This is a genomic window from Streptomyces viridosporus, from assembly GCF_002078235.1.
Lineage (GTDB): Bacteria > Actinomycetota > Actinomycetes > Streptomycetales > Streptomycetaceae > Streptomyces > Streptomyces viridosporus.
In genome coordinates this window covers 1-55,595 of sequence record NZ_MSGP01000004.1, presented here as the reverse complement: position 1 = coordinate 55,595, position 55,595 = coordinate 1, and the positions used below count along the sequence as shown (strand labels likewise).

Below are 55,595 nucleotides of genomic sequence, written 5' to 3'. Positions count from 1 at the left end.
CGTCCGCCGTCCACACCGGACCGTGAACGGCACAGACCGAGGCGAGCGGGACCGCACGCGGCAGTCCGGCCTGCCCGTGTCGCCGTCATGCGTACCTGTCCCCTGGACCGGGCCGGGCCGGCCGGCCGCGTGCTGTCGTACCGTCGGGGCATGCCCGATCTGGAACTCCGCCACCTCCGGTACCTCGTCGCCGTGGGAGAGGCCGGAAGCACCACGCGCGCGGCCGAGCGACTTGTGATCACGCAGCCCGCGCTGTCGAGGGCGCTGCGGGCGCTGGAGCGGACGGTCGGCGTCACGCTGCTCGTACGGAGCCACCGCAGGACGGAACTCACCCCCGCGGGAGAGGCGTTGTTGGCGGAGGCACGCGAGATCGTGGAGCACGCGCGACGCGCGGTGGAGCGTGCCCGGGGCGCGGGCGGACACCGTGACGTTGACGGTGAGCGTTCCCGAGTGCGACGTGGCGGCCGTGTAGGCCCGATGCCGGGCGTTCGAGGAAGAGAACCTCGGGATGCGCGTGCACATGGTGCCGCGCGACTGGGTGTTGCCGCCGGACGACCTGCGGGCGGGGGAGTCGGAAGTCACGTTCCTCCGGGACTGCTACGACCGGCGTGACCTGACCGCCGACCTGCTCGCGCTGAACTCGCGGTCCGTTCTGCTGTCCACGAACCACCACTTGGCGAGCCGGGAGAACCTCACGGTCGGTGATCTCAGCGACGAGCCTGTGACGCACTGGGCAGGCATGCCCGAGGCGCAGGCGGATCACTGGGCCGGTGCCGACGTCGACGGAACCCGCGGCGGCGGGGCCCCTTGGTGCATACCTCCTCCGACGTGCTCAACGCCGTCATTCTGGGCCGGGCCATCGCCTTCGCCCACGGCTCCACCCTGCCCGACGCGTTGCCGGGCATACGGATCAGGCCGGTGGAGGGGCTCTCCCCGAGCCGACTGGAGGTTGCTACCTCGGCGCGTTCGACGAACGTGCACGCCCGGCGGTTCGTGCGGTACATGCGGAACCATCGGGACTCGAAAGACGGGTGATCGGGCGGCCGAGGGCGGACCGCGCGCACACGCGGTCATGCCCGCTCGGCATGAGTGCCCTGTCGGATCGGCATTTCCGGTGAGGTCGCCCGGCTGGTTGGATCATGAGGATGTCATGAGCGAGGAACGGAGTGCCGCGATGCCGACCATTTCCGAGGAGCCGCGGGACGGCGCCGACGGCGTGCGCCTGCGCGCCGCCATGGAGGCGGAACTGGCCGCGCGCTATGACATACCCGACCAGGAGACCGACAAGCCCACGGCGCGGGACACCGACGTGTTCCTCGTCGCCCGGGACGCCGAGGGCAACGCAACGGGTGCGGCGCGCTGCGACGGCTGCCCGAGGACACGGCCGAGATCAAGCGCATGTACGTCGTCCCCGAACTCCGTGGCACGGGTGTCGCGACGGGCATCCTGCGCACGCCGGAGGACCACGCGTCCCGCCTCGGTTACAAGGTGCTGCACCTGTCGACGGGTGTGCTTCAGCCCGATGCCATCAGGTTCTACGAGCGCGAGGGCTACGCCCGCACCGAGGGCTACGGTCCCTACGTCGGTCATCCTCTCGCCGTGTGCTTCGTCCGCCAACTGGCTTGTGAATGAAGGTGGTTGCGACCGGCGGCGGATGGTGGGTGGAAACCGTTCGACCATGCCGCGAGCGCGTGTCGATGACTCGTGGCGCCTTGACCACGGGAAGGCGGCGATGCCGTGCCTGAGTATCGCTTTCGGCGCACTGGATCACTGAGTGGAGTCGATCCGGCACCGCACCGTCTCGGCCGCCTGTCGGTCGGAGAGATTGCGAGAATCCCTGGCAGACCCATTGACCAGGTGGTTCGCAACCACTGCTGGGAACCGCCCGGCGTCGAGCGGCCGGTTCTGCCACTCGGCCATGCCGTCCAGGACCTTGCCGGTGATCGTGGAGATCGTCTGGTGGGACACGTCGGCGCCATGGGCCTCCGCCGGGTGAGCCTGGACCTCACCGGTGGTCAGGCCCTTCACAGCGAGCGAGATGACCATCTCGTCGACGCCGGTCACGCTTCTGCCGCTTCTTGACGATCCTCGGCTCGAAGCTGCCTTCCCGGTCGCGGGGAACGGCTGTCTCGACTGGGCCGACGTCGGTGAGCACGGTCTTGGCTCAGGTGCTGTTGCGTGAGTTGCCGTCGTTCTTCCCGGCCGGATCGTGCTCGTCGTAGCCGAGATGGCCGGTGATCTCGCCTTCCGGGGCGGACTCCAGGAGCCGCTTGGTCGGCTGCTGGTGGGGGCTGCCCCCTCCGGGGACAGCCCGCCCTCACCGGTCAGCTGAAGGCCCTCGGCCTGAGCCCGGCCCACCAACTCGTGGATCAGCTGGTCGTCCACATACTTTGCCGGCGTCGCTTCAGACGACTCGACGGACCCGGCCTCGGCCATGTTGTTGCTGGTCATCGATGCATCTTCCATGACCGGGAGTTGCACCGAACGTCTTACAGGCCCGGCCGGACAGGGAAGCACTGCGTTCCGGTGGGTTACTTCTGGGTGACGTCGGTGCAGTAGACGTCCTTGTCCGGCAGGTGGCCGGTGGTCAGGAAGCCGACGGTGGCCTTGTCGGCGCAGGCGGAGCCTTCGCCGTAGACGTGGTGCCCGCCGTTGTCGACGCCGACGAAGGCAGAGCCGGCGCCGAGGGACTTGTGCAGCCCGACGCCGCTTTCCCACGGAGTGGCATTGTCCCGGCGGTTCTGCAGGATCAGGGTGTTGCGCGGGCCGCCCCTCACGACCTTGGCAGTCGCCTCAGCAGGCTTGTCCCAGTAGGCGCATGCCCAGATGTTGGCGGGCATGCCCGCGGTGAGCGGCCACCTCTCGCGATCGGCGGTGGTGCGGGCGGCGTAGCCGTCGACGTCGTGCGGCCATTCAGCGTCGCCGCAGGTGAGAGCCATGAACATGGTGGCCTGGTTGTCCGCGGGGATGCCCGGGGACATCGGTGTGTCGGCGAACACCTCCTTGAGAACCGCGGTGTCGGCGGCCGTGGTGCTGCCGTGGGCCAGGTTGTCGGCGGCCTTCCAGAACTTGGCGAGCACGGGAAGGGTGTTGTTCTGCAGAAGCAGGGCGTAGGTCATGTTCCGCAGCAGCGCCCCGTCCAGCGACACCGATGCGCCGGGAATCGCTGCGGGCGTGCGGTCGAGCCGGTCGGCGAGGGTGAGGTAGGTGCGGGTCACCTGCGCGACGTTCGTGCCCAGCTTGAGGGTGTCGGCCTGCGCCGCGGCGACGCGGGCGGCATCGGGGAACCGGTCGGCCATGCCCTTGCCCCAGGTGTCCGCCACCTGGTCGGCCCATACCTTGGTGGGGTCGACGTTGCCTTCCAGGATCATCCGGTCGGTGCGGTCCTGGAAGAGGGAGCGGTAGACGGCGCCGAGGTAGGTGCCGTAGGACTGGCCCCAGTAGGAGATCTTCTTCTCACCGAGCGCCTGGCGGATGCGGTCCATGTCCCGGGCGGTGTTGACGGTGTTGTAGTACCGCAGGTTCTTGCCCACCGTGTCGGCGCACTGCTTGGCGTCGGCTTTGGCGAGGGCCACGTTCTTGGTGATCGAGCCGTCCGCGGCAGGATAGGGGAAGAGCCCGGACACGCTGGGGTCCTGCAGACCGCAACTCTGTGGGGTGCTGTGTTCGACGCCGCGCGGGTCGAAACCGATCAGGTCGTAGCGGTCCAGCACGGACTTCGGCAGTGTGGACGCCATGGTTTCGGGCATGTCGAGACCTCCCAGGGCCGGCCCGCCGGGGTTCAGCAGCAGAACGCCATGTCGCTTCCCGGGCTGTGCGGTGGACAGCCGGGAGACCGCCACGTCGATCTTCATGCCGCCCGGTTTCTGGTAGTCGAGTGGCACCTCCAACGTTCCACAGGCCAGGTGGGGGTCACGGGTTTGTCCCTCGGCCAGGGCCGGGCACTTGCCCCAGGTGATCTTGGCGTCGCCCGCGGTCTCGCCGACGCTCTTGCCGGAGACCTTGGCCGGTTGCGAGCCCTTGGTGTCGGCACCACACGCGGCCAGTGCGGTTCCTGCCAGCGTGGAAACCAGCAGAGCTGCGGTGATTCGGCGGCCTCTGGGGAAACCGTGCTGTGCGGAACTGCGTGTCGTGGTCATGGTGTTGTCCTTAGCTACTGGGCTGGTCGGCCTTGTCCGGCCGTCGTGTTGACGATTCGAGTCAACAAGAGACCACCGGTGGCGCGCGTCACCCCAGAGAGGACGAAACAGGTAGCTCGCTCGGGGGATCCCGGGCCGATCCTGAGAACGGAGCGGCCGCCGTGAGGCGTATCGGATGAGCTGTGGGCGGGAACGAGCCGCTGCTGCCAGCTTGCCGCGCCGCACGGCATCACAGGGCCGTCAGGCTCGGTTGCCGCCCCCCGGTCAACCCCGCCCGATAGGCCAGGACCACCGCCTGGACGCGGTCGCGGAGATCCAGTGTGGTGAGAATGCGGGAGACGTAGGTCTTCACGGTCTCGTGGCCGATGACCGGTTCGGTGGGCGATTTCGGCGTTCGGCAGGCCCTCGCTGATGAGGAGAAGGACCTCGTGCTCGCGGGGTGAGAACCTTGAGGCGCTCGTGCTCGGGGGTTGTGGGGGGGGCGGCTGAGGGGCGTACGCGTTCGGAGAAGCGGCCGATCAGGGTACGGGGGCCGGGAGGGACTCGCCGCGGGCGACGACGCGCACCGCGTTGATCGGTTCGGGCGGTGGAGCGTACTTCAACAAAAAGCCGCTGGCGCCGGCGCGCAGGGCCTCGTACACGACTCGTCGACGTTGAAGGTCATCACGACGAAAATCCTGGCGGAGGTGGCGGAGTCGGGCCCCGTCAGGCGGCGGGTGGCCTCGGTTCCGACGAGCAGGAGCATGCGGATGTTCATGACGACGACGTCCGGCTTCAGCTCCCGCGCGCTCCGGACCGCCTCCCGGCCGTCCACGGCCTCCATGCCGGGCTGGGCGGAGAGGATCGTGACGAAGTCGGCACGCACGAGGGCCTGGTCCTCGCACACCAGCACCCTGAACGCAGGGGGCGGAATACTCATGCGGCCCGGCGAGGGGCGTGCGTGCACGCGGAACCCGCCCTGGGGGAAGGGCCCCGCCGCGAACTCGCCCCCAGCATCTCCACCCGTTCCCGCAGCCCGGCCAGGCCCCGGCCGCCCGAGACGTGCGGACCGCCGTCCAGCGGGGCGGCGGGCGCGGAAACGGCGTCGGTCGTCCCGGCGGTGGTAACCTCGACCTCCGTCCAGTCGGGGGTGTGCGCGAGCCGTACCAGCGTCCGCCGGCCCGCCGCATAGGTCCGCGTCGCCACCCCCGCACAGCTCCACCAGCTGTTCACCCCGTACCACCAAGGAGACGACTACGCACGCCGCGTCCTGCGGAACCTGCGCACCGAGGGCCTGGCCGACCGGATCGACCGCAAGGGCCGGATCAATCCCGCTGGTTCCTGACCCAACCTGGACTCGACATGGCGCTCTCCCTCGACTTCGCGCTCGACCGCGGCCGCCTGGTCACCGGAGAGAAGGCCGCCTCCTCGCTCGCGGCCCGGCATGCCCTGGCTCTCACGCAGAGCGCCATCGCCTTCCACCGGCACGGCGTCGGTACGCTGGGGGGTGGGAAGCGGAAGTCGCCCATACCCTGTCCCGCCACCAGAGCCTCGTGACCGACGTCCTGACCCACCCGCCCTACACCAACCCGCCGCACGTGTTCGTAGAGGTGGACCGCGCGTCGATGACCTTCGGCAAGCTCACCGCCAAGCTGACCACCTACGACGAGTACCGCACCAACGTGTGGAAGAGCACCGGCAAGTAGGAGTGGCTGACCCGCCACCCGCGTACCGAAGGGACCTTCCCGCCCGCGCTCTTCGTGTTCGACGGAGCTGGTGCCACCGCGCTCGACAACCGCATCGCCGTCCTGCTTGCCGCGGCGCACCAACTGGCCTCCGTCCACACCGGCAAGCTCACCGTCGCCGCAACCACCCTCGCCAAGCTCGATCACCACGGGCCGCGCGCGAAGATCTGACGCTACCCGCTGCCTCTCCGATCGCGTCCGCTTGAACTCCTCGGTGTACCACTTCGTGTACTTGCTTCCCACCTGGTGCTACTTCCTCTGGAACCTCAGAATCCCAGTTTCCAGGTGTCCACGAGCAAGGAGAAGCTTCATGTCACACCTGGCCCCTACAGTCCTCCCATGACACAACCAACTCCCCCCGGTGTGCCCGCCGGCGATGCACGGGACGACAGCACAGCAGTGCGAACAGGTCAGTCAACGGTGCTTCTGGAGACCGCGAGTCCCGCCGAGGCGAGTGAGGCGGTCAGGGAACTCATGCTGCTGGCGGCGTCCGGCGGCGGCGACGCGGCGTTACGTCTGGCCGTCCGGTACAGCGGCGTCTCCGACTGCTCCACCGAGGAACTGCTCCGATTGTGGGCGAGGGCCGGCGGAGCCGCGCCCGGTTTCTGCGAGGACCTGTCGGCCCCCGCGTACTGTGCGCGCAAGGCCGTCGGGAAACTCGTGGAGCTGTCCGCGCCGGGTGACGGCGGGCACGCCCTGAAGCTGGCCGCCCGGTTCATCCCTCTGGACCCGTACGCGTCCAAGTTCCTCGTCCGCATGTGGAGGACGCACCCTGACCCGGACGCCTTCGCCGAGCACCTGCTCGCTCCGGCGTTCCGTCAGGAGGGCAGGACGGAACTGCGGCTGCCGTACGCCTCTTCCCTGCACGGTCTGCGGCATCTCACGATGCTCGAGAAGCTGGACCTCTACCAGTGCGACGGGCTCACCGACCTCACCGAGGTCGATGAACTCACCGGTCTCACGGACCTCGATCTCGGTGGCTGCACGAGCGTGGAGGACCTCACCCCGATCAGCCGTCTCTCCCGGCTCACCCGCCTCGATCTGAACAGGTGCGGCGCCGTCGAGAACTTCGAGCCCTTGTTGAACCTCAGCAGTCTGCGTCAACTGAGGCTGAGTTGGACCAAGGTGCGTTCCCTCCGTGTGTTCGGCGGTGCGCTCGCCGCTCTGGAATCCCTGGATCTCCGCTCCTGCAGGTCTCTCACGGACCTGGACGGACTCGCCGAGCTGCCGAATCTCGCGCACCTCCGGCTGAGCGGCGACCACCTCCGCGACCTGTCGCCCTTCGCGGCTCTCCCCCGGCTCCGGTCCCTCGAACTCGACAGCTGCAACGAGCTGACGACGCTCGAAGGGCTGGACGGCCACCCCCGGCTGGCGAAGCTCGGCATCCACGGCAGCCCGGTACTGCGCACCACAGAAGGGCTGGGCGACCTGCCGGCACTGCGGAAGCTGACCTTCACCAGTTGCTCCGCGCTGACCGACCTCAGAGGTCTCGGCCGCCTGCCCGCGCTGCGCACGCTGAAGATCAACGGTTCCGCCGTCCGCGACCTCGGTGACCTGTCCGGATCCCCGCTGACCACGCTAACCCTGCTGTACATGGAGGACCTGGAATCGCTCAGTGCTCTTCAGGACTGCTCCAGCCTGCGTGAACTGACCCTCCGTTCCCTGAAGGACTCTCCCTCGGCCGAGGGCATACCGGTGGAACGGCTCAGCTCACTCACCGTGGCCGGCCCGTACTGGGCCGAGTTGAAGGACATCACCCTGTTCACCGCTTCGCCCCACCTCGCAGAACTCGACCTGCGCCACTGCCGGTCCCTGACGGACATCCGGCCCCTGCTCGACATGCCGTCGCTGGCACACGTCCACCTGGCCGAACGGAACGCGACCTCACCGTCGGGCATCCCCGACCCTGTGGTGACCGAACTCAGGGCACGAGGCGTGACCGTCACGCTGCACCGCTGACCGTCCACAATCCGCCCCTCACCCGGCGCGATCCCCCCTGTCGAACCAACCTGGCCGCAAGGAGACTCCCCATGTCCCTCGAAAACCTGGACACACTGAATGAGTTCCGTGAGAGGGCCCTCGCAGAGGGCATCCCCCCGGACGACATCGCGCGGTGGACGGACCTCGCTCGACCCTGCGCCCTGCTGGGCACCAGGGGGGACGGGCCGGTGGTGGGCCGGCTCGGCGGGCCCCTCATGCTTCCCGCGGACGCCCCCGATCCCTGGTGCAAGCTCGCCGCCACCATCGACCTCGCCGCGCTGCCCGCAGGAGTGACCGACCTCGACCTGCCCGCCGACGGTCACCTGCTGCTGTTCGCCGACCCCGACCCCGACCGGATCGGGGTAGAAAACCTGGGCAGTGCACTCCACATTCCCGCGGGCACGCCCGTCGAGGAACGCCCTGTGGACCTCGACCCGGAATGGAGGAACTACCCGTACGAAACGGATCTCCCGGAAGGGCTGCTCCGCCTGGCTGCCGGCGTCTCCCTGCCGTACTACACCTCGGTCTACGCTCCCGGGCAGCCTCTGGACTGCAAGGATCACCCGGAACACCCCCACGCACACGAACTGGTCGAGGTATGGACGGAGATCCCGGGCGAGAGCATCGGCCTCGGGCTTCAGCTCGGTGGATACGCAGAGGACGAGGACTGGGCGGAGGACCCCAGCGTGGCGGCCGGACGGGAAGCGGCACGAGCGGTGGCCCGAGGCGAACTGCCCGCGCCCGACACGGACGTACGTCCCGAGGACTGGGTGTGCCTCGCCCAGTGGGAGCACGGGCTCGACGGCCTGGAGACGGCCCTCTACTCCTGGTCGATATCCCGGCAGGACCTGGCCGCACGGCGCTTCGACCGGGTCTACGCCACCATGACCTGGAACCCGTGACACCCGCAGGGTGCTGACCCGAGGCGGCACCACCGCCAAGGCGGGATTCGTCGGCCGGGCAGCATGGAGAGCCTCCGACGACGACCCGCTGACCGGCGCCAACCTTCATGGGGCCGCCGTCCTCGGCGCGCTGCTAACGCTCGGAGGGGGGTTTATTGGTGTACCGAGTGTGGGTTCTGTCAAACGAGCGGTGTAACTGCGGTAGAGGTTGCGCTGAGTGTTGCGCCGGTCTCCGCAGCGTCCCGGAGTCCGCCCAGGTCATCACGGGCGTACGGCGTGGTCGGACCGCCGACATCCCCCTTGCGACCCCCTTCGCCCATGCCCTGGCTGGAGTTGAGGATGAGGGAGGACGGGATGGGCGACGCGGACGCGGCTGGGGCTCGGGCGCCGTCAGCGCGGTGGTGACGTCAGACGGGGAACGTGGGCGGGGGAGAGGTCGGGGCGCGCACGGTGCAAACGTGCGGGATGTCTCCACCGGCCGGAGGCGTCCGGGCGGTCACCGCCGGCTACCTCCGCGAACCTGAAACCGAGCTGCCTCTCCCCAGCGACGACTTCGCCCAACGCGTCCAGGAGCTGCTCGCTACGCCAACCACCCGTCCCGAGGCGCAAGAACCCACACCCTGACCCGTCACCCGGGATCCCGCCTTGTCTGTGTGCGTCGTCTACGGTCTTCTTGCGGCCTCTGCCGGCGGTCGGCGCCGGTTACCGAGCCAGGACTGGAGCCTCACGTGATTGAGCCGTGTGCATCGTGAAGTTGCAGGTCGCGGGTCTGGTGTGCGTGAGCTTCGGGGTGCTCGTGCTGGTCGTGGGCGGATGACTTCCGTTGAGACAGTGACTCGGACCGTGGGCAGAACCGCGAAACGGTGACCCGGCTCTGCTGCGGGCAGCCACCGCTTCAGCCAGGAAGTGGCCCCGCGAGCAAGATCGTCTGACCGTTCAGCCGTGGGTGTTCTCGGGATCTGCTGCGCTGGCCGCAGCCCCGCTCTTACGATCCGTCACCGGACCGGTACGCCGGAAGAGTGCGGGAGGGTGCGGGGATGCAGGAGCTGGAGCGGATCGCGGCTCGCCGGAGCGAACTGGACACGCTCGCCGAGGAGTTAGTCAAGCAGCTGCAGGAGGTCCGGGCCGAGCGGGAGGAGCTGGTGATCGCCGAGCGGGTCCTGATGCGGCTGGCCGAGCAGGACCGGGCCGCGGAGGAGGCCGCCGCGGCCGTCGCCCCGACTCCCGCCCGGGTGGCGGGGCGGGCGGTCCTGCTGATCCCGCACCGCAGCGAGAATCCCGATGAGGTCGCCCTGCCCGCCGACTACCGCAGGATCCTGGCGATCGTGCGGTCCGCCGACGGCCCGGTCCAGGTCAGGGGTGTCGGCGAGGAGCTGGGCCTTCAGGTGACGGTGCGCGGCAAGCTGGAACCGCTGCGCGCGAAGATGACCAAGCTCGCCGACCGCAGCTGGCTGCACAAGCGACCCGACGGGCGGTTCACCGCCCGCCCGTAGCCGCGCGGGAGACGGGCACCGGGACCGCGTAACCAGCTTGCCCCCGGCGGCAGTTGAGTTTGGTGCGAAGAAAAACAACATCGCCGTCGAGGGCCCTGATGGCCTTGTCTGCACCGCCCGTCTGCCGCTGTCGAGTGCCACCCTGAGCTGGCTCGCCGACCTGATCCGCGGCCACCTCAAGAAGATCGGCTCGCGGTGGCGGGCCCTGCCCGCGGGGAGGGTCGCCACCATCGTGCTGGCAGTGTTGCGCTGTGACCAGCGGCCCGGCGACCTGGCCGGCGGCAACGGAATACACCGCACCACCGTGACCCGATGGGTCCGGGAGGCCGTCGGTCTGCTGGCCGCCCGCGCCCCGCGTCTGGAGCGGGCCCTGAAGAAGATCGCCCGAACGGGTGGCGGAGTCGTGCTGCTGGACGGATCGGTGATCCGTACCCGGCGCAGGACCGGGAAGGAGAACCGGAGGAACTACTCCGGCAAGAATAAATGCCATGGCCCGCTGGTGATCGCGCTCACCGACGACCGGGGTCGGCTGCTGTGGATCTCGACGGCCCGCCTCGGACGCACCTCGGAGATCACCGCCTGCCGGCACGACAAGCTCACCCAGAAACTGAGGGAAGCCGGGCTCGGAGCCATCGCCGACCTGGGATTCGTCGGCCTCGACGATGCCGGTCCGGACGCCGACCCGGCGGTGACTACCGGCTACAAGGCCGCCCACAACCGGCCCCTGACCCGTGGTCAGAAGCTGTCCAACAAGGCGTTGGCCGCGGTGCGGGCCCCGGTCGAGCACGACTTCGCCCATCTCAAGAACTGGCGCGTCCTTGGCAAGGTCCGCACGGACCCGAGGTGGGCGACTGCGCTGGTTCGGGCCCTGCTGGTGCTGACGAACCGGAAAGTCGCCCGCTGACGGACGACCTTGTCGGTGGACTACCGCTCCGGACCTGCCCGAGCCTACCGACGCCTACGCACACCAGGCCATCTGACGTGCGGTTTTCACGATGCGCCGTGCTCAGAGAGCACCCGCGGCACGCGGTCTCCGTGCCAGAAGGCAAAGATCTGAACGGCGTCATCGCCACACAGGAAGCGGCTGCGCAAGCCCCCGGCCACCTCTCCCTGTGACAGCCCGAGGAACGGTTCCTGGCGGTCAGTGAGCGACTCTGTCGGGGAGTGTGTGACTTGTCGGCAGAGGTCAGCGGCGCATCCGGGGACGCTCCGCGTTCGTGACGGCCCGCAGTACCCATTCGGCCGGGCCGTACCGGTACCGCGCGAGCCAGTATCGGCTCAGCTCCAGTTGGACCGCGAAGATGCCGACGGCGACGACCGGCACGACCGTCGGCGGCGTGTCTCCGGTCAGCCCGAGCCCTACGCCGGTGAAGATCAGCACGCCCAGCAGAGACTGACCGAGATAGTTCGACAGCGCCATCCGGCCGGCTGGCGCGAGCGCCCGTGCCAGCCGGCCGCCGCGCGGGGTGGCGAACACCCGTAGCAGGGTCGCCACGTAGGCGCTGACCAGCAACGGCGCGGTCAGGATGCTCGCCGCCAGCCCGGCCGGGCTGGCGGTGCCGCCGCTGATCGCGAACACCAGCGCGCCGGCGAGCCCGATCGGGTACCCGACCAGCTCCAGTCGGCGCAGCGCGACCGTGTGCCTGCCGGTCCCGTCGGCGAGCAACTTCCGCCGGCCGGCGGCCAGCCCGACGAGGAACGCGGCAAGCGCGAGCGGGCCCTGCACAGCAAGACTTCCGGCCATCGTCGGCAGCGAGCGCAGGTGCTCGCCGATCACCGAACCCAGGCCGCCGGCAAGCGCATCGGTCGACGCGCGACCGCCGGCGAGCGCGGCGTCCTGGTCGGTAACCAATTCCACGCCGGCCAGCGCAGCCACGGCCATCCCGACCGCCATGAAACCGACGATCGCCCCCGCGGCGATGACCGCGGTCCTCGGCTGGATCCGGTGCACGGCAAGCAGAACAAGGCCAAGCAGCGCGTAGGTGGTCAGGATGTCGCCCTGGAACAGCAGCACCGCATGCAGGCCGCCGAGCACGAAAAGTCCGCTGAGCCGGCGGACGAACCGCGCGGTGAAGTTCGCGCCGGCACTGCCCGCGGCGGCCAGCTGCAAGGTAAAGCTGTAGCCGAACAGGAACGAGAACAGTAGGTAGAACTTCATCTCGAACAGCAACCGGACCCCGAACTCGACGGAGTCGTCCAGCCAGGAGCCGTGCGCCGGATCGGCGACGAGGTGGAACGGGTAGCCGGAGGCGAAGTACGCAAGGTTCACGACAAGGATGCCGAACAGCGCGAACCCGCGCAGCGCGTCGACATCAAGTAACCGGGTTGGGGTGCGCGGTCGCAGCGTTTCCGTCATGCAAGAACGCTAGGAACGGTGGGGGCGTGGCACGAGCCGGTGCGCCCGAGAATCCGTGGTGGGGCCGGCCCTACCGGTCGGGGCGGGGCCAGCCCTACCGGTCGCCAGTCGACCCGCCGCGACCGACTCGCGTGTCCAACGTTCCCGACTCCCCACGCAGCGGCCGGTTACAAGGCGGCCCGCAACCGGCCGCTGAACCGCAGCCGGGAATTGTTCAACAAGGCGCTGGCCGCCGTCCGGGCGCCGGTCGAGCACAGCTTCGCGCACCTGAAGAACTGGCGCGTGCTCGGCAAGGTCCGTACCGACCCGAAATGGGCGACCGCCCTGGTCAGGGCATGCTGGTCCCCACCAACCACGAAGTAGCCCGATGACCGACGATCTTCATCGAAGTCACCAACCCACGACCAGCACGAGCGCCCCGAACCCCGCGCACACCAGACCCGTGACCAGCAACTTCGCGATGCACACTGCCCATTGGCTGTGTTGACCGAGCTCGCGGAGACTTCCGTCGTCAACGGGCCAACAGAGCAGGGCGAGGGCGGCATGAAGCGGGCGGTGGGTTCCGACTGCTGACGACCGCTGCCTGTCCTTCCGGGCAGGAGGCGTGGCGCCGCTGTCCGGCCAACCGACGTCAGTGCCGTGGTGTGGTGCGGGTTTCTGTGCTGTTCGCCCAGGCTGTGTCGAATTGCTGGAGAGCGATGGTGTAGAGGAGGCCGGGAGCCCGTGCGTACAGGCAGGGGGAGTTTCTGCCGTGAGCGTTGTCGCTGTAGAAGGTGAGGTAGGCGACCTTGTCGGTGGCGATGACGCGGCAGGTGTGGGGGAGGTTGTAGCTGTGCAGCTGGATGTTGCGCTGTGTGCGGGCGGCTTGGGAGAGGTAGTCGATGTTGGCGCGGACCTGGCTTCTGAGCAGATCCGAGGTGAAGCCCGGGTCGAAGCGGGAAACATCGTGCGAGCGGCGGTCGAGCCATGAGTCGTGCGGTGTGTCCGGGTCGGGCAGCAGGATCTGGACGGACGCGGGGGAGGTGTCGCCTGACCAGAGTGGGGCGAAGGCTTCGCGGGTGAGTATGTTGCCGCGCCCCGCCATGACTTTGACCCAGCGGGCGCGGGTGAGGTCCTGGCTCAGGTTGTGCTCTGCGGCGGATTGGAGGCGGTAGACGCGGCGGAGTCCTGTGCCGGTGAACCAGGAGCAGGCGGCGGTGAGCCACCACAGGGGGCGTGAGGCGCGCAGGAGGCTGAGGGCGAGCAGGAGGGCGCTGGTGACGAGGGAGCTGAGGATCCCGAGCAGGAAGGCGTTCATGTCGAGGCTCCGGTGGTAGAAGTTGTCTCCTTGGTTTGTGCTGGCGGCGCTCGGGCTTTTCAGCATAGGTAGGGGAGCAGTCGGCTGAGGACATGGGCGGCGTTCCTGGCGGCGAGCTCGTGATGGCTGTGACCCTTTTCTTCGTCGGCGTTGTCGGATACGCCGCGGATGACGATCCAGCCGGGGTTATCCGCGCCGTGGACAGAGTTCTCCTGCCAGTACTGGCTCAGCCCGCCGGCTTCCATGTCTACCGCCAGGACCTTCTCGTGGTAAGTGGTGAGGTACGTCCGCACGTCACTGGCCCGGTCGGCGATGACGGCTTCGCCGGATCCGATGACTCCGGGGTACACCTCGTACTGGTCGCCGGCGTGTGCGGTCATTTGGCCGTTGATGCGCGCCGGTGTCCCGTGATCGGTGAAGTAGGCATTCACGGCATGAACGACTTGGGCGGGTGCCTGCCGGTGTTCTCCGCGGCGGCGGGTGTCTCCCCGGGGGTTGATCTTGCGGCTCTCGTAGTAGACGACGTCGGTGGAGACGATGACGTTGCCGATTCGGGCGTGGTCATCATGGATGCCGCCTCCGATGCCGACGAGGGCCCACAGACGGGGGTTGTAGTAGCGTCGGAGGTTTTCCAGGGCGGCCATGGTGGATCGCTGGCCCTGGCTTTGTGTCTGTGTGGCCACGATGCGCGAGGTGGCGCCGGGGGCGGTGTGTTCGCCTTGGTAGAAGTAGAGGCCGTTTGGCTTCTTGTGCCGGTGGAGGTGTAACGCGTCGATGACGGAGCGGAGTTCTTCGCTGAGGATGGTGACGATTCCGAGGTCCCACCGGGTTTCTGGTTCGGTGGCGGGCTCGGCGGAGTTCTGGGGCGCGGTCGCGGAGGCTCGGGCATGCGCCCCGATTGCGATGTTGCTGAAGTGATTGTTGTTGCCGTGGCTGATGATGCCTTGGTTGTATGTCACGGGGCTGCTCCGTTGTCGGGCTGTGCGGGCTGGTTTGCGGCGACGCCGACCTGAGCCGCGTCGCCTACAGCGTTGTTGCTGAAGGTGTTGTTGTCACCGAAGTTGAAAATTCCGCTGTTGATGATCTTGAGGGCGCGGTCATCGAAGGCGGATGTGTCGACGTTCTTGGCCCGCAGGAAGTCGCTGGCGGCACTCAAGAGACGCTGCTCTATGGTTTTCAGGCGTCCGAGAATGTCGCTTTTCTCGAGCTGGACCTTGGTCCATTCCTGGGATGATTCCTCTCGTATGCTGACGCGGCTGCCGATGAGGATGTTGCGGATCGGTGTCGTGGTGAGGTCGCAGGGCAGGGCGGCTGCCTTCGCCAGCGCGTAGAGATAGCGGAAGATCCGCCACGAGTGCTGGATTTCGGAGGGCAGCGTGGTCAGTTCGGTGAGGGCCGCCCATATGACGGCTGCAGCGCCGTGGTGGCCGAATTCTTCAGCTCGCTGGAATGACCGTGGTGTGTGCGCGAGCACACACGCCGCTGTGGAGAGGCTCAAGGTGCGTCCCTGCAGGCTGACGTGCAGGAGGACGGTCGCAACGAATTCGGACCCGTCGGCGGGAGTGGTGATCTCGAGGAAGTGGTGCTGCTTCGACTCCGGCGTGTTGATGATGGAGCGCAGTTCGCTTCGGGTGAAGTGGTGCGGAAGGAGTGACCGGTCAGCGGCGACATCGGTCTCGGCGACATAGACTCGGTCCCGGACTTCTGCCGGCAGTCGTACGTCGTGGCTGTCGGTGTTCAGCGGCAGGACGGCTTCGCGCAGGTATTCGACGAGTTCGTGTGCCTGGAAGGGTGGCACGGGGTGCTCACGCTCGTGCAGCGGTGCATGGTCGTCGTTCTCGGGTCGCAGCAGTTGGATGCTCATCGGCGGGTTCCACTGGTAGATGAGCTCGCCCGCCCCGATGAACGGTGATTCGTCACCGAAGAGCGTGAACACAGTGAGGTCGTCGTCCTCGTCGTCGCTATGCCTAGGGCGGCGGTACACGGCGCACATGTGGTGCTGCTGGCGGTCGGCGGCGCGCTGCCGGCCGGACAGGCGGGCGGGACGCAGCGTGCGCGTGCGCAGTATGCGGTTGAGGATCAGCTGCCGTGTGGCTCCGACGGCGAGGTAGACGACGGTGACCGCCATGGCCAGGAGGAGTGCCGTCAGTGCCTGCTGTGGATAGACGAGTGCGATGACCAGAATGGTCAGGGTCAGCCACAGAGCGGCCGTGGTGACGCGTTTGATCGCGTATGCCTTGCGGGTTGTGACGCGCGGGAACAGAAGCCGGAGGAGGAAGCGATAGGCCCGTAACGGGCCCAGGCCGCTGCGTCTGGACCTCTGTGCCGGGATCGCCTGGCGATCAATGCCATGAATCAGCTTGGTGAGACGGAGCAGTAACAGAAGGCCGAAGCCGCTGGCGATGAGAATCGCTGCGGGAACGGATCCGGTGAGCACGGGGCTTACCACCGCAGCGATGACCGTGGCGCGGGGGAGCGCGCTGAGTGCGGCGGCACGCCAGGCGTGATGCATGACGGGGACGATGTCGAAGCCGTAGGACGGGGCGACCCTGCGGTGCGGCGCTGTGCAGACTTGGCCGATCACAAGGTCGCGGAAGCGCTCGTCCACATACACGCCAGCACATAAGTGGCGGGTGGCGGCGGTGGGTTCGAGCGATGTCTCCTGTGCTGGCGGTGCGTGGGAAGTGGTCATGCCCTGCCCCCGACTCCTACAGTTATGGTTGATGCGACCATAAGTGTCGGCAGGGTTTAAGTCAATGAGACCTTTAGGGGTGCAGGTGGAAGACTGGCTGAAAGACTCGGACGAGGTCGAAGCCTCATGGCTGACCGTGGACCTCGCGATCTTCACCCTCAGAGACGATCAGCTGATGATGCTCCTGGTCGAGCGCGGTCTGGAGCCCTTCCTCGGCAAGCCCGCAATGCCCGGAGGCTACGTACAGAAAAACGAGACCCTCCGTGAGGGAGCCCTCCGTGAGCTGTCGGAAGAAGCCGGCATCGACGGCAGCCGACTTCACCTGGAGCAGCTCGGCACCTACGGAGACCCCGGACGTGACCCCCGAGGCAGAGTGGTGACGGTCGTCTACCTCGCACTAGGACCCGACCTGCCGGACCCCGTGGGCGGCACGGACGCCGAACGTGCCTTCTGGGCCCCTGCAGCCCGCCTAGAGGACGGCACGCTAGGCCTGGCCTTCGACCACCGGGAAATCCTGACGGAAGCCCTGGAAGAGGTCCGCCGAAAGCTCGAGTACACCGCTGTGGCCACTGCCTTCTGCGGTGAGGCATTCACGCTCACAGAGCTGCGGACGGTGTACCAAGTGATCTGGGGACAGACCCTCGACCCGAGCAACTTCCGCCGAAAGGTACTCAACACCACAGGGTTCGTACAGCCGACCGGACACCATCGGCTTCCTCCCACCGGGCGCCCGGCTGCTCTCTACCGCCGCGGAGAAGCATGGCTGCTCAGTCCACCCCTGCTGCGCGCCACCACGTCCGGTCGGCGAGACTGATTCCCAATGATGCTTGTCAAGCAGCGGACCGTAGGCTGCGGCTCATGGAATCGTTGATCACTGTCGTCCGCGAGCAGGCCGAAGCTGCCCGTTTTCTCGCTTGGCCGGGTGACTTCGACCTGGACCGAGGCGACCATGTCGAGGAAGTTCACCTCGTCTCGGGCGCCGCGCTCGAGGGTTTCGCCGGCGACGGTGCCGGGGGCACGTACTTCTTCTGCGGTGAAGGCGGCGAGGAACGTCCGATCCTCTATGCCGACTCCGAAGGGGGCGCGGCTCTGGTTGCGATCGGCCTGCCCGAGCTCCTGCGGCTGCTGCTGGTCGCTCCGTGGTGGCGCGACTGTCAGGCGTTCACGGACGAGGAGAGTCGCGAGTTCGCGGCCGAGTACCTGGAGGACATGCCGGACCTCGTCGCCCGGAGAGACCGTGCCGCCACAGCCCTTGGCCTCGACCTTCCGGAGCAGGCAGATGCCTTGGCCCGCTTGCGGGAGGTAGCCGTTCGGGTGGGAGAGGACTTCGTTCTCATCTTCACCCCGGAGGGTCACCCCTACGAGCCTCTCATCAGGAACTGAGGCGGTCATCGACACCCAGAGCGTCAAGACCTCCACCAACGCGCCCGTGACCGGCCAGGGAACCGATGCCGCGAAGAAGATCGTGGGCCGGAAGCGGGGCGTCCTGACCGACACCATCGGCCTGATCCTCGCCGTGACCGTCGCCGGCGCCGGCCTCTCCGAAAACCTCCTGGGGATACGCCTCCTCGACCAGGCGAAAAACACCTATCCAACCATCGCCAAGAGCTGGGTCGACACCGGCTTCAAGAAGACCGTCGTCGAACACGGCGCGAAACTTGGGATCGATGTCGAAGTTGTCGACAAAAACCCAGGAACCCGCGGCTTCCACGTCCTGAAAAGACGTTGGGTGGTGGAGCGGAGCATCGGTTGGATCATGATGCACAGGCGTCTTGCCCGCGACTACGAGACCCTCGCTGCCAGCTCCGAAGCCATGATCCACATCGCTTCGATCGACAACCTCGCCAAGCGCGTAACGGACGAAACTACGCCAACCCGGCGAGGAACCTACTAGGACATAAGTAGCAACTCGGCCACATTGAACGCCCTCTTAACGAGGTTCTCGTACAGCTCGCGATCGAGCGGGAGTTCCGCTTCGATCAGGCCGTCGGGGTCGTACAGGACCGTGTGCGTGCTGGTGTGCATGACGGGCCTCGCTGTTGGGGCGGTCTCGCGCGGGTGACCGGCGGTCACCGCTGGGTCCTCGCTGCCGTCAGCGCGGTCGTTCTGGCCCTCGGTGTGCTGGGCGAGGAAGCGGGCGTAGCCGCGGTTCGGCGCGGGCGAGCAGGGCCGGGGAGGGGACGCCGTGGGCAGGCGGCTGGAGGCCACGGCCCTCCGGGGCCGGGGCGGTGGTGTCCGTGGATGCGCGCATGGGCCCCGCTTCTCCGGCTGGTGGTCCGTCGGTGCCGTGACCGGTCCCACCGAAGCTTGACGACCGTCCTGTTCATCTCATCGAAGTCTGGTCACCGCAGGAGCTTGTGGATCAGGCCGCGTACCCTCGGCTCCGTGCCCCGCCATCCGAAGAAGCCCCGTCGGCTGATTGCCGACGGGCGCGCGTATCTGTGGACGCTCCGTCACAGCCACAGCGTGACGGACAGCGGCCGGTCATGCTGCGAGACCCTCACGCTGTACCCGCAGCCAGCCGGCGCTGGCGGCTCACTGCGCATCGTCTTCACCGAGGGCCCGGGCCGGTACGTCCCGGGCGGAGCCCCCCTGGGCTCTGGAGACGTGGGGTACACCCGGGGTGCCTCCCTGAACCTGCACGAACCCGGCGCCGTCCGAGCCCTGCTCGATGCGGCGTCGGCCCGCGGGTGGCAGCCGGAGGGGCGGCGGGTGGTGGAGATCGACGGCTGGTCCCTGCTGGAGGCGGCAGCCGCCGCGGGGCCGCCGGGGCCACCGGCCCCGCGGACCCGAAAGAATGACTTCGTTGGTCCTCGGACCGGCCCCCTCGGGCACCGGTCAAACTCCGTTGAGACTGGTCAAACTCCGTTGAGACGGGACATCTGGGAACGCCTGGGCGCTGAGCACGCGCATTGCGGCGGTCTGCTGCTCCACCGCTTTCGCGATGGCCGGGTCCACCCGGCGCGGCAGTAGCCGTCCGACGCGGTCTTCCGGGTTCGCTCCAACCCGGCGGGTGCGGCCGCTGCTCCGGGGCGATGTTGGCCGGTTCGAGGTTCAGCGCCGTCCCGCGGGGCGATGATCCGCAGCACGCGCACGACCGTGCGGCCGGCAAACTCGTTGGCGGCCGCGATGATACGGGCCTACCCCAGCTGGACCTCCGTTGCGGCGGAGATCCGGCCAACCAGGGCCAACATGCTCTTGGTGGCACGGCGCTAGGCGGTGTCCGATGGGTCGTGTGACGCTCTGGTTAGGAACTCGTTCCATGGGACATGGGGCGGGGGGATCTCTCGGATGAAGAGTGGGCTCGGCTGGAGCCGCACTCGCCGGCGAATCGCGGCCAGGGTGGACGCTGGCAATGCCACCGCCGTGTGATCAACGGGATCTTGTTCCGGCAACGGACCGGCCTCCCCCGGCGGGAGCTGCCGTCCCGCTTCGGCAAGTGGAAGACGGTTCACGACCGCCATCGAAGGTGGTCGGCGGACGGCACGGGGGAGAGGATCCCGCCGGCCGTCCAGGCCGACGCCGATGCCGAAGGCCGGATCGACTGGAGCATGGGCAGCGTCGATTCCACGGCTTGTCGGGCTCATCAGCACGCGGCTGGCGCCTCCACTCGGGCCCACTCGGGCCCCGAAGATTTCCGGTCGGCGAAGGAGACCGGCGCGTCATCGCTCCGACGAGGCCCTGGGACGCTCGCGAGGCGGGCTCACCTGCAGGATCCACCTCGCCGGGGAGGGCGGGCGCCGCCCGCTCGCGTTTGTCATCACGCCCGGCCAGTGGGGGACGCACCGCAGATGATTCCCGTACTGGAGGAGATCCGCGTGCCCCGGCAGGCTGGTGGACGACCGCGCACCCGGCCCGACCACGTCGGGGGAGATAAGGCGTACTCGTCACGCCGCAACCGGCGGCACCTGCCCCGGCGCCAGATCAAGCACACGATCCCCGAGCCGAGAGACCAGCGGGCCAACCGCCAGCGCCGCGGCAGCAAAGGCGGCCGACCCACAGGGTTCGGCAAGACAATCTACCAGCGCCGCAACGAAGTCGAGCGGGCCATCAACCGGCTCAAGACCTTCCGAGCCATCGCCACGCGTTACGACAAGAGGGCCTACGTCTTCCACGGGACGGTCACCGCTGGTGCGATCCGCCTATGGCTCCGCCCGGGGTGAAAGCCCCGCTCAGAGGTCTGTTGCATCCGGACAGTGGCGACGGAGTTCGCTGAGTACGCGCTCGTCGACAGCCCTGACCTCCCACAACGAGCTGTCTGCTTCGATCAGGATGACCACCAGCTCGTCCTTGGCGAACCCACGGGCTTCGGCGTCGATCAACTGGAGGAAGGGGGTCGTCAGCGACAGAAGCGTCAACGTGTCCATGCCGGCATCGGCAGACCGTCTCTCCAACTCGGCACAGCGAGGATCGACGATCTCGTCGAACTCGACGCGCCACGTCAGGTCCAGGCCGAAACTGCCGAGGCGGACCAATAGCTCAGCCAGGGTCACGTAGTGCTTTCCGTGCCAGGCAGGAAACGTGATCCCGTTCATCCGAGCCTCTGCTTCGGCTGTATCGCGTGACAAGCGACCCCCTCCGTCCAGCAGCAAACACTAGGCCACGGCGCCTGACCAGCTCACACGACCCATCGGACAGGCCCTAGTCGGGCATGCGCGCACCGTTCAGGTACGCGCCGGTGGACTCAATCGTTCAACGCAACACCCCAGGTAGAACAGGTGCCGGAGGTGTCGGATGGCGCGGTTGGGGCGTCCGGGCATGTCGGATGCGCAGAAGCGGGAGCTGTGGGACCGCTGGAAGGCAGGCGAGTCGATCAGCGAGATATCCCGGGCACTGGGCCGTCCTCCAGGGTCGATCTTCACGATCCTCAAGTCCAACGGCGGATATGTTCCGCGGGTTCGGCGTCGGCGGTCCTGCCACCTGACGCCGGCTGAGCGCGAGCAGATCTCGCGCGGTCTGGCCCGGGGCGACTCGATGCGGGAGATCGCCCGAACCCTGGGCCGAGCCCCGTCGACCATCAGCAGGAAGATCGCACGGAACAAGGGACCCAGGCACTACCGAGCCGTGGATGCCGAGGACCGGGCCCGGGACCGGGCACGACGCCCCAAGCCATGCCTGCCGGGCGTGAATCAGCAGTTGCGGGAACTGGTGGCAGAGAAGCCGGCAGAGGACTGGGCACCGGAGCAGATCGTCGGCCACCTGGCCAAGACCTACCCGCCCGGCTCGGGGATGCGGATCAGCCACGAGACGATCTACAAGTCCCTGTTCATGCCGGCCCGCGGGGTGCTGGCCAAGGCCCTGCAGAAACATCTGCGGTCCGGCCGCCCGACCCGGCGCAACATCCACAACACCGTCTCGGGCCAGTGGCGTTCGCAGATCAAGGACGCGGTCTTCATTCGCGAGCGGCCGGTCGAGGCCGGCAGCCGCACGGTGCCGGGCCACCGGGAGGGTGACCTGCTTCTGGGCCGCGGCCTGACTCAGATCGCCACGGTCGTCGAACGTTCCACCCGCTTCACGGTCCCGGTCCAGCTCGATGGCCGGGACGCGGCCACCGTTACCGCGCGGCTGTCCGACAAGCTACGCAGCCTGCCCACCACGCTCCGCAAGACCCTGACGTGGGACCGCGGGGTGGAGCTCGCCGGTCACCAGGAGGTGACCGCTGCCACCGGCCTCGACGTGTACTTCGCCGACCCGCGCAGCCCGTGGCAGCGCGGCACGAACGAGAACACCAATCGCCCGCTCCGTCAGTACCTGCCCAAAGGCACCAGCATGGGGCACCTGACCCAGGACGACCTCGACGCCATCGTGCCGAAACTGAATAGCCGCCCTCGCAACACGCCCGGCTTCGATACGCCAGCCGATAGGCTGACGGCCTGTTGCGTTGATGGATTGAGTCCACCGCCGACGGCTCAAGCAGTGGAAGCGACGGCACAACACCACCCACGCCAAGATCCACTGCGTCGGCGAGCAGGCCATGGCCACGCTCAAGGGCTGGCGCCTGCTGCGAAAACTCCGCTGCAGCACCAACCGCATCACCGACATCGTGAAGACTGTTCTCGTTCTTCACCACGCGTCAGCGTGAGGTTGGAAAGCGCTCACTCACCCCCGATCAACGCGCCGCGCTCACCCATCTCGGCATGGAATGGGCCTGACGCCGTCACCGTCCGGCTGCTGAGCCAAATGTTCTGTCGATCAGGCGTCAGAAAGGACAGAGCCGGCGCAGCGTCTTGAGGATGGTGTTCATGGTCGTGCGCTCAGCCCGTGGGCTCCCGGGCTGACGCAGGTGGCGATGGTCGCGCCGTCCGCCGAGGCGTCGAGGGCTTCGGAGGACGGCGGGGCGGTGAGCGGGCGAGGTCACGGCTCACTCGAAGGCGGACGCACTCTTCTTCCGGCTGGTTGTTGCCCATGGGCCGAGGGCGAACCCGTCACTGTCCCGTCGTATTTCCAGGGCCCCTGCGCCACCGAAGTGCGCGGGAACGAGCAACTCCCGTTCGTCGGCCGCCCGCCCGAGAATCCGACGGCGGCTGACCACCGCTTGTTCTGGTGCCAGGCAGGCGCTGCTGTTGCAGCAGGGGTGCAGGATCTGCACCGGACTGTGCAGCAGATCCCCGACGAAGACTGCCCGGTCGCTGCCGGATGCGAGTCGCAGCACCGATGAGCCGGGAGTGTGACCGGGTGCGGACTCCAGGGTGAGGTGTTCGTCGATGCGGTGGAGGCCGTCCCACAGCACGGCCTGTCCGGCCTGGTGGATGGGCGCGATGCTGTCTTCGTAGATCAGGCGGTCGGCCTGCTGCGCGCCATTCCCGTACGCGTTGTCCGGACCGTAGTGGAAGTCGTCGGCGGCCGGAATGAGGTATTGGGCGTTGGGGAACGCCGGTATCCACTGCCCGCCCGCGTCGACGGTGTTCCAGCCGACGTGGTCGACGTGGAGGTGGGTGTTGACGACGACGTCGACATCCTGCGGGCGGACACCGGCCCTCGCCAGGAGGCCGAGGAAATCACTCCGGGAGTGGTGGAACGGTCCCATGCCCGGTCGTTCGCGACCGTTCCCCGCTCCGGTGTCGACCAGGACGGTCCGGCCCGCGCTGCGCAGCACCCAGCTCTGCAAAGCAAGCACCGCCAAGCCGCTGTCCGGCTCCCAGTGGTCCGGTGCCAGCCAGTCCTCGTTGTCCTTCCATACATCGGCGGCAGCTCCCGGGAACATGCCGGAGGTGGGCAGGAACGGTTCGTGCCACTCGACAATCCGGATGACCTCGACGTCCCCCAGCACCATGTTCTGCACGCTCTCGTTCTCGTTCATCACGTGATCGACCTTAAGGGATATCGAACGATCATCCTGATATGCGTTCGGCTCAAGAAAATACGAATGCGTCTCATCCTTCATACGGCGCATATCTTGGACGGATGGATGTGGTGAGCGATGCGATCTCTGCCGTGCACCTCGGGCACCCCTGGTTCCACCGGCTGCGGACAAGCGGGAGCTGGTGCGCGCGACTGGACCCGTACGACGGCGCGGGCTTCTATGTCGTCCTCAAGGGCCACTGCCAGCTACTGACCGACGGCAGCGCCCCCCTGCCCCTCGGCGTGGGTGACGCGGTGCTGCTGCCCCATGGCACAGGCCATGTGATCGCCGATTTCCCGGTCGACGCGGCGGTCGCGAAGAAGAAGGCGGTGCCGTTCGAGCAATGGCTTGTGGAGACGAAGCCGCGGACCCAGCCCGACAACTACGAGACAGAGGTGCTCTGCGGCAAGTACTGGCTGGACTGCAGCCGCATGCACCCGCTCATGGCAGAGCTGCCCGAGGTCGTCCGTCTTCCCAGCCGAGTAGGCAGCCACCTCGAACTCCGTGCCGCCATCGATCTGCTCGCCGGTGAGCTGGACGAGATCCGACCCGGCTCCTGCGCGGCACTCCCGAGCCTGCTCGACCTCCTCCTCGTCTACATGATCCGCGCCTGGATGGCCGAGGCTCCCAGCGGAGCCTGGCCCCGCGCACTGGGCGACCCGGTGGCGGCCGCCGCCCTGCGGGCGCTGCATTCGAACCCGGCCGCGCCGTGGAGCAATGACCGTCTGGCGGCGGAGGCGGGCGTCTCCCGTCCCACCCTGGCGCGCCGGTTCACCACCCTGGTCGGCCGCCCTCCGATGGCGTACCTCACCTGGTGGCGCGTGATCCGCGCTGCCACCCTGCTCCGCGACACCCCGGACACCCTGGCCACCATCGCCGACCGAGTCGGCTACGGCAGCCCGTACGCGCTCTCACACGCCTTTCAACGGGAGTTCGGCACCACACCGGGACGGTATCGGGCGCAGGCCGCGAGACGATCCTCTGACGTCGAAACAAATTGACAGCAGAACCCGGTCAGGCAGTGACGCTTAGGGCGCGTATTGGGTTGTGATCAAACTGCGGGACTTGCTCTCGTGGCGGTGCCCGATCCGGTAGGTCGTTCTGCATGACGCGAGTGCAACTGACAGAGCAGAGTGGGAGTTCATCGAGCCGTACCTGCCAATTGGCGAGTACGGCCCGTATCCCGGGCGGCTGCGGCAACAGTTCGAGGGCGTGATCTGGCGCTTCAGGACGGCGGGGCAGTGGCGGGAGATGCCGGCCGAGTTCGGTGCCTGGTCGACCGTCTCCAACCGCTTCCGGCAGTGGAGGGACGCCGGCGTCTTCGAGGCGCTCCTGGAGGGCCTGATCACGGAAGCCGCGAAGCGGGACGCGGTGGACTTGTCCCTGGTCAGCGTGGACTCCACCACCGCCAGGGCCCACCAGGATGCTGCCGGGACACACCTCCGTGCCGACACGCTCACCGCCCTGGAGAAGGCCGCTGCCGAGGAGGAGAAGGCCCGGCAAAGGGGGGCGGGCCGGAGGAACAAGTCGGGCGGGACGCCGGAGACGACCCGGCACGAGAGGAACGGCGACGCGTCCGGCGCCGTCGCGGACTCCGGCTGAAGGCCGCCCTGCTCGGACGCTCGAGGGGCGGTCTGACCGGCAAGGTCCACCTGGCCGCCGACCGCTGGTGCCGCCCGTTGGCGTTTGTCCTGACCGCGGGGCAGGCCGCGGACAGCCCGCAGTTCATCCCCGTGCCGAGGAGGATACGGGTCCGGGGACCCGTCGGCCGTCCTCGGACCCGACCGGACGCGGTCGCCGGGGACAAGGCCTACTCGTCCCGCGGCAACCGCGTCCACCTGCGGAAACGCGGTATCAAGGCGGTCATCCCGGAGAAGAGGGACCAGACCGCGAACCGGACGAAGAAGGGCAGCAAGGGTGGTCGGCCTGTCAGCCACGACGCCGGCCTCTACAAGGAACGGAACACCGTCGAACGGCTGATCAACAAGCTCAAGGCCTGGCGAGGCATCGCCACCCGGTACGACAAGACCCCGGACAGCTACCTCGCCGGTCTCCACCTCCGGGCCTCCATGATCTGGATCAAAGACCTCACCCGGGCCACCTCTTGATCGCAACCCGATACGCGCCCTAGAGCGAGAGCACTTGCCGGCCGGGCGCGAGGTTGAGGGCGATGTCGATGATCATGTCCTCCTGTCCGCCGACCAGGCGGCGCCGACCGCACTCCATCAGGATGTCGCGCACGTCGACGCCGTACCGCTGCGAGGCGACCTCCGCGTGCCGCAGGAAGCTGGAATAGACGCCCCCGTAGCCCAGTGTGAGGGTCTCGCGGTCGACCCGGACCGGTCGGTCCTGCAGTGGCCGGACGATGTCGTCCGCGGCGTCCTGCAGCTTGAACAGGTCGCAGTTGTGCTTGAAGCCCGACAGGTTCGCAACCGCGATGAACGCCTCGATGGGGCAGTTCCCCGCGCCCGCACCGTGTCCGGCGAGCGAGGCGTCGACGCGGCGGACGCCGTTCTCGACCGCGACCACCGAGTTGGCGACGGACAGCGAGAGGTTCTCGTGGGCGTGGATGCCGATCTCGGTGGCCGGGTCGAGGACGTCGCGGTAGGCGCGCACCCGGGCGGCGACGTCGTTCATCGTCAGCCGGCCGCCGGAGTCGGTGACGTAGACGCAGTGGGCTCCGTAGGACTCCATCAGCTTGGCCTGCTGGGCGAGTTGTTCGGGCTCGGCCATGTGGGAGAGCATCAGGAAGCCGGAGACGTCCATGCCCAGCTCCCGGGCCGCGGCGATGTGCTGGGCGGAGATGTCGGCCTCGGTGCAGTGTGTGGCCACGCGCACCGAGCGGACACCGAGGTCGTAGGCGTGCTTGAGCTCGTCGATGGTGCCCACGCCCGGCAGCAGCAGGGTGGTGAGGCGGGCGTTCTTGATGACCGAGGCGGCGGCCTCGATCCACTCCCAGTCGGTGTGGGAGCCAGGGCCGTAGTTGACCGAGCCGCCGGCGAGGCCGTCGCCGTGGGCAACCTCGATCGCGTCGACGCCGGCCTCCTCCAGCGCCACGACGATGCGCTTGACGTCGTCGGGCGTGATGCGGTGCCGGACGGCGTGCATCCCGTCGCGGAGGGTGACGTCCTGCACGAAGATCGGGGTGCTCACTTCGAGGTCTCCTTCGCGGCAGCGATCTTCTCGGCCATCTGGACCGCGGCCGAGGTCATGATGTCGAGGTTTCCGGCGTACGCCGGGAGGTACATGCCCGCGCCCTCGACCTTGAGGAAGACCGACACCTGGTGGGTCGGTCGCGTGTCCGGTCCGTCGATCAGCAGCGTCTCGATCGGCTGATCGGCCGAAATCTCGCTGATCTGGACCTCCTGGACCATCTGGTAACCCGGGACGTACGCGGCGACCTCGGCCACCATCTTCCGGATCGACTCGGTGATCTGCGCCTTCGCGGTCTCGCCGTCCTCCCCCTCGGGCAGGGTGACCAGCGCGAAGACGGTGTCACGCATCATCAGCGGCGGTTCGGCCGGGTTGAGGATGATGATCGCCTTGCCCCGCTGGGCGCCGCCGACCTCCACGATCGCCGCGGAGGTCGTCTCGGTGAACTCGTCGATGTTCGCCCGCGTACCGGGGCCGGCCGATTTGGAGGCGATCGAGGCGACGATCTCGCCGTACGCCACCGGGGCGACCCGGCTGATCGCGGCCATGATCGGGATCGTGGCCTGGCCGCCGCAGGTGACCATGTTGACGTTGGGTGCGTCGAGGTGCTCGTCGAGGTTGACCGCCGGGATGACGTACGGCCCGATCGCGGCCGGCGTCAGGTCGATCATCCGGATGTCGAGCGGGCGCAGCTTCTCGTCGTTGTATTTGTGCGCACTGGCCGAGGTGGCGTCGAAGACGATGCCGATCTCGTCGATCTGCGGCGACTTCAGCAGCCCGTCCACGCCCTCGGCGGTGGTCTCGAACCCGAAGCGCCTCGCGCGGGCCAGGCCGTCGGAGGCCGGGTCGATGCCGACCATGACCCCCATCTCGAGATGGCGCGCAGTGCGCATGATCTTGATCATCAAGTCGGTGCCGATGTTGCCCGACCCGATGACGGCGACCTTCGTCTTGCCCATCGTCACTCCTTATTCGGAGAAGGTGACCGACACCGTGCCGAGGCCGGTGACAGTGGTCTGGACGGCGTTGCCCGGCGTCACCGGGCGCATCGGGCCGAGCGCGCCGGAGAGGATGACCTGGCCGGCGCGCAGTGGCGCGCCCAGTTCGCGGGCCTGGCGGGCGAGCCAAACGACGGCGTTGACCGGGTCGCCGAGGCAGGCGGCGCCGCTGCCGGTGGAGACGGTCTCGCCGTCGATCGCCATCGTCATCTCGGCCGCGACGGGGTCGAACTCCTTGAGCGACACCCGCTGCGTGCCGAGCACGTAGCCGCCGGCGGAGGCGTTGTCGGCGACCGTGTCACCGAAGCTGATGTCCCAGTCGGCCACGCGGCTGCCGCAGATCTCGATCGCGGCCACGGCGTAGTCGATGGCCTCGCGCACCCGGGCGTCGTCGAGCGGCCCCTCGGCCAGGTCGGCCTTGAGCACGAAGGCGATCTCGGCCTCGACCCGCGGCTGGAGGATCGCGCCAGCCGGCACGACCGCGCCGTCGGCGTATTCCATGTCGTCGAAGAGGATGCCGAAGTCGGGCTGGTCGACGCCGAGCTGCTCCTGTACGGCCACGGAGGTGAGGCCGATCTTCCGGCCGACGACCGTGGCACCGGCCTCGATCCGCTCGGCGGTGAGCTGCAGTTGCACGGCGTACGCCGCCTGGACGTCGTCGGGGCCGATCAGGTCGCGCACGGGCGCGGCAGGGATGCCAGTGGCCGCGGCCTCACGGAGCCGGGCCGCGGCGGCGGCGATGCTGTCGGTGCCGACAGCGGGCTGGGTCTCGGGCATGGTGCCCAATCTGCGGCATGGTCGAAGCGAACTCCACGTCGGCGTTCCACTCAGCGGTACGCTCTTCGTATGGAGGACCGCAACACCGTCCTGGGCAAGGCATTGGCGATCCTGCGCGCGTTCGGCCCGGCGGACTCAGTGCTGCCGCTCGCCGAGCTGGTCCGGCGTACCGATCTGCCCAAGGGCACGGTCCACCGCGTGGCCGGAGACCTGGTCCACCACCGGCTGCTCGACAAGACCGCCCACGGCTACCAGCTCTCCGGCGGTCTCTTCGAGCTGGGCCTGCGTGCGGCCACCGAGCGCACACTGCTGGAGCTGGCGATGCCGTTCCTGCAGGATCTGTACGAGCGCACCCACGAGACGGTGCACCTCGGCGTGCGCGAGGGCCACGAGGTCGTCTACATCGCGAAGATCGGTGGACACCGCCAGGCCAAGGCGCCGTCGCGCACCGGCGGGCGTATGCCGATGCACTGCACTGCGATCGGCAAGGTGCTGCTGGCCCATGCCGGAGAAGACGAGCAGACCGCTGTACTGACCGGCCCTCTCGAGCGCCGAACGCCCCATACCGTCATCGCGCCAGGCCTTCTGCGCAGACAGCTCTCGAAGGCGGTCGAAACCGGTGTCGCCTACGAGCGGGAGGAGTCGACGCCCGGGCTGCTCTGTGTGGCCGCGCCGGTCCTCAAGCCCGACGGGCACACGGTGGTGGCCGCCATCAGTGTGACCGGCCCTGTCGGACGCTTCCGCCCCGAATCCCACGAAACCGCCGTGCGTGCCGCGGCAACAGCGCTGGGCTCCACGCTCGCGCGCCGAGGCCGCTGACACTGCCGTGCCCCTCTCCGCCGCGGCCGAGCGGTGGCTCAGCCCGGCGATGCCCTTGCGGCCCACCACACGGATGGCCGCGTCGATGATGCGCTGCCGCCGCTCAGGGTCGTAGCGGCGGGCCATCAGTGGGCTCCGCCCAGGTCCAGCACGATCCCGCTGACCTTGGCCAGGTTCCGCCCCTCCCCGAACAGCACCAGGCCGATCGCCGCGACGGCCGCCGTTCCGATCCCGGCCCAGGTGGCGTAAGCGGTGCCGGTGGACATGCTCTTGAGGGTCTGGGCGAGCAGCGCGAAGGACACCACGTATCCGAGGAGGGGCACCAGCGACGGTCCGAGCCTGTTGAAGCCGTCGCTGTACTTCATGGTGGTCGTGGCGGCTACTTCGGCGGTGATGGCACCCGCGAGCATCACGTATCCCATGGCGGGAGCCTGGCGAGCGTTGTATACGGCCGTACATATTGGGGGAACGATTTGACACGCACCGCCGGGGACACACGGAGACGGCGAGATCCGTACGGATCTCGCCGTCTCCGTGTCGCTGTCCCATACGTTGATCTCAGACGTTGAACGCGAGCGCCCGCAGCTGCTCGCGGCCGTCGTCCGTGATCTTGTCGGGGCCCCACGGCGGCATCCGGACCCAGTTGATGCGCAGCTCGCTGACGAGGCCCTCCGTGGCGGACTTGGCCTGGTCCTCGATGACGTTCGTGAGCGGGCAGGCCGCCGACGTCAGGGTCGTTCGACTCGTCGATGCGTATGTCGTGGATCAGGCCCGGGTCGACGACGTCGATGCCCGCGATCAGCGGCCCGCGTGCCTACGGAGGTATTGGCCGACCACCTCGTTGAACTCCTCGGCGCGTTCGACCTGGGACCAGTGGCCGCACTGGCTGAAGAGGTGTGCGTCGGCGTTCGGGATGGTGTTCAGAAGTTCCCACGTCCGCGAGACCGGGATGACCACGTCCTGCATCCCGTGGATCAGCAGCACGGGTATGTCCAGTTTCGAGAGTGCGTCGAGGTCGAGCGGCAGCACGTCCCGGTCGCGGTCGCGGGCTGCCACGACCTCTTTCAGCCGGCTCGACGCGCTGTCGTTCAGGGCTGCCTGATAGCGCAGGTTGACCAGTTCATCGGTGACCAGGTCCCTGTCCACGACGAACTGCTCCAGGGTGCGGCGGATGCCGGCCGGCGACAGTTCGGGCTTGGCATGGCCCGCCAGTGCTGCGGTCTTCTTCGCGCCTCCGGTGCCCATCGAGACGATGCCCAGGAGACGCTCGGGGGCGTCGATGGCGAGCTGCAGGGCGATCCAGCCGCCGATCGAGTTGCCGATGATCCAGGTCTTGTCGATGCCCAATGCGTCGAGGACGCGCAGCGCATGCCGGCCCCACTCCCGGATCCCGTATTCGGTGCCCGGCGCCACGACGGTCTGGCCGTAGCCGATGGAGTCGACGGCGACGCAGCGCCCCTGCTCCGCGAGGCGAGGCAGATTCAGCCACCAGTTGGCGGCGGCGGTGACACCGGTCCCCGAGCCGTGCAGGAAGAGGATCGGGGTCCCTTCGCCGAGTTCGTGGTAGTGGGTGAGCTCGCCGTCACCGGTGGGCAACCACTTGTCTTCGAGGCCGAAGAAGGCGGCGGTTCGATACTCGGGGATCTCGATGGTGGTCATCGGCATTCCTTTCACTGTGCTGTCCTGCAACGGCCGAGGCGCCGGTCACGGCCGGCGGGTGAGCTTCTCGATGACGGCGTGAACGCCCACGACGCCGTTCACCATCTGGGTCACGCGGACATCCGCAGCGATGGAGCAGAGGCTGTAGGCCTCTTCTGGGTCGAGGCCTTCCTCGACCAGCCAGTTCACCAGGTCGTCCACCGCGTCATGGGCGGCGTCCTCGAGGGTCTTCCCGAAACCGGTGGAGACGAAATGAGTCTCGGTTTCGGCCCGGGGGGTACGCAGCCGCACTCCCTGTTCCACCGTGAACCGCAACCGGACATGGTCCATGCCGGTTTCGATGGCGGTCTGGTTCACTTCGCCGTCCCCTTGGACCGCGTGGCCGTCACCGCAGTAGAAGCCGGCACCGTCCCGGAAGACGGGCAGTCTGAGACGGGAGCCGACGACGAGTGCGGAGAGGTCCATGTTGCCGCCGAAGCAGCCGGGTTCCACCGTGCTCCGCGGACCGTCCTCGGCCGGCGCCACTCCCATGATGCCCAGGAACGGTTTGAGGGGCACGCGCACCTTGCCACCGAGGGTGGTGGTCATGGAGCTGCGGTCCAGGTCGAAGTGGCGGATCGTTCCTGCGGGGAACCGGTCGCGGAGGACGCCCCGGCCACGGGGCTGGGCCACCACCAGGTTGAACCCGTGTGCTGCGGGCGTGAGCGCCAGCACGTCCACCACCAAGGTGTCGCCGGGACGCGCTCCGCGCACATGGATGGGGCCGGTGAGGGAGTGGGGCCCGAGAGCGTCCGGGAAGGCCGCTCGGAGGGCCGGGAAGTCCTCCATGACGGTGTCCGGTGTCACCTTGTCGCCCCAATGCCCCCAGGTCGACAGGGTGACCTCGTCGCCGGGGTCGATCGTGAGCACCGGCGGCGCGGCCGGATCGATCACCCCGACTCGAACGGTGTCCGGTCCGGCAGGGAGCTCGTGGACGCGGTGCCCCGGCCCCGGCGAGTCGGCCGGGGCCGGGCAGGTGGTCTCCTGCGTCACGCTTCGCTCGCTTCACCGTGGCCCGGAGCCGGTTCCCGACGGATCGAGGCCAGCAGATGCTGGACAGCGCTGGTGGCGCCGGACTTGTTGTTGGCGAAGAGGATCCGGGCGAACTGTGCCCCGAGGTAGGGGTGGAACCCCAGGTCGTAGAGGGTACGGAAGTCCCGTTCCTCGATGGCGGTGCGTTCGGCCGGGGTCAGCTCGTAGCGGTCGAGCACGGCCGACTCGTCCTCCTCGAACTCCTGGCGCAGGTCGGCGTTCCACTTGAGGTCCTGCACCAGATCGTGGGAGACCAGGGCTCGGTTGATGCCTTCCAGACTCATGGTGAGCTCTCCTCTCAGCGTCCGGCGGGCGCCGACGTCATGTCCCAGCTGACGGCACCGATGCCACAGCGCCACTTGTCCCAGGCGGTGTACCCGAGCACATTGCAGTGCCGCTCGCCGATCGCTCCCATGACGAGGATCCAGCTCAGCAGCTCTCCGGTACCGCCGCTGCCGGCCTCCTCCAGCCGCTGCAGGGTGACCTCGGCCAAGACCTTGTCGTGGTCGCCGTTCGCGAGCAGGCCGAGGAACCAGTTGTCGAAGTCCTCATCGATCCAGAAGTCCCGGACACCTCCGGGCTCGTGGCTCATGCCGCCGGTGGCGAAGAGGCCGACGCGCAGGTCGGACGGCAGGTCGTTCTCGATGAGATCGGCCAGCTGCCGGCCGATCTCATAGCAGCGGTGCTGATCGGGGAAGGGGGGAACCGTGACGTTCTGGAGGATGGGGATGATCGGAACGCCGCTGGCTTCGATCTCGGTCTTGACCACCGGAACAGAAATGTTGTCGTCGAAGTTGAGATTCTCACGGGTCGCGGAGACGCGCACGCCCCGCTGGCTCAGACCATTGAGGATCTTTTCGGCGATATCTGGGCGGCCCGGGATCGCGTATTCGTCGCACGCCAGCCAGTCCTTGAAGAATTCGGCCGGGCCGCGGTGCTCGGGTGCCATACCGACGATGAAATCCGGGTATTCCCGGATGCGATTGTTCGCCATGTGGTCGTTGGCCACCATGATGATCACATCGAGATCGGCCTCACGGATCTGTCGTGCCAACGAACCGTAGGCGGAGCTGACTACCTGTTGTGACTCTCGGGGCGCCTGATCGAACATGCCGATCAGGCCCGGAGCGTGGCTCGCGGCCACGGCGAGGCTGATGTTGGCCATGGTGAGGTTTCCTTCGTTGCTCGAAAGCGGGATGGGGGCGCGGTGGTCAGCCCGCGGCGCGCAGTTTCCGGGTCTCGTCCTGACGGACTTCCAGGGTGTCGGGGTCGATGTCGACGCCGTAGACGGTGCGGGCGGCGTCGATCGAGACCACGCCGTCCCGGACGTCGCGCACCACCAGCTCGACGGGGCGGAGATGCGGATCGCCGAACCCGCCGCCACCGCTCGAGATGACCTCGAAGACATCGCCCTTGTTGAGCGTGTAGAACGAGTTGGACTCGATCTCGACGGGGTCGGCGCCGGCGCGGGTCAGGGTCAGGCTCTGGACGATGCCGGGCTCGCCACCGAGCAGGCCCACGGGCGCGGTCTCGGGCATGAAGCCGCTGCCGTAGGTGGCGCAGGCGATGTCGTCGGCCAGTACCCGCCACCGGTAACGCACGCCGAGACCGCCACGCCACTGGCCGCCCCCCGCGCTGTCGGGGAGGTACTCGAGCTCCTCCAGCAGGTACGGCGTGTCCAGCTCATGCAGTTCGGGGTCCGGAGCGCGCAGTCCGCCCAGGGTGTTCGAGGGGGAGAGGTGGTCCCAGCCGTCGAAGCCCTCGGTGGCACCGCTGCCGCCCTTGCCCAGGAAGTGGAGGTCGCCGAAGTGACGCCCGGTGCGGGGATTCATCCCCATCGTGGCAGGCGTGCACCAGCGGGCCCAGCCGGCGTGGGCGCGGCTGGGAATGGCCTGGGAGAGAGCCACCCAGACCGCTGAGGCGATGGCCTCACAGGTCGGGACGGTACACGCGGCGACGGGCGCCGGGTCATGGGGATTGGTGATGGAGCCGGCGGGGGCAACGACGTCGATCGGTTCGATGGCGCCGGCGTTGTAGCGAATGTCCGGGTCGATGCAGCCGAACAGGGCCAGATGGGCCGAGGAGACGGTGTTGGCGATCGTGCTGTTGATGAAGCCCTTGGCCTGCTCGTCGCTCTCACTGAAGTCGAAGGTGAGGTTCTCGCCGTCGACCCTGATCGTCAGGGCGATCCGGTAGGACCGGTCCTTGTCGATGCCGTCATTGTCGAGCAGCGCTTCGGCGCTGTACTCGCCGTCGGGGATTTCAGCTATTTCAGCGCGGACCTGGCGTGCGCTCGCCTGCAGCAGCTCATCGGTGGCGTCGCTGATGGTCTGCGGTCCGTACTTCTCCAGGAGCGCTTTGAGGCGCCGTTCGCCGATCGCAGTGGCGCCGATCTGGCAGTTCAGCACGCTCTCCACCAGGGCACGCATCCGCACGTTGGAGAGGAGGAGCTCCCAGGTGTCACGCCGCAGCTCGCCCTTCTCGACGACACGGACCGGGGGGATCCGGATGCCCTCCTCCAGGACATCCCGGGCTCCGGGGTTGAACCCGACGACACCGCCGCCACCGACGTCGACATTGTGCCCCTTGGTCGTCGCCCAGAAGACGAGCTCACCGTTCCAGAAGACCGGCCGGGCAATGGTGATGTCGGGCAGATGCGAGCCGCCGTTGAACGGATCGTTGTGAATGAAGATGTCGCCGTCGTTCACGTCATCACCGAAGAACTCCGCGATGGCGCGCAGGGCGAACGGCGTCGCCCCACCGATGACGGGAATGTAGTGGGTCTGGGCGAGCAGCCGGCAGTCTGCGCTGAAGATGGAGGTCGCGAAGTCGCGGGCTTCCACGAAGATCGGCGAGCGCGACGTGCGCAGCATGGTTTCGCCCATCTCGCTGGTGATGCCGTCCAGGGCGCTGCCGATCACGGCCACGAGAATGGGGTTGGACGTGGGTCGCGTCTGTGTCATCTGATTGATTCCCTTCAAACCGGTCAGTTCGCCGGCTCGATGACGTAGTGGCCCTGCGAGTCCACCGTCATGGCGTAGCCCTCGATGAGGACGACGGTGGTGGTGGGCTGCTCGATGATCGCGGGGCCGAGGATGCGGTTGTCACGGCGCAGGGCAAGGCCGTCGTAGACGTCGGTCTGGATGAGTGAGCCGGAGAAGATCGCCTCACGGGTGCCCTTGCGCGCGGCCGAGGGGTCCTCGCCCACGGAGGCGTGGTCGGCGAGGGCGGGCTTGGCGGTGCGACCCAACGAGGTGAGGCGCACGTTGATGAGCTCGGTGGCCTCCCCGGGCATGGCGTAACCGTTGAGGGCCTCGTGCTTCGCCTCGAAGTCGCTGACCAGCTGCTTGATCGATTCCGGGGTGAGTTCGCCGTTGAAGGTCACGGGGACCTCGATCTCGGTGAACTGGCCGATGTAACGCACGTCAGCGCTGAAGAACAGGTCGATCGCGTCGTCCTCCACGTTCTCCGAGCGGAGCGTCTCGACGGCTTCGTCCCGCATCTCCCGGTACAGCTCGCTGACCCGGTCCAGATCCAAGGAGTCCATGTCCGAGACGAAGGTGCGCGCGTACAGGTGCTTGAGGTCGGTCAGGAGGGTGCCGACGGCGCAGAACACCGACGACTCGCGGGGGACGACGATGCGGTTGATACCGAGTTCCTGCGCGATCGGCACGGCGTGGATCGGGCCGGCGCCGCCGGCGACCACCATGGTGAATTCACGAGGGTCGACACCGCGCTTGACCGAGACGGCGCTGACGGCCTCGGCCATGGTCGCGTTCACCACGCGGTAGATGCCTTCGACCGCTTCGGTGACCGAGAGCCCCAGCGGCTTCGCGACCTTCTCCTCGACGGCCGTGCGGGCCGCTTCGACGTCCAGGGTGAAGGCACCGTCCCCGAACATGTCCGGGTTCAGGTAGCCCATGAGGAGATCGGCATCGGTGGTCGTGGGGTTCTCGCCACCGCGGCCGTAGCAGGCAGGCCCCGGGTTGGCGGTGGCGCTCTGCGGACCGACCCGGAGGATGCCGCCGGAATCCACCCACACCAGCGAACCGCCACCCGCACCCACGGTGTGAATGTCCAGCATGGGCAGGGCGACTCGATATCCGCCGATCTCGCTGTCGCTGGTGAGCAACGACTCGCCGTCGCGCACCAGCGCGACGTCGAAACTGGTGCCTCCCATGTCGACGGTGATGACGTCCTCGGAGCCGTGCCGACGGGCGTACTGCAGGGCCGCCCCCGGCCCGGCCGCCGGGCCGGACATGAGGGCATTGACTGCCGAATCACTGGCGATCTCGGGCGACATCACACCGCCGTTGGACTGCACGATGAGCAGGGTTCCGCCGAAGCCGCGGTCTGCCAGCTGCTGCTTGATGTTCGCCAGGTAGTTCCGCAGCTTGGGTCCGACGAAGGCGTTCAACACCGTGGTGCTGTGTCGCTCGTAGGCGCGGATCTGGGGCACGACATCGCTGGATATCGTGATGAAGACGCCGGGGAGTTCCTCGCGCAGGATTTCTGCGGTGCGTTGTTCGTGAGCGGGATCCAGGAAGGACCACAGGTAGGAGACCGCGACCGCCTCGACGCCCTGCTCGCGGAACTGGCGCGCTGCCGCACGCACGTCCTCCTCGTGCAGCGCCACGACCTCGTTGCCGGATACATCGATACGCTCGCGGACCGTGGCGATGAGATTCCGGGGGACAAGCGGAGCCGGTGGCGCGTACTTGGAGTCGTTCTGGCGCTCCCGGATGCCGCGGCGCATGTTCAGCAGGTCACGGAAGCCGTGCGTCGTGACGAAGCCGGTCCTCGCCCCCTGACGGGTCAGGACGGCGTTGGTCGCAATCGTCGTGCCGTGCACGATCGTGGACACCCCGCCGAGGAAGTCTTCCAACGACTCACCGAAGCTGTCGGCTGCTTTGGTCAATCCGTTCAGCAAGCCAACGGACGGATCGTGCGGAGTGGTCGGGGACTTGTAAATACGAGACTCACCGTTCCCTTCAACCACGAAGAGATCGGTAAAAGTACCTCCGATGTCAATTCCGATCCGTCGACTCGCCTTGTTGTTTGCGTTCGCCATCAAGAGGACTCCATTGCGTTGAACCGGCGCGCTGGAGGACGTGGAGCGCATCAGTGCAATTGCAGCTCACGTGAATAGCGCAGCCAGTGCGAACCGAATCTGGGATTCACCAGAAGGAGGCGGTGTTTCCGCGACCGTAACCTGCTCCACATTCGTCGACAACGCGTTGTTCGGCTCAGCCGAACAGGCGCCGAAGCGCCACCTCGGGAGTCGGGCGATCCGATGGATCGAGTCACGGTGCGTGCTCGGAGAGCCGTCGAGCTGCCTCGAGCACGGCGCGGGCGTACGCATCTCCATGGGTGGGCAACCGGTACTCGAGGAAGCTCATGCTCAGTGCCCACGACACGTCGCCGTGTCGATTGCTGATCGGTGCGGCGACACAGCACATGCCCTCGACGGCTTCCTCGACGTCCAGGGCGTACCCGCGCTCACGAACCGAGGACAGCTCCGTCTCCAGCGTCGAGAGCGTGGTGATGGAACGAGCCGTGAGAGACCTCAGCTCGCCTTCGCCATAGACGGTTCGGAGCTCACGGGGGGAGAGGTAGGCCAACAGCACCTTGCCGGCCGCTGTGCAGTGCGCCGGGAGTCGTTCGCCCACCCGGGTCGCGTTGACTCGGACCCCGGTGTGCGGTGCGATCTTCTCCAGGTAGACGACCTCGCCGCGGTAGCGGGCCGCCAGCTGAACCGTCTCGTGGTGGGTGTCGACCAGGTCGCGCATCTCTGACCAAGCCGGACCGGAGATCTCTGAGGTCATCCGCGCGCGGAGTCCCAGCTGGAAGGAGCGCCATCCGAGCCGGTAGCGGCCGCGCCCCGTGCGGCGCAGGAGACCGAGAGCGGCCATGCTCTGCATGTAATCCCAGACCGTCGTCTTGGGGAGGTCGAGTGCGCGGCACACGTCGCTGACCGTCCACTCGGGAGCATCGGAGGAGAACAGGTCCAGTATCCGCACGGCCCGTTCGAGACCGTCGATCACGCCGCAGCCTTAACTCGCATGATTGACAGAATACCTACTCTTCAAAGTTGAGCAGTGCGGAGATGTCCGCGGGCTCGGCGGGTGATGACGCAACGTGTTCGTAGGCGCTGGTGGTCGGCATTGCGGAAGTCGAACACGTTGCGAGCGACGAGCTTGGTCACGCGGTTGATGCCCTCGCTCTTGGCATTGCTGTGGCGGTGTCGATGGATGCGGCGATCTCGGGCCACCAGCGATCGACCGGCCTTGTCCCAAGACCGGGTAGTTAACGATCTCCATGTCACTGCAAGGGAGTTGGTGACCAAGTTGTGGGGGTGCAGAGGCCGGGGCCGATCTCGTGGATGAGTCCGCTCTCGGCCCATCTGGAGAGTTGCCTGTACATGGTGTCCAGGGTGACGTCGCCGAAGTGAGCCGCGATGTCGCAGGGTCTCCACAGGCGGGTGGGGTCTCTTCGAGCAGGGCCAGGATTCGGTGTCTGCGGCGCCCGGCGGGGGCGGCATGCCGGTCGTCCCGGGAGGCGGTGGGCAGCGCGGGCTGCGGTTCTGAAGGTTCGAGGACACTGACGTCGAGGCTGGTGACGGTGCGGCTGTGCTCGGGTCTGCCATCATCGTGTCGTTCGTCGTACCGGGAGGCCGGTGATTTGACCTTGCGGGTGCTCACGCGGGGGCGACGGGACGGCAGGAGTGCGGCCAGGACGCGGCGTCCGATGGTGCCGACTGGGTCGGTGGCGTCCACGATGACGCCGGCGGCCTGATGACCTGGTCACGGGCGGTCTGGAGGGCGATGGTGAAGCCGCAGCGGTCCGGGTCGGTGCCTGGGCGGGACTCGGCGGCATCGACCATCGCCGTGCGCAGGAGTTGGTAGAGCGCCAGCAGCGACCACATCTCCTGCTCGATGCCGACACGATCGCCCGAGCGCAGCACCCGCCCGTCCATGATCGTGTGCCAGCGCCTTTTGACGACCTGAAAGCCGCGGGTCTTCGGGTTCCTATTGACGACTTCGACGTCGATTCCAAGGCGGGCGCCGTGCTCGACGACGGCGTTCTTGAAGCCGGTGTCGACCCAGCTTTTCGCGATGGTCGGGTAGGTCTCTTTCGCCTGGTCGAGGAGGCGGATTCCCAGGGCGTTCTCCGAGAGGCCGGCGGCGGTGACGGTCACGGCGAGGGTGAGGCCGATCGTGTCGGTGAGGATGCCGCGCTTCCGGCCGACGATCTTCTTCGCGGCGTCCGTTCCCTGGCGGGTCACGGGCACGTTGGTGGAAGTCTTCACGCTCTGGGTGTCGATCACGGAGGCGGTCGGCTCGGGCTTGCGCCCTTCCTTCACGCGGGCCAGTCCGGTCAGGTCGTCATTGAGCCGGGCGAAGATTCCCTCGTCGCGCCAGGCCGCGTAGTAGGCATAGACAGTGGCGTGGTTCGGGAAGTCATGCGGGGGGTATTTCCAGGGGATTCCCGTGCGGTTTATATAGAGGATCGCGCTAAAAACGTCCCGTAATTCGACTTTGGCTGTCTGCCCGGTTGGCCTGCGGTCGAGCCGGGCCTTTCTCCAGGCCGCCGGGGTCGGCTCGATCAGGGCCCATCGGGCGTCGGACAGGTCGCTGGGGTACGGCTTGCGCTCGCTCACGACGTAGCGTGATCATGGGTGAGGCGGAGTGCTCGGTTCCGCTGTTCATTGGGCGATTCCGCGGCAACTTCACACCGGACGGACTTCCCGGTGTAGAAGCGAACGAGACGGATGACCGAGCATTCACCGTGAAGAGCGTCATTCGCTGCCTATGGGATGAAGGCCCTCAAAGCAGGTCAGGGACGAGAGCCGCATATAGGTCTTGACCTGCATAAACGCCCTCTTAAACCACTTCTCGTCGCCGGGTTGGTCTGAGGTGGGCTCCACATACATGCCCTCGCTCCAGTAAGGGGTCACTGAACCCCCTGGCCGGGGTTGTCCTTGAGTGCGGTGCTCAGCAACAGGCCCAGCGTGGTGGTCCCGCCAAATGCGACGCCAGCGTTCCGGATGGCATCCGTAACGGCGTGCTTGTCGAGCGCGGCGAGGATCACGGCGACGGCCGCAGCAAGGAGACCCACCAAGACGACTACCAGCACGCGGTAACGAGTAACTGTCATGGGCAACACTCTTGCGCCCGACCTCGGTCCCAATCCAGCTTTGGCCGGTCCACAGAAGAGGTAGGAAAAAAGTGGACAGTCTCTGAACTGGGCAAACATGATGCCCATTGGGTCCCGGCTCCGCGGTGCGGTCGGAGCGGGGAACGCCGCAACGCACGACCGACACCTGTTCGGGTGCCACAGCGGCGGCCACCCGGCACGGGCCAGTCGCTGTCCAGCCGCCGTCATGGATGCACGCGCGCGAGCAGACCGCACCCATAGACCGTGGCGGAGGGGGAGCACCTGCTGCCGCGCGGTGGCCGAGCTATTGGCCGACTCTCTGCATGAGCGCTACTTGTCACTTCGCCGTAGTTTCGGGAGAACAGGGCCTTGAGTCCCGTAAGTTCACGCAAACTGAAGGGTTCTCGGTGGGAACTCAAGGGTCCGTCGTCGTGCTCTGCGGAGTTGCTTCCGTGGGTTCGGGGCCAACTCGCGACCTTGCCGTTCCTGGTCCCCTGGACCGGCAAGACGCCGAGCGGCCCCCTGCTCGAACGCAGCGAAGCGGAGTTGAGAGCTTGGGGGCGGGGCAGCCTCGGGTCGCTGCTGTACCGGCGGGCGCTGGGCGAGGCCGTCGCCACGGCGCTGGCGGTACGCGACGGCGCGCCGTCGACCGGCCCCGCACCCACGTAAGCGCAGGTGCAGGCCCTCGTCGACGGGCCCGGCGTCACGTGCCGGTGAGCTTGTCGAGGTCGGGGGCGTAGACGGTCATCCAGTGCGGGTTCAGCCGGTAGTAGACGACCTCGCGGTTCCAGTCGAAGGCGTCGTCGTCGCCGTAGAAGTCCTTCAAGTAGGCGAGGAGTTCCTGCCAGTCAGCCGTGGTCTCGGCGTCCTCGGGGTTCAGCTCCTCCACCGTGCCGTGGGTGAACACGCCGAGGTCCTCGCCGCGCATGTGCGCGACGCTGGCGGCCGGACGGGCCGCGAGATGACGGGCCTTGGCGGCGTTGCGCGCCGTGCCGAAGTGCCACCGGCCGTGCAGGAAGTGCCCGTCGGCGCCGCTGATCCGCGGTTCGCCCTTTGCGGTCACCGTGGAGAGGGCGAGCGTGCACATGCCGGTGAGGACCCCGGTGAGCTGCGCCGCCGTGATGGTGCGGCCCTCGACGATCGAGCGGAGGTGTGCGGTCGAGCCGGAGAGGGAGGAGTCGAGGAGGGACTGGAGCTTGTTGAGTTCTTCTGGGGTTTCGCGCATACGTCCATCGTCGGCCGTAAACCCGACACCCTCTGTCGTCATTGATGAAGCAGCGGTGAGGTTGCTCCGCGCGGGTTGCGCTCGGTGCTGCGTGGATGGCAACAGGTGGGGGACGAACGCCGGGACATGTTCATGTATTCGCGGTTGATTGACGAGCTGTGATGCCGTTGGTCCTGCTGTCAGGCCGCACGACGCGGTGTTCCCTTGAACTGATTGAGCAGCCATGATGTGCCGCCGTGACGGATTTCGTGGTTCCTCTCGCCATCGCAGTGATCGGGTTAGGGGCAACCGGCTTGGGAGCGGTTGTTGGGGCGCGGGCAGCTAAGTTCGGCGCGGAAAAGAACGCCGAAGCCGTCCGGCGGCAAGTACAGGACCAAGGTGCCGTCGAGCACGGTCACTGGATGCGCCAAGAACGCCTCAACACCTACGAGAGCTTTCTTGAAGCCTGGGATGAGTGCCTGCGCCTCTCCCAAGGATCTGCTGACGCCGACTCCAAGTCGCGTCAATCCGGGCCAAGTTCTTTTCCTGAGGGCGATGCCGAGTGCTCGGCTGCCTGTTCCAGTAGTGCCCGTGCGGAGTCCGCGTAGCGCATCGCGGTCTTCTCGTCGAGCCCGAACACCTCGGCCAGGTGAAGCGGATCAGGCCCGTGGGTCAGGGCCTCTTCGAGCTGCCGGTCGACGCGGAGCCGCTCCAGCGTCGCGTCCTGGCTGCGCATCGAGGAGCTGATCCAGCGGTTGCTGGCGCGGCTGGTCTTGGTGGCGGTCTGGTTGTTGATCAGCAGATGGAGGTTCGCGGTGCTCGGCCACCGGTTTCGCCGGTGCTCCAGCCAGTCCAGCAGCAGTTTCAGGGTGAGGTCGTCGAGCGGGCGGACGCGTCCGGCGATGGTCAGCCGTCGGTTGCCGAGGTCGACGTCGTCGAGCATGAGCATGCCGATCTGGGCGACCCGGGCGGCGTGCACCGCGGCGAGGGCGAGGATGAGTCGTGTTGCCGGGGTGGTGGCCGCCGCGACGGACCGGCCGACCTGGGCGGGGACCAGCGGCTGGAGCACGCCGTACTCGTACTGGCCGACCTTGATCCGGCTGGTCGGGTTGCGGAAAAGCAGTCCATTCCGCTTGGCCCAGGAGAACAGCGAGCGCAGGGCCACGAGTTGGTCACGCCGGTGGTGGCCGTGCAGTGTCTTAATGTAGGTCCGGACGTCGTCGCGGGTCACTTCCCGCAGGTGGTCATAGCGGTCCGACCATTCCAGCAGGGCCGGCCGGACACGGTTGAGGTAGAGCCAGACCGTGCCTTCCCGTCGCGGGAGGCTGCGGGGGCCACCGTCACGCAGGACGCGGGTCCAGCGCTCGGCCTCCGAGCGGATGCCGGGTGCGAGACCCTGCAGACGCTCGGCGAGCCAGCCCTCGAAGGAGGGTTCGCTGTCGTCCTCGAAGATCCCCATCTCCTCCAGGACCGTGACGACGTGGCCGACCGGGAGGTCGCGGGACCGGAGCGGGGTGAAGATCTCGCTGTGCCGGATGGCGTCGCCCTCGACGTACCCGGTGAGGACAAGGGCCAGGCCGCGGTTGACGGCGAAGCGGATGTTGCGTCCCCAGCCCCGTGCCTCGGCGAACCGGTGAGCGAGGTACTTCGCCCAGGTCAGCCAGGGGCTGGTCAAGTCGACGCCGGAGGGGTCGAGGAGGCCGTAGTCGCGCGGGACCTGTCCGAACAGCGGCAGCTGTCTCCAGTCGGCATTCGGCCGCCAGGCCGGCGCGGGCGGCGGCTTGCGAGGGGCGCCCCGCCGTCCGCCGCGCCGCCGAGGGGCGGGTGCCGATCCGTTGCGGTGGTGCATGCCCATGAAGAACAGTTGATGGTGCCGGACCGCGTTGAGGCGCGCCCTCACATCGGCCTCCGCGGCCAGCTGGTCGACAGCGGCCTGGGCCCCCAACCGGGCCTGGCACCAGCACAGACGACAGAAATCCCACTTCAGCGGCTGGACACGGCGGCAGCCGGTGCAGACGGCCGTCGCGTGGCTGCGGCCGAACATGTAGCAGGTCGGACAGAGCCGTCCGCTGAAGTCGCCCCAGGCCAGGCAGCCGTCGCAGGAGTCGGTGGGCTTGTAGTAGGCCTTCGGATACCGGCTCATGCAGGCGGCAGCGACCGGCCGTCGCGACGCTTGGGCACCACCGCCGGAACCGGTGCGGCGGCACCGACAGCGGTCCGGCTGATGTTCTCCTCGCCGGGGCGGGTAACCTTCTGCGGTTCCGGGACCAACAGGTCGCCGATCTCGCAGCCCAGCACGACGCAGATGACGTCCAGGTCGTCCAGCTTGAGGGAGACCGGCTGGCCGGACCACAGCCCGGACATCTTTCCGGCCGAGATCACCAAGCCGTGCTCGGCCAGGCTCCGCTGAAGCTCGGACGCCTTCCAGATACCCTTGTTCGCGGCGGTCAGCCGCAGGTTCCACCTCATCGGGCCAGCCCTTCCAGCCGCTTCGCGGCCCGTTCCATCCCGGCGACCCAGGCGTCCTCGACCCGGGTCTGCTGCACGTGGATATACCGCATCGTGATGGCAATCCAGGAATGTCCCAAAACCTCCTGGATCGCGAGCAAGTCCAGCCCATTCCCATAGAGCTGGGACGCGCAGAAATGCCGCAGGACGTGCGGCGTCAACCTGTCTGTCCAGCCCGGCAGATGAGCCTCGACGGCGTTGTCGAGACCGTTGCGCAGGGCGTCGTCGCCGACCCGGCGTGCGGAACCGTCGGTGTTCTTCCGCTCACTCGGGAACAGCGGGGCACCAGGCCGTGTGTGATCGTCGTCGAACTGACCCCACACGTCCTCGATGAACCACCGCAGCGTCCGGTCGGCACCGTTGATCAGCGGCACCATCCGCTCACGCGGCCCCGAGCCGCGGGTGCCCTTGCCGTGGCGGACGTGGAGCTTGCCGAAGCGGCCCAGGTCCCACTTGATGTCGTCCAGGTCGAGGCCGCATGCCTCGCTCACCCGCAGGCCGACCTGGGACATCAGCTTCGAGGCGGTGTAGTTCCGGGCGGTCGGGGCGAACTTCCTGCAGGTCGCCAGCTCGCCACCCCAGCCCGTGAACAGCGCCCCGACCTCCGGCTCGCTCGGCGGGATCCGCAACTGTGCATCCTTGGCCCCGCGCGGCCGGTTCATCTCGTCGATCGGGCACTCGACCACCCGGCCGGTCATCCGGTGGATCTCGACCTTGTGCCGCAGCTCCAGGAACATGAAGTACGTACTCAGCGCCTGTGACCGGCCCAGCCGGGTGCCGCTGGGCGAGTGCCGCAGTACCTTCCCGAAGTACGCATCCGCGTCGGCGGGCTCCATGTCCCACAACGGTCGGCCGAACCAGGACCTGATCTGATCCAGGTGACCGACGTCCCCGCGAATGGTGCCGTCCGCCAGCCCTGCCGAGGCCCGCGCGAGAACGAATCCTGACAGCACGTCGGTCTCGAACCGCTCCAGTTCCTCCGCCGACGCGGGCGCCCAGTGATCACCCAGGTCCCGTACGACTGCCAGCGCCGCCAACCCGAGCCTCCTCGCCTTCGGTCCGACTACAGGTCGGTCGGACGAGATGAGAACGCTTCAGAAATCCCGAAGTTACGTCACAGGCCACCAGAGCACACGAAGGAGGAAGAACCCCCCGGCCACGGGCCCAGGGAGTCAGCAGAGCTCAGGGGAACTCACGGGATGTCGCACAGTACGGGCGGGCGCCTCAACCGTTCGAGCTGGCGGTCCGCTTCGAGGTGAAGACCGACCGGGAGAGACAGGGCTTCTTGGACATGGCCGTCTTTGGAGACACGGGACGGGCCAGCCTCTGGATCTACCCGGACGAGGAAGACGCGGCGCGGGCCGCGGTCGCGGTGCAGAAGAAGGACACCGAACTTTTCGTGTGCCTGGGCATCGGCGTGGAGGAGGACATGCCGTGCCGCACTCTGCACCGGCTTGCCCGGCCACCGCGCGCGTCGTAACCCGTACGCGACGGTGTTCGTTGGGCGCGGCGTCGCGTGCATGAACATCCGAACCCCCGCGGGTACGCGAACGAGCCCCGGACCTGCTGCGGTCCGGGGCCGTGACTGAGCGCTTCAGTTGGCGAGTTTCGCCAACTGAAGCGCTCAGCGCGGGGCGCGTCCGTTACCGTCTCGGTCCTGCTGCGGCGTACAGCACGGTGCCGGTCGCCAGCAGGGCCCACGCGGTCGCGGTGGAGGCCGTCGTAGCGGGGGAAATGATCATCCAGCCGCTCACCTCTCCCGCGATGCCGGGCGGAGCCGGGACGAGGAGGGTGAACGCGACCCAGCCGACCGGTAGGGTCCATGCGAACTGGGCCCCGCAGAGCACCGCCCCGAGCGCGGCCAGGCCGACCAAGCCAGCGCTGTCGCGGACGACGAGCGCGGCCGGGGCGAGCTTGGCTCCAGCTGCCTGGACCGCCAGCAGAGCCGCCCCGGCGACCGCGCCGGCCAGCAGCACGTGCGCCGCCCGCCGGGGCATCCACCAGATCGCGGCCGTCCGATCCAGCGCGACGTCCCGCCCACCGAGCCCGACGGAAGCGGCCGCCACGTTCGCGGTGAGGATCAGGACCGCGATCCCCAGGTTCACCGGGCCGGCGCCGTCCTGGTTGAAGGCCCACGCCGCCAGCGCGACGAGCGCGACCGCTGCGGCCGAGGTGGGCACCTGTCGTGAACGGGCGTACAGGATCAGCCACCTCATTGCGACGCCTTCCCCGCCAACACCGAAAGCTCGTCGTGGGCCGTGCAGGAGAGAGCGGCGGCGTGCACCTCGGCGATCCGCGAGCGCTGCTCGGCCGGTGACAACGCCATCAGCCGTTGCCAGGCGACGTCGGCGTCCGCCCATTCACGCTGCGAGTACGCGTAGGGGTCCGGCTTCTGCAGCGGTTTGAGCTGGTGATCGCCTAGTGCCCAGCTCGCGGCGATGCTCTGTACGGGAATGTCGACCTGCCCCCCGCCCTCCCAAGGGGTGCGCGGTGCGCAGTTCGGTGCCAGGCCCTGGGCGACCAGGAGCCGGGTCAGTTCCGCCCCTGTCGCATGGGCGATCAGCGGGTCGCCGAAGTCGACCAGCACCGCGTCGCCGGAGAGTCGGCGTTCGTCGCCGAGCGCGCGCAGCCCGGTTTCCTCCCGCACCGAGTTCGGCGCCTTGTTGCCCAGGGCGTCGTGCAGCACGCGCAGCGCGTCCTTGCCGCGCGGCGCGAGTTCAGGCAGGTGTGAGCGGTTCGCCTGCGTCACGCACACCGGTCCGTCGCAGACCAGGGTGGCGGCGGCCTTGTCGATGACGTAGGTGTCGCGCGGAGTGGCCGGGAGGATCAGCAGGGCCAGGGCTGCGCCGGCCAGGGCGGGGGCCACCGCGAGCAGTCGGGCCCGGAGGGTCGCGGCCGACAGCAGTGCGAAACCGGTGGCGAGCAGGCCGAGCAGCCAGAGTGTCTGGCCGAGGTGGACGGAGCCGGACAGGGTCAGCAGCATCTCCCGCGGCTCCGCAGTCGCCGGGAACAGTAGGGCGAGCCGGTTCGGCGCGACGCTCGACGGCAGCGCCTCCTCATTGCTCTGCTGCAGGGAGAGGGCCGTCAGCAAGAGGAACACCGTCAGGGCCGGCGGGGTGAGTGCAGAGGGCACGGCCCGCGCGACACCCATGCCGAACACGGCCCCTGCGACGAGGGACAGCGCCGCCACCAGCGAGATCGGTAGCCAGCCGAGACTCGTGTAGGCGGTGGCGCCGAGGGCCACCTGGACTCCGCCTACGAGGACCAGGAGGCCGAAGCCGGACGTCAGCACGAGTGCCGTTGCGCCGGCCGGCAGCGCCGCACGGCGCCAGGCCGGCAACGGCGTGGTCGTCAGCAGTTCGGCCATCCGCGAGCGGGAGTCGCGTAGCCCGTGCACCGCGCCCAGACCCACCACGAGCGGCCACCAGAAGCTCAGCAGGTACCGGGTCCACAGGGCCATGGAGGTCCACTGAGCCGTCCATCCCGCGTCACCCTGCCACCAGAGCCCGTCGATCAGCAGGAGGACCGCCAGGCTGCCCGCCAGGACGACGATGCCGGGCCACGGGGCGATGGAGCGCTTCAGCTCGGTGCGCAGGACTCGCGCGTTCACCAGGTGCCTCCCGGCTGCTCGGAGTCCTGGAGCAGTGCTGAGTAGCCGCGCTCCAGAGGGCTGCCGCCCGGGTATTCGGGGCCGCCCGCCGCGGCCAGGTCGTCCGGCGTGCCCTGGAAGACGAGGCGGCCGTCGGCGAAGAGCACCACGTCGGAGCAGGCGGCCGCGACGTCCTCGACCAGATGGGTGGAGACGACCACACACGTGTCGCGGCCCAGTTCCTGCAACAGCTCGCGGAAGCGCAACCGCTGCGCCGGGTCCAGGCCGACTGTCGGCTCGTCCAGCAGCAGCACCGCGGGATCGTTGACGATGGCCTGAGCGATGCCAGCCCGCCTCACCATGCCGCCGGACAGGGTCTTCATCCGCTGGTCGGCGCGGTCCGCCAGGCCCACCCGTTCCACGGCCCGCTGGACGGCTGCGGGGACGGCCGCCTTCGGAACCTCCTTCAACCAGGCCATGTACTCAACGAACTCACGCACCGTGAAGCGCTTGTAGTAGCCGAAATCCTGCGGCAGGTAGCCGATCCGGCGGCGCAGGGCCCGGTGGTCAGCCATCGGGCCCACGCAGGTGCCGAGCATCTCCAGTTCGCCGTCAGTGGGGCGCAGCACGGTGGCCAGCGTCCGGATCAGGGTGGTTTTTCCTGCTCCATTGGGTCCCAGGAGGCCGTGGGTGCCGATGCCCATGCAGAGGTCGAGTCCGTCAACGGCCATCTTCTTGCGTCCGACGCGTACCCTCAGGCCGCTGGCCCGGATCTCCCAGGCATAGGTTTTCGGCGCGGTGTCGGCCGCGTTTGTGGTGGGCATCGTGCGGGGGTCCCTTTCGAAGGTCGACGATGGTTTCACAGCGTTGAGTACGCGTTTCTGCGGGTGATCACGGCGCCAATGCCGAGCGCGAGGAGCAGCCCCCATACGGGCAGTTGGTCGGGCCGGAAAACAACTCGCAGGGCAAGGGGGACGTGGCCGGTGATCCACGTGGGTGCAACGACGACGACGCCCCACGCGACCGCCAGCCCGGTGGCGGCGCGAGTCACGCCGACCACGCTGCCCAGCGCCAGGGCGGTGGAGGTGAAGGCCAGGGAGGGCAACAGCCACTGCGCGGCCGTCGTGGTTCCGGTCAGCCAGCCCCCCACCAGGAGCCCGGGCAGGACCACCACGAGAACCGCCGTGGTGCGCCTGAGGAGCAGGGGCAGGCCGGCTCGGGCGGTCGAGGCCGTCATTTCGTGCGCCGGGTCCAGGCCGCGCGACCACGATGCGGCGACACCACACAGCGGCAGCACGGGTGCGATCGCCGACACGGGAGAGATGTCGCCGAAGAACGCAGGCGGGGCGAGCGAGTCCAGCAGCAGCGCCATCAGGGCAACGACGCCGGTCATGGCCAGCCACGGGGCCATGGCCGGCGTCAGCCAGGCCGACAGCCACCTCGGGCGGCGTCGCCGCGAGGGTGTCCTGACGGCTGCGTCCAACTGCGGTTCCAGACCGGCCTGGACGGTGTCGAGGAGCGTGGCGATGCCGGGCACCTCGGTGGCCACGGAGGCCGCCAGACGACTCCGGCACATCGCGCACGTCTCCAGATGGGCCTCCAACGCCCATACCGTGTCCACGGCCATCTCCGTATCACCACGTGCGTAGTCGTCGAGCAGCCGCATCGACACGTGTTCCCCGCTCATCTCAGCGCCTCCCGCATTGCGATCCGGGCCCGGCGGGCGCGGGTCTTGACCGTGCCTTCGGGCAGTCTGAGCAGGACGGCGGTCTCCCGCACGGAGAACCCGTCCAGCACCATGGCCTGCAGGACCTCTCGAAGTTCCGGCGCCAGCTGCCGAAGGGCGTCACCGACGTCCCCGCCGACGGTCCCGGCCAGTGCCTCGTCCTCCGCCGCGGGCACCACCGCCCGCTCGGCGGCGGCAACGGGCGGCTCGGCATGGTGGGCACGGCGCCGGAACGCGTCGACGAGGCGGCGCGCCGCGATCGTCCACAACCATCCGACGGCCGTCCCGCCGACCGTACTCCCGGCGAACGCACCGGCCGCGCGCCACACCGCCAGATAGGTCTCCTGCATGACCTCGGCGACGATCTGCTCGTCCGCGCAGCGGCGGCGCAAACGCACAGCCAGCCACGGCGACGTGCGCCGGTACAATTCGTCGAACGCCCCGCGGTCACCTCTAGCCACCAGCCGGACGAGGCGCTCCTCGTCCAGCTCGTCCAGTGTTCTCACGCGTGATCTCACACCAGCCAGACGCCCGATGATGCGCACAGGTTCTACGCCTTACGTGATCTGCGTCACAGTGTCACGCGCGGAGGGTTACGACCCCCGTGAAAGCCGATCGCCGGTTGCGAGGCGCAGGGTGCACTCCGCGTCGGTCATCGGCCGTGCCCAGTCGTACGCCTCCTCGAAGAGCTTCTCCGCCGGGGCCGCGCACGTGGAACCGGGGTAGGTCCTTGAGGACGGGGTGTCCGTCGGGTGCCTCGCACGGCGCGCAGTCCACCGGGTCCTTCCCGAGGGAGCCGGGGTTGTGCTCGGAGTGCCGCTTGCCGTCGGCGTCGGGCTCGGAGGCCCGCGTCGGCGGGTGCAGCGCGGTCATCAGTTCCAGGCCGGTCACGGCGGTGGAGCCACGCGGGGTCATCACGCGGGAGGCGTACACGCCCAGGACCCGGGCGAGTTCGGCCGGCGGGAGCTGTGCGGCCGCGCCCCAGTGCCGAGAGTCGAGCGCGTGCCAGGAGGGGATGCACAGCTGGACGCAGGCCCGCTCCGAGCCGGTGGCGGGGCGGTAGATGCGCGCCCACGGCCCGAGGCCGCGCTTGGTCAGCTTCCAGTCGGCGCGCGCGAGCTGCTTGATGACCTTGTGGTTCTCCGGGATCCGTCCGGCGAGGCGCTCCTCCTCGGTGAGGGTGGTGGGAAGGCCGTAGCGCTTCAGGGCGGCCTCGGTGAGCACGAGCAGCGGGTCGGCGTCCTTGCCGGGGCCGGACAGCCTCGGCTGCCCGAGTTTCGCCTCCTTCAGCGTCCACTCCACCAGGGCCGGGAGCGACTTGGCGGGCACGTCCAGGACCAGGCCGCCGGTGCAGTACGCCAGCACCTGCCCATCCGTGTCGACGTCGACGACCGCCAGCGGCCCGTTCTCGAACCGCGGGTCGGCGCCGCCCGCCGGGGTGCCGGCCGGGGCCGCCTGCTTCGCACCCGGGCGGCGCGACGTCGACGACGGCCTGGCGGTGCGCGCCGGACGGGACGCGACCGCCGGAGCAGCGGCGGCAGGAGCGGGGGCAGAGGCCTGGGTGTTCTCGGATGCAGACGTGTCCGTGGCCTCGGACGTCTGGCTCGTGGACGGGGTCTGCGCTTGCGCCGGGGCGGGTGCGGCAGTGGACGTGGCTGGCGCCGCAGTGTCAGGAGCGGGCGCAGCCGGGGCGGTGAGGTAGAGCTCCGCGAGCTTGTCCAGCATCCGGGCGTAGACGTCGCGCTCGGGCGGGCGGGGCTCGGTCTTGCCGGACTCCCAGCCGGACACAGTGGCACGGCGCACCCTCAGGATGGTGGCCACTTCGTCGATCGTCAGGCCGTGCGCGCAGATGCGCTACCTCGTGAAGCAGCTCAAAGGCACCCGCGCGGTGGCTGACGGGCTCGGCGTCTCGCAGCGCACGATGGAGCGGTACGTGAAGGACCAGATCCGTCGGCCCCGTGCCGACCTTGCCCGGCGCCTTGCGGACGCGGTGCGCGAACGGTGGCAGCCCCGCGTCCGCGAACGTGCTCGCCGTCAGGCCGCCATGAGCACGGGCCTGGTCGTCGACACCCGGGCTCGGTTCGGTTTCACTGCCGCGTCCGGTACTACCGACGACGCCCGCATCCGCGGCCGCCCGCAGCGCCTCCGGGGGCCGCCCCGACCTCCCCGGCCCGAAGGCCACCGCGGCCGCGCCCGATCCGGCGGCCTCGCGCACGACGTCGACGGCGGCGGTCGCGTGCGGATCGACGCCCACGGCCAGCACCACCTGCCCCCGGGGCGGCCCCGCCTCCAGCGGGTCCAGCACGGTGACTCCCTCAACCACGACCCCCAGGCCGCGGGGAGCCATGTACGGTTCCAGCGCACCGGCCCCCATGACCGACAGCAGGCCTTCCGGCGTCGGTCCCGCCGCGGTGCCGTCCCCCTGCCCGGCCGTCTCGTTCAGCGCCATCCGGCCCCCACTTCGGTGCGTCACGTGACGGTGAGTGTAGAAGGCCTCACAGGAACGAGTGAGGCATATGCCCGGAAGCGGTCGGCCGGCCTGCCACCGCGCGGTCAGGCGGGGGCTGTGGCCGGAAGGCCGGTTCCGGTCCTGGGCGGGGGCCGTCCTGGGCGGGGGCCGTCCGGTGGTCAGCCGGAGGGCCCCCACGGGGTCGGTGCTTCCGGCTGCTCCTGCGGAGGGGACACGACGGGGCACGCGTGGTCCGACTGCGTCATCGCCCATCCGTCCCCGAACACATGGAGGCTGCTGGGCGCGGCGGAACGGCGCGCGGTGTCGCCGTCGGCTTCCGCGTCGGCGCGGGGGACGGCAGTGGGGACCGGCGAAGCCGCGTGGTTCACCGTGCACGTCAGCTGGAGCATGGCCCGACGGCTCAGCGGAGCCGTCTCACCGGGGAGTTTGACGAAGAGGATGCCGCCGTCGATCGCCATCCGCGGCGCGTCCGTCAGGCGGGGCAGCTCCGTGGTGGCCATCGCGGCCTCGTTCGCGGTCGGCCCCTCGAACAGCAGGCGTACGACGGCCTCGAGGTCCCCGGCGTCGTCGATCCGGCGGGGGTAGGGCGTCAACTCCCCGTCGCGCAGGAAGAAGAGGGGGATGGTGGCGGGCGTCGAGGGTGGTGTCGCACTGGGGGAGAACATGCCGCTCGCCGGCGCACCGGTCTCGATGACACCGGACGGGGGGACTCCGCACGCCGTGAGCGCGACCGCGGCCACGGCCGTGAGCCCGGACAGCAGCGCTGCCGTCCGCGAGCCCCTCACCGGGTGCCCCCGTCGGCCTCGGTGTCGGTGTCGTCGCGGTACAGCGGGAGTTCGACCGTGAACACCGCGCCGCCCCGGGGCAGGTTCGCCGCCCGGATGCGCCCCCCGTGCAGGCGCACGTTCTCCGCCGTGATGGCCAGACCCAGCCCGCTGCTCTCGCTCCTGGCCCGTGAGGTGCTCGCCTTGTAGAACCGCTCGAAGATGTGCGGCATGGCCTCTTCGGCGATCCCCGGTCCGTTGTCGGTCACCTCGATGACGGCCCACGCCATGCCCGCCCCGTCCACTCGTACCCCCATGGTCAGCCGCACGGGCGGCGCTCCGTGCCGCAGCGCGTTGCCGATCAGATTGGCCGTCACCACGTCGAGTCTGCGCGGATCGACGCGCGCGCGGAGCTCACCCGGTCCGGGCAGCCGGGTCTCCACCTGCTCCTGCCGCCACCGGGAGGCGACGGTGCGCCGTACGGACTCGGCCAGGTCGATCTCGTCCCGGTTGAGTTCGGCCGCCCCCGCGTCGAAACGGGAGATCTCCATCAGGTCGTTCACCAATCCGCTCAGCCGGTTCGTTCCCTCGCTGATGAGCCGCAGCGCCTCACCGGTCTCCCCTTCTCCCTCCAGGTCCAGCACGTCGGTGACCGCCGACATCGCCGCCAGCGGCGTGCGCAGCTCGTGGGAGACGTCCGCCACGAAGCGGCGCCCCTGGGCCTCCAGGCGGCGCAGCTCCCGTACGGTCCGCTCCAGTTCGGCCGCCGTCTCGTTGAAGGACTGGGAGAGATCGGCCAGTTCGTCGGAGCCGGTGACGTCCAGCCGGACGTCGAGATGCCCCGCGGCCATCCGGCGCGTCGCCCGGCGCAGCGCCCGTACGGGACGCAGTACGCCGCTCGCGGCGAGCAGCGCCAGGACGACGGCGAGGCACAGGGCCACCAGGGTGGCCCGCTCGATGCCGTGGACCATGGCCTCGATGTACCCCTCTTCGGTGGTCTGCGGGACCTCCAGGTACATCACGAGCCCGGAGAGCCTGGTCTCCAGGCCCTCGCCCCAGGTGTACGTGACGGGCATGCCGACGACGAGACGAGGACGCCCGTCGACGTTCATCCGCTGGAACACCGCGACACGTCGGTCCCGGACGGACCGGAGCATTTCGGGGCTCAGCTCGACGAAACCGGCGCTCGGCGCATAGGCGCGGTGGCCACCGTACGTGGCCATGATCCGCCAGCCCGACGAACGGTTCGCGTACAGCACCTGGTCCACCGCGGACTGGAGGTCCGCCTGGTTCGGGGCAATGGGGATGGAGGGCGCGACGGCGTCGACGCTCGTACGGAACCGGTTGATGACGGAGTCCTGGCTCTGCTGGAGCACCCCCGTGCGCGCCTCGCGGAAGGCGAGGGCCCCGGTGCCCAGGGAGCTGGCCATGGCCACCAGGACGAAGGACGTCAGCAGGCGGGGGCGCAGACCGCGCAGGGGGAGCGGGATGCGTGCCAGGGCCGCCCGGAGGAACCGCCGGGGGCCGGCACCCGGTACGGCGGCGGGGGGCTCTTCAGCCGTGGGGACCTCGGGTGCGGTTCTCCGCTCCCCGGCGGTCTTCCGCGTCCGTACGGTCCTCCGTGTCCGCGCGGACGTCCGGTCGCTCACGAGGTGCCGAAGCGGTAACCGAATCCGCGTACGGTCTGCACGTAACGGGGATTCCTGCCCTCGCCGAGCTTGTTGCGCAGTCGCTTCACACAGGCGTCCACGAGCCGTATGTCGCCGTGGTAGCTGTGTTCCCAGACCGCTTCCAGCAGCTGCTGGCGACTGAACACCTGGCCGGGCGAGGCCGACAGGGTCAGCAGCAACCGCAGTTCGGAGGGGGCGAGGGTGACGGGTTCGCCGCGGTGCGTCACCACGAGCCCGGCGCGGTCGACGACCAGCTCGCCGTGCGTCTCCGCCCGGGGACGGGTGCCGTCCGGCAGCGACGCGTCCTGTCTGCGCAGTACGGCCCGTATCCGTGCGTCGAGCACCCGGGCCTGCACGGGCTTCACCACGTAGTCGTCCGCACCGGTCTCCAGTCCCACGACCACGTCGACGTCGTCCCCCCGGGCCGTCACCATGATGATCGGCACCTGGTCGCGGTCCCTGATCCGGCGGCACACGTCCAGGCCGGACATGCCGGGCAGCATGAGATCGAGCACGACGACGTCCGGCCGGAAGGGGAGGAGCTGCTCCAGCCCTTCCTCCCCCGTTTCCACGGCGAAGACCTCATGCCCCTGGTGCCGCAGACCCAGTTGGACGGCCCTGCGGACATCTAGGTCGTCTTCGACGATCAGGACCCGTGGCATTTCGGCAGTGTAAGCAGACCGGACGAGATGACCGTCCCGAGGAAGGCCCCTCTCCGACCGCCGTTACACAACGATCACATGGGCCGGGGAACACGGGGCGTCGTTATCTTTCCGTGACGGCACCGGCTCATGGGGATCATCTGGGATCACCAGATTGAGCTGCCATGCATTCGGCACGACAGCGGCAATCCGCACCCGCCACCGGCAGCACCACGGCCAGTCACCGCGCCGGTCGCCGACGCCGGTCCGCCCATCGCCGGGAACGGCCGCGCCGCCGGGGCCAGAGCCTGCTGACCAGCCTGCTGGTGACCGCCGGCCTGCTGGGTTCGGCGGCGTACCTCCTGGGAGGCGGGCGGAGCGACGCGTCGAGCGGTGCGCCGCACCCGCGGAGCACGCACGTCACCCCCACTCCCACACCGTCCCCCTGTCTCTTATACACACTC

Annotated in this window: 51 protein-coding genes and 11 pseudogenes (1 of these 62 running past the window's edge); 23 read left to right on the top strand and 39 right to left on the bottom strand. The window is 68.5% G+C overall.

The window, feature by feature from the left end; all coding sequences use genetic code 11:
• Both B7L92_RS41510 and B7L92_RS41785 read left to right on the top strand, forming a co-directional pair.
• Positions 1 to 612: the 3' portion of a DNA glycosylase AlkZ-like family protein gene (locus tag B7L92_RS41510; protein WP_081235523.1), read on the top strand. The gene continues 393 nt to the left of window position 1, outside the view; only the last 612 of its 1,005 coding nucleotides appear in the window; its start codon lies off the left edge, out of view; it ends in the stop codon at positions 610 to 612.
• A 747-nt stretch (positions 613 to 1,359) separates the two neighbouring features.
• Complete coding sequence (locus B7L92_RS41785; RefSeq protein ID WP_368656224.1) at positions 1,360 to 1,632, top strand: GNAT family N-acetyltransferase; 273 nt, start codon at positions 1,360 to 1,362, stop codon at positions 1,630 to 1,632.
• Positions 1,633 to 1,767: 135 nt separating this feature from the next.
• Here B7L92_RS41785 and B7L92_RS41780 read toward each other — a convergent pair.
• The 4 genes and pseudogenes from B7L92_RS41780 to B7L92_RS00475 form a co-directional block, all read right to left on the bottom strand.
• Positions 1,768 to 2,155, bottom strand: a pseudogene (locus B7L92_RS41780) (transposase).
• Between the two features lie 376 nt (positions 2,156 to 2,531).
• Positions 2,532 to 4,139 carry an alpha/beta hydrolase gene (locus B7L92_RS00485; RefSeq protein ID WP_081235521.1) on the bottom strand — a complete coding sequence of 536 codons (1,608 nt, stop codon included), beginning with the start codon at positions 4,137 to 4,139 and terminating at the stop codon, positions 2,532 to 2,534.
• A gap of 229 nt (positions 4,140 to 4,368) precedes the next feature.
• Positions 4,369 to 5,058, bottom strand: a pseudogene (locus B7L92_RS00480) (response regulator transcription factor).
• Positions 5,055 to 5,324 (bottom strand): ATP-binding protein, encoded by a 270-nt coding sequence (locus tag B7L92_RS00475; protein ID WP_081235520.1) that lies wholly within the window; start codon positions 5,322 to 5,324, stop codon positions 5,055 to 5,057. Before B7L92_RS00475 ends, B7L92_RS00480 begins: the two are co-directional and overlap by 4 nt.
• Before the next feature lie 19 nt (positions 5,325 to 5,343).
• On the opposite strand from B7L92_RS00475, the gene B7L92_RS44020 reads away from it, so the two are divergent.
• The 8 genes from B7L92_RS44020 (at position 5,344) to B7L92_RS00445 (ending at position 11,142) form a co-directional block, all read left to right on the top strand.
• Entirely contained in the window at positions 5,344 to 5,463 is a 120-nt protein-coding gene (locus B7L92_RS44020; protein ID WP_368656223.1) for a hypothetical protein, read from the top strand.
• A gap of 17 nt (positions 5,464 to 5,480) precedes the next feature.
• Positions 5,481 to 5,675, top strand: a complete 195-nt coding sequence (locus tag B7L92_RS00470) for a hypothetical protein (protein ID WP_081235519.1) — start codon at positions 5,481 to 5,483, stop codon at positions 5,673 to 5,675.
• Positions 5,651 to 5,824: a hypothetical protein gene (locus B7L92_RS40480; RefSeq protein ID WP_497590733.1), complete on the top strand. Its 174-nt coding sequence runs from the start codon at positions 5,651 to 5,653 to the stop codon at positions 5,822 to 5,824. Before B7L92_RS00470 ends, B7L92_RS40480 begins: the two co-directional genes overlap by 25 nt.
• 54 nt (positions 5,825 to 5,878) lie before the next feature.
• Positions 5,879 to 6,034, top strand: a complete 156-nt coding sequence (locus B7L92_RS40475) for a hypothetical protein (protein WP_159460984.1) — start codon at positions 5,879 to 5,881, stop codon at positions 6,032 to 6,034.
• A 249-nt stretch (positions 6,035 to 6,283) separates the two neighbouring features.
• Positions 6,284 to 7,822 carry a leucine-rich repeat domain-containing protein gene (locus B7L92_RS00465; RefSeq protein ID WP_255310686.1) on the top strand — a complete coding sequence of 513 codons (1,539 nt, stop codon included), beginning with the start codon at positions 6,284 to 6,286 and terminating at the stop codon, positions 7,820 to 7,822.
• Between the two features lie 71 nt (positions 7,823 to 7,893).
• On the top strand, positions 7,894 to 8,745 hold the full coding sequence (locus B7L92_RS00460; protein ID WP_081235518.1) for a YwqG family protein: 852 nt from the start codon (positions 7,894 to 7,896) through the stop codon (positions 8,743 to 8,745).
• Between the two features lie 1,037 nt (positions 8,746 to 9,782).
• Entirely contained in the window at positions 9,783 to 10,238 is a 456-nt protein-coding gene (locus B7L92_RS40905) for a hypothetical protein (RefSeq protein WP_170102159.1), read from the top strand.
• Positions 10,239 to 10,275: 37 nt separating this feature from the next.
• A complete protein-coding gene (locus tag B7L92_RS00445) occupies positions 10,276 to 11,142 on the top strand; it encodes a transposase family protein (protein WP_081235517.1) in 867 nt (288 codons plus the stop codon).
• Between the two features lie 282 nt (positions 11,143 to 11,424).
• Here B7L92_RS00445 and B7L92_RS00440 read toward each other — a convergent pair whose 3' ends face one another.
• Entirely contained in the window at positions 11,425 to 12,594 is a 1,170-nt protein-coding gene (locus B7L92_RS00440; protein WP_081235516.1) for a DUF418 domain-containing protein, read from the bottom strand.
• A gap of 210 nt (positions 12,595 to 12,804) precedes the next feature.
• Here B7L92_RS00440 and B7L92_RS40900 point away from each other — a divergent pair, with 210 nt between their 5' ends.
• Positions 12,805 to 12,957: a hypothetical protein gene (locus B7L92_RS40900; RefSeq protein WP_255310685.1), complete on the top strand. Its 153-nt coding sequence runs from the start codon at positions 12,805 to 12,807 to the stop codon at positions 12,955 to 12,957.
• Between the two features lie 268 nt (positions 12,958 to 13,225).
• Here the strand turns inward: B7L92_RS40900 and B7L92_RS00430 are convergent, their stop codons facing one another.
• Genes B7L92_RS00430 through B7L92_RS00420 form a run of 3 tightly spaced genes read right to left on the bottom strand, consistent with a single transcriptional unit; the run spans position 13,226 to position 16,583 of the window.
• Positions 13,226 to 13,891, bottom strand: coding sequence for a hypothetical protein (locus tag B7L92_RS00430; protein ID WP_081235515.1), 666 nt, complete (start codon positions 13,889 to 13,891; stop codon positions 13,226 to 13,228).
• 59 nt (positions 13,892 to 13,950) lie between these two features.
• The gene (locus B7L92_RS00425) at positions 13,951 to 14,850 is read right to left on the bottom strand and encodes a 5'-methylthioadenosine/S-adenosylhomocysteine nucleosidase family protein (RefSeq protein ID WP_107501329.1); all 900 of its coding nucleotides are present in this window, start codon (positions 14,848 to 14,850) and stop codon (positions 13,951 to 13,953) included.
• Positions 14,847 to 16,583 (bottom strand): AbeC-like domain-containing protein, encoded by a 1,737-nt coding sequence (locus tag B7L92_RS00420; protein WP_081235514.1) that lies wholly within the window; start codon positions 16,581 to 16,583, stop codon positions 14,847 to 14,849. The genes B7L92_RS00425 and B7L92_RS00420 overlap by 4 nt, the downstream gene beginning before the upstream one ends.
• An 85-nt stretch (positions 16,584 to 16,668) precedes the next feature.
• Between B7L92_RS00420 and B7L92_RS00415 the strand changes: the two genes are divergently transcribed.
• The 3 genes and pseudogenes from B7L92_RS00415 to B7L92_RS00405 form a co-directional block, all read left to right on the top strand.
• Positions 16,669 to 17,397, top strand: a complete 729-nt coding sequence (locus tag B7L92_RS00415; protein ID WP_081235533.1) for an NUDIX hydrolase — start codon at positions 16,669 to 16,671, stop codon at positions 17,395 to 17,397.
• 44 nt (positions 17,398 to 17,441) lie between these two features.
• Entirely contained in the window at positions 17,442 to 17,966 is a 525-nt protein-coding gene (locus B7L92_RS00410) for a hypothetical protein (protein ID WP_081235513.1), read from the top strand.
• Positions 17,962 to 18,477: pseudogene (locus B7L92_RS00405) on the top strand (transposase); the annotation flags it as partial. The gene B7L92_RS00410 and the pseudogene B7L92_RS00405, both read left to right, overlap by 5 nt.
• On the opposite strand, the gene B7L92_RS41775 reads toward B7L92_RS00405, so the two are convergent.
• A complete protein-coding gene (locus tag B7L92_RS41775; protein WP_255310684.1) occupies positions 18,474 to 18,791 on the bottom strand; it encodes a hypothetical protein in 318 nt (105 codons plus the stop codon). The pseudogene B7L92_RS00405 and the gene B7L92_RS41775 sit on opposite strands and share 4 nt — an antisense overlap.
• Before the next feature lie 1,061 nt (positions 18,792 to 19,852).
• On the opposite strand from B7L92_RS41775, the gene B7L92_RS00390 reads away from it, so the two are divergent.
• Positions 19,853 to 20,746: an IS5 family transposase gene (locus tag B7L92_RS00390; RefSeq protein WP_255310683.1), complete on the top strand. Its 894-nt coding sequence runs from the start codon at positions 19,853 to 19,855 to the stop codon at positions 20,744 to 20,746.
• 9 nt (positions 20,747 to 20,755) lie between these two features.
• Here B7L92_RS00390 and B7L92_RS00385 read toward each other — a convergent pair whose 3' ends face one another.
• Positions 20,756 to 21,118 carry a hypothetical protein gene (locus B7L92_RS00385; protein WP_081235512.1) on the bottom strand — a complete coding sequence of 121 codons (363 nt, stop codon included), beginning with the start codon at positions 21,116 to 21,118 and terminating at the stop codon, positions 20,756 to 20,758.
• A 199-nt stretch (positions 21,119 to 21,317) separates the two neighbouring features.
• On the opposite strand from B7L92_RS00385, the pseudogene B7L92_RS00380 reads away from it, so the two are divergent.
• Both B7L92_RS00380 and B7L92_RS00375 read left to right on the top strand, forming a co-directional pair.
• Positions 21,318 to 22,439, top strand: a pseudogene (locus B7L92_RS00380) (IS30 family transposase); the annotation flags it as partial.
• Between the two features lie 76 nt (positions 22,440 to 22,515).
• Positions 22,516 to 22,665: pseudogene (locus tag B7L92_RS00375) on the top strand (IS5/IS1182 family transposase); the annotation flags it as partial.
• Between the two features lie 279 nt (positions 22,666 to 22,944).
• Here the strand turns inward: B7L92_RS00375 and B7L92_RS00370 are convergent.
• A complete protein-coding gene (locus B7L92_RS00370) occupies positions 22,945 to 23,883 on the bottom strand; it encodes an MBL fold metallo-hydrolase (RefSeq protein ID WP_218030416.1) in 939 nt (312 codons plus the stop codon).
• Between the two features lie 104 nt (positions 23,884 to 23,987).
• Between B7L92_RS00370 and B7L92_RS00365 the strand changes: the two genes are divergently transcribed.
• Both B7L92_RS00365 and B7L92_RS00360 read left to right on the top strand, forming a co-directional pair.
• A complete protein-coding gene (locus B7L92_RS00365; protein WP_081235510.1) occupies positions 23,988 to 24,926 on the top strand; it encodes an AraC family transcriptional regulator in 939 nt (312 codons plus the stop codon).
• A gap of 104 nt (positions 24,927 to 25,030) precedes the next feature.
• Positions 25,031 to 26,033: pseudogene (locus B7L92_RS00360) on the top strand (IS5 family transposase).
• Positions 26,034 to 26,052: 19 nt separating this feature from the next.
• Here the strand turns inward: B7L92_RS00360 and dmpG are convergent.
• Genes dmpG through B7L92_RS00345 form a run of 3 tightly spaced genes read right to left on the bottom strand, consistent with a single transcriptional unit; the run spans position 26,053 to position 28,853 of the window.
• Positions 26,053 to 27,078 (bottom strand): 4-hydroxy-2-oxovalerate aldolase, encoded by a 1,026-nt coding sequence (dmpG, locus tag B7L92_RS00355; protein WP_081235509.1) that lies wholly within the window; start codon positions 27,076 to 27,078, stop codon positions 26,053 to 26,055.
• Positions 27,075 to 28,037, bottom strand: coding sequence for an acetaldehyde dehydrogenase (acetylating) (locus B7L92_RS00350; protein ID WP_081235508.1), 963 nt, complete (start codon positions 28,035 to 28,037; stop codon positions 27,075 to 27,077). Before B7L92_RS00350 ends, dmpG begins: the two co-directional genes overlap by 4 nt.
• A gap of 9 nt (positions 28,038 to 28,046) precedes the next feature.
• Entirely contained in the window at positions 28,047 to 28,853 is an 807-nt protein-coding gene (locus B7L92_RS00345) for a 2-keto-4-pentenoate hydratase (protein ID WP_081235507.1), read from the bottom strand.
• Positions 28,854 to 28,922: 69 nt separating this feature from the next.
• Between B7L92_RS00345 and B7L92_RS00340 the strand changes: the two genes are divergently transcribed.
• Entirely contained in the window at positions 28,923 to 29,672 is a 750-nt protein-coding gene (locus B7L92_RS00340) for an IclR family transcriptional regulator (protein WP_081235506.1), read from the top strand.
• Between the two features lie 15 nt (positions 29,673 to 29,687).
• Here the strand turns inward: B7L92_RS00340 and B7L92_RS41770 are convergent.
• The 12 genes and pseudogenes from B7L92_RS41770 to B7L92_RS00275 all read right to left on the bottom strand — a co-directional run.
• Positions 29,688 to 29,801 (bottom strand): annotated as a pseudogene (locus tag B7L92_RS41770) (TetR family transcriptional regulator); the annotation flags it as partial.
• Positions 29,798 to 30,094, bottom strand: a complete 297-nt coding sequence (locus B7L92_RS00330) for a DMT family transporter (protein WP_081235505.1) — start codon at positions 30,092 to 30,094, stop codon at positions 29,798 to 29,800. The pseudogene B7L92_RS41770 and the gene B7L92_RS00330, both read right to left, overlap by 4 nt.
• A 136-nt stretch (positions 30,095 to 30,230) precedes the next feature.
• A pseudogene (locus B7L92_RS00325) lies at positions 30,231 to 30,465 on the bottom strand (metal-sulfur cluster assembly factor); the annotation flags it as partial.
• A 5-nt stretch (positions 30,466 to 30,470) separates the two neighbouring features.
• Positions 30,471 to 31,331, bottom strand: a complete 861-nt coding sequence (locus B7L92_RS00320) for an alpha/beta fold hydrolase (RefSeq protein WP_081235504.1) — start codon at positions 31,329 to 31,331, stop codon at positions 30,471 to 30,473.
• 45 nt (positions 31,332 to 31,376) lie between these two features.
• Positions 31,377 to 32,363: an acetamidase/formamidase family protein gene (locus B7L92_RS00315; RefSeq protein WP_081235503.1), complete on the bottom strand. Its 987-nt coding sequence runs from the start codon at positions 32,361 to 32,363 to the stop codon at positions 31,377 to 31,379.
• Complete coding sequence (locus tag B7L92_RS00310; protein WP_081235502.1) at positions 32,360 to 32,686, bottom strand: hypothetical protein; 327 nt, start codon at positions 32,684 to 32,686, stop codon at positions 32,360 to 32,362. The genes B7L92_RS00315 and B7L92_RS00310 overlap by 4 nt, the downstream gene beginning before the upstream one ends.
• Positions 32,687 to 32,700: 14 nt before the next feature.
• Positions 32,701 to 33,567, bottom strand: a complete 867-nt coding sequence (locus B7L92_RS00305; protein WP_081235501.1) for a DODA-type extradiol aromatic ring-opening family dioxygenase — start codon at positions 33,565 to 33,567, stop codon at positions 32,701 to 32,703.
• A 46-nt stretch (positions 33,568 to 33,613) separates the two neighbouring features.
• Positions 33,614 to 35,365 carry a hydantoinase B/oxoprolinase family protein gene (locus B7L92_RS00300; RefSeq protein WP_081235500.1) on the bottom strand — a complete coding sequence of 584 codons (1,752 nt, stop codon included), beginning with the start codon at positions 35,363 to 35,365 and terminating at the stop codon, positions 33,614 to 33,616.
• 23 nt (positions 35,366 to 35,388) lie between these two features.
• Positions 35,389 to 37,524, bottom strand: a complete 2,136-nt coding sequence (locus B7L92_RS00295) for a hydantoinase/oxoprolinase family protein (RefSeq protein WP_107501327.1) — start codon at positions 37,522 to 37,524, stop codon at positions 35,389 to 35,391.
• A 181-nt stretch (positions 37,525 to 37,705) separates the two neighbouring features.
• Complete coding sequence (locus B7L92_RS00290) at positions 37,706 to 38,446, bottom strand: IclR family transcriptional regulator (protein WP_081235498.1); 741 nt, start codon at positions 38,444 to 38,446, stop codon at positions 37,706 to 37,708.
• Positions 38,447 to 39,387: 941 nt separating this feature from the next.
• Positions 39,388 to 40,062: pseudogene (locus B7L92_RS00280) on the bottom strand (IS5 family transposase); the annotation flags it as partial.
• A gap of 293 nt (positions 40,063 to 40,355) precedes the next feature.
• Positions 40,356 to 40,538: a hypothetical protein gene (locus B7L92_RS00275; protein WP_081235497.1), complete on the bottom strand. Its 183-nt coding sequence runs from the start codon at positions 40,536 to 40,538 to the stop codon at positions 40,356 to 40,358.
• A gap of 498 nt (positions 40,539 to 41,036) precedes the next feature.
• On the opposite strand from B7L92_RS00275, the gene B7L92_RS00270 reads away from it, so the two are divergent.
• The gene (locus B7L92_RS00270) at positions 41,037 to 41,228 is read left to right on the top strand and encodes a hypothetical protein (RefSeq protein WP_081235496.1); all 192 of its coding nucleotides are present in this window, start codon (positions 41,037 to 41,039) and stop codon (positions 41,226 to 41,228) included.
• A gap of 34 nt (positions 41,229 to 41,262) precedes the next feature.
• On the opposite strand, the gene B7L92_RS00265 is transcribed toward B7L92_RS00270, so the two are convergent.
• The 4 genes from B7L92_RS00265 to B7L92_RS00250 all read right to left on the bottom strand — a co-directional run bounded on the left by B7L92_RS00265 (position 41,263) and on the right by B7L92_RS00250 (position 45,308).
• On the bottom strand, positions 41,263 to 41,784 hold the full coding sequence (locus tag B7L92_RS00265) for a pyridoxamine 5'-phosphate oxidase family protein (RefSeq protein WP_081235495.1): 522 nt from the start codon (positions 41,782 to 41,784) through the stop codon (positions 41,263 to 41,265).
• 502 nt (positions 41,785 to 42,286) lie between these two features.
• Complete coding sequence (locus tag B7L92_RS00260; protein WP_081235494.1) at positions 42,287 to 43,906, bottom strand: site-specific integrase; 1,620 nt, start codon at positions 43,904 to 43,906, stop codon at positions 42,287 to 42,289.
• A complete protein-coding gene (locus B7L92_RS00255) occupies positions 43,903 to 44,232 on the bottom strand; it encodes a helix-turn-helix domain-containing protein (RefSeq protein WP_081235493.1) in 330 nt (109 codons plus the stop codon). Before B7L92_RS00255 ends, B7L92_RS00260 begins: the two co-directional genes overlap by 4 nt.
• Complete coding sequence (locus B7L92_RS00250) at positions 44,229 to 45,308, bottom strand: tyrosine-type recombinase/integrase (protein WP_081235492.1); 1,080 nt, start codon at positions 45,306 to 45,308, stop codon at positions 44,229 to 44,231. Before B7L92_RS00250 ends, B7L92_RS00255 begins: the two co-directional genes overlap by 4 nt.
• Before the next feature lie 254 nt (positions 45,309 to 45,562).
• Here B7L92_RS00250 and B7L92_RS00245 point away from each other — a divergent pair, with 254 nt between their 5' ends.
• Positions 45,563 to 45,751 carry a hypothetical protein gene (locus B7L92_RS00245; protein WP_143626206.1) on the top strand — a complete coding sequence of 63 codons (189 nt, stop codon included), beginning with the start codon at positions 45,563 to 45,565 and terminating at the stop codon, positions 45,749 to 45,751.
• Positions 45,752 to 45,914: 163 nt separating this feature from the next.
• Here B7L92_RS00245 and B7L92_RS00240 read toward each other — a convergent pair whose 3' ends face one another.
• From B7L92_RS00240 to B7L92_RS39065, 6 genes and pseudogenes are all read right to left on the bottom strand, one after another.
• Positions 45,915 to 46,487, bottom strand: coding sequence for a hypothetical protein (locus B7L92_RS00240; protein ID WP_081235490.1), 573 nt, complete (start codon positions 46,485 to 46,487; stop codon positions 45,915 to 45,917).
• The gene (locus tag B7L92_RS00235; RefSeq protein WP_081235489.1) at positions 46,484 to 47,881 is read right to left on the bottom strand and encodes a hypothetical protein; all 1,398 of its coding nucleotides are present in this window, start codon (positions 47,879 to 47,881) and stop codon (positions 46,484 to 46,486) included. The genes B7L92_RS00240 and B7L92_RS00235 overlap by 4 nt, the downstream gene beginning before the upstream one ends.
• A complete protein-coding gene (locus tag B7L92_RS00230) occupies positions 47,878 to 48,684 on the bottom strand; it encodes an ABC transporter ATP-binding protein (protein WP_081235488.1) in 807 nt (268 codons plus the stop codon). The genes B7L92_RS00235 and B7L92_RS00230 overlap by 4 nt, the downstream gene beginning before the upstream one ends.
• Before the next feature lie 35 nt (positions 48,685 to 48,719).
• Positions 48,720 to 49,547, bottom strand: a complete 828-nt coding sequence (locus B7L92_RS00225; RefSeq protein ID WP_081235487.1) for a zf-HC2 domain-containing protein — start codon at positions 49,545 to 49,547, stop codon at positions 48,720 to 48,722.
• Complete coding sequence (locus tag B7L92_RS00220; protein ID WP_255310682.1) at positions 49,544 to 50,092, bottom strand: RNA polymerase sigma factor; 549 nt, start codon at positions 50,090 to 50,092, stop codon at positions 49,544 to 49,546. The genes B7L92_RS00225 and B7L92_RS00220 overlap by 4 nt, the downstream gene beginning before the upstream one ends.
• A gap of 111 nt (positions 50,093 to 50,203) precedes the next feature.
• Positions 50,204 to 51,437, bottom strand: a pseudogene (locus B7L92_RS39065) (helix-turn-helix domain-containing protein); the annotation flags it as partial.
• Between B7L92_RS39065 and tpg the strand changes: the two are divergent.
• Positions 51,397 to 51,714: pseudogene (tpg, locus tag B7L92_RS41765) on the top strand (telomere-protecting terminal protein Tpg); the annotation flags it as partial. The pseudogenes B7L92_RS39065 and tpg sit on opposite strands and share 41 nt — an antisense overlap.
• Before the next feature lie 500 nt (positions 51,715 to 52,214).
• Here the strand turns inward: tpg and B7L92_RS00205 are convergent.
• The 3 genes from B7L92_RS00205 to B7L92_RS00195 form a co-directional block, all read right to left on the bottom strand.
• A complete protein-coding gene (locus B7L92_RS00205) occupies positions 52,215 to 52,841 on the bottom strand; it encodes a GerMN domain-containing protein (protein ID WP_081235486.1) in 627 nt (208 codons plus the stop codon).
• Positions 52,838 to 54,250: a sensor histidine kinase gene (locus tag B7L92_RS00200; RefSeq protein WP_255310681.1), complete on the bottom strand. Its 1,413-nt coding sequence runs from the start codon at positions 54,248 to 54,250 to the stop codon at positions 52,838 to 52,840. The genes B7L92_RS00205 and B7L92_RS00200 overlap by 4 nt, the downstream gene beginning before the upstream one ends.
• 215 nt (positions 54,251 to 54,465) lie before the next feature.
• Entirely contained in the window at positions 54,466 to 55,152 is a 687-nt protein-coding gene (locus B7L92_RS00195; protein WP_081235485.1) for a response regulator, read from the bottom strand.
• Positions 55,153 to 55,595: the final 443 nt, after the last annotated feature.

What these genes read in the sequence shown, in the direction of transcription:
- B7L92_RS00245 (WP_143626206.1), top strand. Translation starts at nt 45,563, where the DNA reads ATGGCCGTCTTTGGAGACACGGGACGGGCCAGCCTCTGGATCTACCCG.
- B7L92_RS00265 (WP_081235495.1), bottom strand. Translation starts at nt 41,784, where the DNA reads ATGCGCGAAACCCCAGAAGAACTCAACAAGCTCCAGTCCCTCCTCGAC.
- B7L92_RS00485 (WP_081235521.1), bottom strand. Translation starts at nt 4,139, where the DNA reads ATGACCACGACACGCAGTTCCGCACAGCACGGTTTCCCCAGAGGCCGC.
- B7L92_RS00240 (WP_081235490.1), bottom strand. Translation starts at nt 46,487, where the DNA reads ATGAGGTGGCTGATCCTGTACGCCCGTTCACGACAGGTGCCCACCTCG.
- B7L92_RS00195 (WP_081235485.1), bottom strand. Translation starts at nt 55,152, where the DNA reads ATGCCACGGGTCCTGATCGTCGAAGACGACCTAGATGTCCGCAGGGCC.
- B7L92_RS00255 (WP_081235493.1), bottom strand. Translation starts at nt 44,232, where the DNA reads ATGAGGTGGAACCTGCGGCTGACCGCCGCGAACAAGGGTATCTGGAAG.
- B7L92_RS00385 (WP_081235512.1), bottom strand. Translation starts at nt 21,118, where the DNA reads ATGAACGGGATCACGTTTCCTGCCTGGCACGGAAAGCACTACGTGACC.
- B7L92_RS00440 (WP_081235516.1), bottom strand. Translation starts at nt 12,594, where the DNA reads ATGACGGAAACGCTGCGACCGCGCACCCCAACCCGGTTACTTGATGTC.
- B7L92_RS00365 (WP_081235510.1), top strand. Translation starts at nt 23,988, where the DNA reads ATGGATGTGGTGAGCGATGCGATCTCTGCCGTGCACCTCGGGCACCCC.
- B7L92_RS00460 (WP_081235518.1), top strand. Translation starts at nt 7,894, where the DNA reads ATGTCCCTCGAAAACCTGGACACACTGAATGAGTTCCGTGAGAGGGCC.
- B7L92_RS00420 (WP_081235514.1), bottom strand. Translation starts at nt 16,583, where the DNA reads ATGACCACTTCCCACGCACCGCCAGCACAGGAGACATCGCTCGAACCC.
- B7L92_RS00295 (WP_107501327.1), bottom strand. Translation starts at nt 37,524, where the DNA reads ATGCGCTCCACGTCCTCCAGCGCGCCGGTTCAACGCAATGGAGTCCTC.
- B7L92_RS00430 (WP_081235515.1), bottom strand. Translation starts at nt 13,891, where the DNA reads ATGAACGCCTTCCTGCTCGGGATCCTCAGCTCCCTCGTCACCAGCGCC.
- B7L92_RS00345 (WP_081235507.1), bottom strand. Translation starts at nt 28,853, where the DNA reads ATGCCCGAGACCCAGCCCGCTGTCGGCACCGACAGCATCGCCGCCGCC.
- B7L92_RS00320 (WP_081235504.1), bottom strand. Translation starts at nt 31,331, where the DNA reads ATGACCACCATCGAGATCCCCGAGTATCGAACCGCCGCCTTCTTCGGC.
- B7L92_RS40905 (WP_170102159.1), top strand. Translation starts at nt 9,783, where the DNA reads ATGCAGGAGCTGGAGCGGATCGCGGCTCGCCGGAGCGAACTGGACACG.
- B7L92_RS00300 (WP_081235500.1), bottom strand. Translation starts at nt 35,365, where the DNA reads ATGACACAGACGCGACCCACGTCCAACCCCATTCTCGTGGCCGTGATC.
- B7L92_RS00260 (WP_081235494.1), bottom strand. Translation starts at nt 43,906, where the DNA reads ATGAGCCGGTATCCGAAGGCCTACTACAAGCCCACCGACTCCTGCGAC.
- B7L92_RS00305 (WP_081235501.1), bottom strand. Translation starts at nt 33,567, where the DNA reads ATGGCCAACATCAGCCTCGCCGTGGCCGCGAGCCACGCTCCGGGCCTG.
- B7L92_RS00230 (WP_081235488.1), bottom strand. Translation starts at nt 48,684, where the DNA reads ATGCCCACCACAAACGCGGCCGACACCGCGCCGAAAACCTATGCCTGG.
- B7L92_RS00470 (WP_081235519.1), top strand. Translation starts at nt 5,481, where the DNA reads ATGGCGCTCTCCCTCGACTTCGCGCTCGACCGCGGCCGCCTGGTCACC.
- B7L92_RS00310 (WP_081235502.1), bottom strand. Translation starts at nt 32,686, where the DNA reads ATGAGTCTGGAAGGCATCAACCGAGCCCTGGTCTCCCACGATCTGGTG.
- B7L92_RS00330 (WP_081235505.1), bottom strand. Translation starts at nt 30,094, where the DNA reads ATGGGATACGTGATGCTCGCGGGTGCCATCACCGCCGAAGTAGCCGCC.
- B7L92_RS00410 (WP_081235513.1), top strand. Translation starts at nt 17,442, where the DNA reads ATGGAATCGTTGATCACTGTCGTCCGCGAGCAGGCCGAAGCTGCCCGT.
- B7L92_RS00340 (WP_081235506.1), top strand. Translation starts at nt 28,923, where the DNA reads ATGGAGGACCGCAACACCGTCCTGGGCAAGGCATTGGCGATCCTGCGC.
- B7L92_RS00390 (WP_255310683.1), top strand. Translation starts at nt 19,853, where the DNA reads ATGGGGCGGGGGGATCTCTCGGATGAAGAGTGGGCTCGGCTGGAGCCG.
- B7L92_RS00225 (WP_081235487.1), bottom strand. Translation starts at nt 49,547, where the DNA reads ATGAGCGGGGAACACGTGTCGATGCGGCTGCTCGACGACTACGCACGT.
- B7L92_RS00350 (WP_081235508.1), bottom strand. Translation starts at nt 28,037, where the DNA reads ATGGGCAAGACGAAGGTCGCCGTCATCGGGTCGGGCAACATCGGCACC.
- B7L92_RS00370 (WP_218030416.1), bottom strand. Translation starts at nt 23,883, where the DNA reads ATGAACGAGAACGAGAGCGTGCAGAACATGGTGCTGGGGGACGTCGAG.
- B7L92_RS00200 (WP_255310681.1), bottom strand. Translation starts at nt 54,250, where the DNA reads ATGGCCAGCTCCCTGGGCACCGGGGCCCTCGCCTTCCGCGAGGCGCGC.